This window comes from Novosphingobium guangzhouense, from assembly GCF_002896965.1.
Lineage (GTDB): Bacteria > Pseudomonadota > Alphaproteobacteria > Sphingomonadales > Sphingomonadaceae > Novosphingobium > Novosphingobium guangzhouense.
Genome location: NZ_LYMM01000002.1, coordinates 171,406 through 227,211, shown reverse-complemented (window position 1 = coordinate 227,211; position 55,806 = coordinate 171,406). Strand labels below are relative to the sequence as shown.

Below are 55,806 nucleotides of genomic sequence, written 5' to 3'. Positions count from 1 at the left end.
TGAAGAACGGTCGCGGCAGCGGTCGCGCCTCCACGGGCATGGTGCGGCTCTGGGGCCGTCATGCCGTCGAGGCCGCACTCAAGAACCCCGACCGCAGCCATCGCAAACTTTGGGCGACCCGCGAAGGCGTCGAATCGCTCGACGGTGAGCTGCCCAGCGACTTCCCGGTGGAATGGGCACAACCTTCCGACCTCGCCCGTCTCGTGGCGAAGGATGCGCCGCATCAAGGTCTCGTGCTCGAATGCGCGCCGCTTGACGACATTTTCCTGGGCGACGTGCTGGACGGCGACGCTTCGCGCCCGGTCGTTGTGCTTGACCAGGTAACCGACCCCCACAACGTCGGCGCCATCATGCGCTCTGCAGCAGCCTTCGATGCCTGCTGCATCGTCACGCAGGACCGCCATGCGCCGCCCGAATCGGGCACGCTCGCAAAATCCGCATCCGGCGCGCTTGAAGTTCTGCCCTGGGTTCGAGTGGTTAATCTTGCCCGCGCGCTCGAAGAGATCGCCGAAGCCGGCTATTGGCGCATCGGCCTTGACGGCGAAGCCGAATCAACGCTGGCCGAAGCCCTCCCCACCGGCCCGGTCGCCCTCGTGCTCGGCGCGGAGGGCGATGGTATGCGGCACAATATCACCCAGCACTGCGACGCCATCGCCAAGCTGCCGATCAGCGAAGCGATGGAAAGCCTCAACGTGAGCAATGCCGCAGCGATCGCACTTTACGCGGCCGCCACGCGCGAAACCGAATAAACGCGACAACCGCAGCCGCCCGGGCGCCATGACACCATGGAGGCCCGGGCACCAGCAGGGCATGGCCGGGTGTTGGGTGCCCATAAGAGCACGTTATGTGCCGTCGAGCACCACCCCGAAAGCCCCCCTTCATCCCGAACGAAAAACGCCGCGCCGGCCCTGACGGGGCTGGCGCGGCGCTTTTCAGGTAAGCCTGCGAGGCGTTGCAGGCCCGTCGACCGTCTTAGTTGACGGCGTCCTTAAGGCCCTTACCGGCCTTGAACTTCGGCTGAGCCGAAGCCTTGATTTCCATGGGCTCGCCGGTGCGGGGGTTACGGCCGGTCGAAGCCTTGCGCTTGGCAACCGAGAAGGTGCCGAAGCCGACGAGGCGCACTTCGTCGCCCTTCTTCAGCGCGCCCGAGATCGCGTCGAACACGGACTCGACAGCCTTGGTGGCGTCGCTGCGGGTCAGCCCGCTCGAATCGGCGACTGCGCTGATGAGATCGTTCTTGTTCATTATGGGAACCCCCTTACCTTTCAGTGGAGCGGATGGTTGAGAAAATTGAATCGCCTCAGGAGCGACGGAATTGAGCGGGTTTTCCCGCGGGTGGCAAGGCCCAAATCGAGCCAAAACTGGCAGTTAATCGCGTTTTTCCGCCGTTTTCACAGAGACGAAGCGTTGTGCAATGCAGCAACGGAGCCAGAGTGCTGGCCGACTCACGTTGGGGAGCCCTAAGTCCGATGGCGTTTGTGCGACTGAGCCGAAAACGAACTTGACGTTTCACCCCGGCACAGTTGCTCAAATCATGAGAAGGCGCAAAAAAAGGCGGCCCGAATCCGAACCGCCTCTTGATGCAGGCCCGGCGTTGAACCGGGCCAGTGCCGACGCTTACGCGTTGTCGGTGATACGACGCTCAGCGATACGGGCGCGCTTGCCGGTACGACCACGCAGGTAGTACAGCTTGGCGCGACGCACGACGCCGCGACGTACGACCGTGATCGAGTCGATGTTGGGCGAGTAGAGCGGGAAAACGCGCTCCACGCCTTCGCCGAAGCTCATCTTGCGCACGGTGAAGTTCGAACCCATGCCACGGTTCGAGCGCGCGATGCACACGCCCTCGTAAGCCTGGACACGGGTGCGGGTGCCTTCGACGACCTTCACGCCGACGCGGACGGTGTCGCCCGGACGGAACTCAGGAATATCCTTGCCAGCCTTGGCGATTTCCTCGGCTTCGATCTGCTGAATCAGGTTCATGAACCCAAATCCTTCTTCGTTCGCCGCGCGCCAGAGGCAGGCTGAACCCGAGCGTCCCTGTGACGCTCCCAGAGGTCCGGCCTGCGTGACCGTGTATCGTCCTGCGCCTGTTGTTTCCGCCAGGCAGCAATCTTCGCATGATCCCCCGATCGCAGCACTTCAGGGATCGTGCGCCCTTCCCACTCAGTGGGTCGGGTGTAATGCGGGTATTCGAGAAGACCGTCCTCAAACGATTCCTCGGTCCCGCTGGAAGGCGCGCCCATTACGCCGGGAAGCAGCCGAATGCAAGCGTCGAGTACCATCAAAGCGGCGCATTCTCCACCGGATAGCACGATGTCGCCAACCGACACCTCCTCGACCTCGCGACCATCGAAGATGCGCTCGTCAAAGCCTTCGAAACGTCCGCAAAGCAAGATGACGCCGGGGCCATCTGCAAGTTGTCTCACGCGCTCCTGAGAAATCGGCTTGCCACGCGGCGTCATCGCGATCACTGGCGCCCCGGGATTGGCAGATCGCGCATGGTCGATCGCCGCGGCGAGGATATCCACCTTCAGCACCATTCCGGCGCCGCCGCCTGCGGGCGTGTCGTCGACGGTACGATGCTTGTCCTTCGCGAAGTCGCGGATATGGACGGGTTCCATCGACCACTTGCCCTCGGACAACGCCCTGCCCGCCAGACTGACGCCGAGCGGACCGGGGAACATCTCCGGATAGAGAGTCAGGACTGTGGCGGAGAACGTCATTCTTCCGCGAAGGCCGCATTGAGGACGATGCGATCGCCGTTCCATTCGGGCACGGCTGCGGGCGTCATCGGAACCATGAAGCGGCGGCGCTTGCCGTCCTCGCCCATGGGCCGTTCGATCTCCAGCACATCGCCTGCACCGAAATTCTCTACCGCGATGCAGATGCCTAGCGCTTCGCCCTCTTCAGAGAGCGCAGGCAGGCCCAGCAGATCAGCGTGGTAGTATTCACCGTCCTCCAGCGCCGGCATTGCCGAGCGCGGGACAGTGAGCACCGTGCCACGCAGCTTCTCCGCCGCGTTACGGTCCTTCACTTCGTCGAAGCGAGCGATCGCGCCACCCTTGCCGTCATCCTTCAGCTTCACCAGCGTAAGCGAAGAATCGTTGAAGGCGCGGTAGCGCTTGAGCGCCGCCACGCCTTCTCCGAACAGCTTGAGGCGAACCTCGCCCGTCACGCCATGCGCGCCGGAAACGGCGGCGAGCGTGACGGGGCGATCCTTACCGGGCTGTACCAAGGCTTATGCCTCGGTCGATTCCTCGGCAGCAGCCTCTTCGGCTGGAGCCTCGGCAGCAGCCTTCGCAGCTTCTTCAGCTTCGCGCAGCTTTTCAGCCTTTTCTTCAGCGCGTTCCTTGGCCTTCTTGCCCGGCTCAGCCTTGTTCGGGTTGTTGGTCGCAGCGCGTTCCTTCACGCCGGCCTTGTCGAGCAGACGAGCGACGCGGTCGGTCGGCTGCGCGCCAACGCCGAGCCAGTAACGCACGCGGTCTTCGACCAGACGCACGCGGTTTTCATCGTCCTTGGCGAGGATCGGGTTGTAGGTACCGACCTGCTCCAGGTACTTGCCGTCGCGCGGCGCGGTCGCGTTGGCGACGACGATCTTGTAGTACGGACGCTTCTTCGCACCACCACGCGAGAGACGGATCGAAACTGCCATTTGAATTACCTTTCTATTATTTCTGGAATGTCTGGAATTATCGTTTCAGGAATTTGCTGAGATCGGGAGCCCCGCCCGCACCACCCAGACCGGGGAAGCCCCCGGCCGAAGGTCCAAGACCGGCGCCGCCAAGGCCCGGCATCGCGGCATCGAGACCGCCCTTGCCGAACATCGCGGCCAGCCCCTTGAGGCCGCCCATCTTCTTGATCTGCTTCATGGCCTTGGACATCTCCATGTGCATTTTCAGCAGCTTGTTGACGTCCTGAACCTGAGTGCCGGAGCCATTGGCCACGCGGATCTTGCGCTTGGCATTGAGCAGCGCGGGATTCGCGCGCTCCTTGGGAGTCATCGAACCGATGATCGCATCCATGCGCAGCAATACGCGGTCATCCATGCCTGACTGCTGCATCGCCGCCTTGGCCTTCTTCATGCCCGGCATCATGCCGGCCAGAGCGCCAAGACCGCCCATGTTCTGCATCTGCTTGAGCTGCATGCGCAGGTCGTTCATGTCGAACTTGCCCTGCTCCATGCGCTTGGCAAGCGCCTCGGCCTCTTCGACCTTGACCGCCTCTGCCGCCTTCTCGACGATCGAGACGATATCGCCCATGCCCAGAATGCGGTTGGCGACGCGGCTGGGGTGGAAGACCTCAAGGGCCTCCATCTTTTCGCCGGTGCCTGCGAACTTGATCGGCTTGCCGGTGACCGCACGCATCGACAGCGCCGCACCGCCGCGCGCATCGCCGTCCATGCGGGTAAGCACGACGCCGGTGAGATCAACCTGGCCCGAGAACGACTGCGCAACGTTGACCGCGTCCTGACCCGTCAGCGAATCGACCACAAGCAGCGTTTCGCGCGGATTCGAGATGGCGGCGACCGCCTTCATCTCGTCCATCAACTGCTGGTCGACGTGCAGGCGGCCCGCGGTGTCGAGCAGCAGCACGTCCACGGCCTGCAAACGCGCGGCCTGCATGGCCCGGGTGGCGATCTCGGTCGGCTGCTGACCTGCGATAATCGGCAGAGTAGCAACAGAAACCTGTTCGCCCAGGACACGCAGCTGCTCCTGCGCGGCCGGACGATTCACGTCCAGCGAGGCCATCATGACCTTCTTGCCCTGCTTCTCCTTGAGGAGCTTGGCGATCTTGGCCGTGCTGGTGGTCTTGCCCGAACCCTGAAGGCCGACCATCATGATTACGATAGGCGGAACGGCCTCAAGATCGAGACCAGGGGTATCCTCACCGCCCAGCGTTTCGATCAGCGCATCGTTGACGATCTTGACGACCTGCTGCCCCGGTGTGACCGAGCGCAGGACGTTCTGACCGATGGCCTTTTCGGTGACGGTATCGATGAAGCGGCGCACCACCGGGAGCGCGACGTCCGCTTCGAGCAGCGCGATGCGCACTTCGCGCATGGCATCGAGAACGTCCTGCTCCTTGAGCGCACCACGGCCGCGCAGCTTGTCGAAGACGCCGCCAAGGCGATCTGAAAGACTGTCGAACATTCGGCGCTCACTCCATCTCAGACGGCGTGAAACACGCCAAAAACGCCGGTGGGCGAAACCTCGCTGACCGACGCGTGCATGACCTGATAGCAAAAAACGCCAGTGGACGAAACCTCGTCAACCAGCGTGCCCGCAATCATGCGAAACAGTAATATATGAAATGGTGGAGCCTAGCGGGGTCGAACCGCTGACCTCCTGCATGCCATGCAGGCGCTCTCCCAGCTGAGCTAAGGCCCCAATCATTTCAGCAAGTTAGTTCTGGGAGAACCAACCCGTTTCCCTTGCTTTCCGGCGTTTCTCAGAAGCGCCTCCGCTTGGGAGGCCGCCATCTAGGGGCGGTCGGAAAACTTGGCAAGAGGAAAATTTGCGTGACGTCGATTTTTTTCGGCATCCAGTTTTCGCACCCTGGCCGAAGCCGATGCGACGGCGCCGGACGCCCTCCCCTTGTCGGAAGGACATACCGGCGCCGCACCACATTACATCAGTTCTCGATGTCGTCGTCGTCGTCGCCACCGCCGATGCCGAGATCGTCGTCACCGCCAAGGTCAACGTCGTTGTCGGGTGAATCGCCGTCGTCGTCGATATCCAGATCGTCTTCGGCCAGATCGGAGTCTTCCGTCTCGACCTTTTCCTTCTTCTGGATTTCCTCATAGGGAATCGGCTGCTTGGACTTGAGCACCGGCTCGGGCGTCCATTCGTTGCCGCATTCAATGCAGGTGACCGGGTCGTCCTTGCCCAGATCGTAGAATCGGGTGCCGCATTTCGGGCAGCCGTGCTTGGCGCCCCATTCAGGCTTGGCCATGGAAAGTCCTCGTCTGGCCCGTTCCGGATGGCGCGGGCGAAAAATACCGTGTCTTGATGGGAAAGCCTGCGTACTTAATCAAGTCTGCCGAAATCAAGCGCGCAGGCTGCATCAGGGCGCGCGCCTTGCCATAGCGGACAGGCGCTGTCAAAAGCCGCCCCGTTTTTGCAGTATTCAAGCCCGGAAAGACCCGAACCTGTGAGCCACGACAGCCTGACCATGCGCCCCCGCCGCTTCCTGCCGACCGGGCCGCTCAAGGGCCGAATCCGGGTGCCGGGCGACAAGTCGATCAGCCACCGCTCCATCATGCTGGGCGCGCTGGCGGTTGGCGAAACCAAAGTCACCGGCCTGCTGGAAGGCGAGGACGTGCTGTCCACGGCTGCCGCGATGCGCGCGATGGGGGCCACCGTGGAGCGTACCGGCGAAGGCGCCTGGACGGTCCACGGCGTCGGCGTGGGCGCGCTGCTTCAGCCGCAGGCACCGCTGGATATGGGCAATTCCGGTACGTCCACCCGCCTGCTGATGGGCCTTGTCGCCAGCCACCCGATCACCGCGACGTTCATCGGCGACGGCTCACTGTCGAAGCGCCCGATGGGCCGGGTAATCGATCCGCTTTCGACGATGGGCGCCAGCTTCGAGGCTTCGGAAGGAGGGCGCCTTCCGCTCATCCTAAAGGGCGCATCGCCCGCCGTCCCGATCCGCTACCGCCTGCCGATGGCCTCGGCGCAGGTTAAGAGCGCGATCCTCTTGGCCGGCCTCAACACGCCCGGCATCACCACCGTCGTCGAACCCGTGCCCACCCGCGACCATTCGGAGCGCATGCTGCGCGGCTTCGGCGCGGACCTTGCCGTCGAGACCGATGCCGACGGCGCGCGCGTCATCTCGATCAAGGGCGAGGCCGAACTGAAGCCCCAGACCATCGAGGTTCCGGGCGACCCTTCCTCTGCGGCCTTCTTCATCGTCGCCGCGCTCGTCATTCCGGGCAGCGAAGTGCTGATCGAGAATGTCGGGCTCAACCCCACCCGCGCCGGCATCGTCGAAGTGCTGCGCCAGATGGGCGGCTCCATCGAGGAAGTGAACCCCCGCGAAGTCGGGGGAGAGCCAGTGGCCGATCTGCTGGTCAAGCATTCCGCACTCAATGGCGTTGAAGTCGATCCCGCCATTGTCCCCGCCATGGTCGATGAATTCCCCGTCCTGTTCGTCGCCGCCGCTCTGGCAGAGGGCGTCACCACCACCACCGGGCTGGAGGAACTGCGCGTCAAGGAATCGGACCGCATCTCGGTGATGGCCGCCGCGCTGACCGCTGCCGGGGCGACCGTGCGCGAGACTGAGGACGGCATGATCATCACCGGCACCGGCGGCGAACCGCTTCCCGGCACCGAACATGCCATTGCCACCCACCTCGACCACCGCATCGCGATGTCAATGGCGGTGGCGGGACTTGCCAGCCGGGCGGGCGTGGAAGTGGACGACGTGCGCCCGATTTCTACCAGCTTCCCGGTGTTCGAAGCCATGCTCGAAGGGCTGACGGCATGATAATCGCCGTCGACGGGCCGACCGCATCGGGCAAGGGCACCATTGCGAAGGCGCTTGCCGCGCATTTCCATCTGCCGCACCTCGATACCGGGCTGCTCTATCGCGCGGTAGGGCGCCAGTGCCTGCTGAGCGGCGGAAACCCCGACGATCCGGTCGATGCGCTTACGGCCTGCACGTTCGCGCCCGAACTGCTGAGCGATCCCGAACTGCGCTCCGAAGCCACGGGCGGCCTTGCCAGCCGCGTTTCGATCCACCCGACGGTGCGCCAGGCCCTGTTCGAACGCCAGCGCAACTTCGCCACCCAGCCCGGCGGCGCGGTGCTCGACGGGCGTGACATCGGCACCGTCATCGCGCCGGAGGCGGCCGCCAAGCTCTTCGTCGTCGCCTCGGTCGAGGCGCGGGCGCAGCGCCGCTTCCTCGAAATGCAGGCCCATGGCCGCGACGTTTCGCTGGAGGACATCGCCGCCGACCTCGCCGCCCGTGACGAACGCGACCGGAGCCGCAAGGACGCCCCGCTTCGCGCCGCAGAGCATGCCGTGGTGATCGACACGTCCACCCTGCGCCGCGAAGAAGCCATCGCCGCCGCCATCGCCGCGGTCGATGCGCTGACTCAGTCGGCCTGAGCCGGCCCCGGTTCAAGCCGCCTTTCGATCGCCCCGCGCAGTTCCAGCCGCTTGCCGAAGTGGAACACCGCTTCGGCAAGCACGAACAGCGGGCCGATCAGCAGGCCGCGCACGTCATCGAGGAAGGCGGGCTTGCGCCCTTCCCACTTGTGGCCAAGCAGCTGGAACACCCAGCCGACCACGAACAGCCCCAGCCCCCAGCCCAGCCAGACGGCGGCATCCTGCTGCGCCAGCTTGCCGCCGATCACCTTGCCCACCGCCAGCACCACGGCCATGCCGCAGGCCAGCTTGCGATCCAGCGTGAAGTAAAAGCAGCACACCGCCACGATCGCGAAGTCCACCGCCGCCAGGCCGATCCCTGCGATCTCCACCCGAGGGCGCGCCAGCAGCACCTCCACCGCCAGCACGATCATCGGAATCCCGACCATGTGCGTCATCACATTGCGCCGGTCCCGATGATACGCCGCATATTGCGCCAGATGACGCACGAGCCTTTCGGACATATCTTTTCTCCCACCCGCCATGATAGCGCGCCGGAAGATTTCGACCAGCCGCTTCGCACGGCACCGGGCGGCTGCGAGAGGCAGGTTTACACGGTTTACACGGTCCAGAGGGAAAAGGTGTCACCTTGGGGCCGGAAAGTGTCACCTTATGAGCGCAAGGTGACACATTTGCCCGCCAAGGTGACACCTGCAAGGTTACAGGTGTCACCTTGCAAGGCCGATGTGTCACCTTGAGGTGTAACCTTGCGTGGCGGATGCGAGAGTCGCTGGACATGAAACGCAATGTACCGGAACGCGCCATGTGTAGGAAAGCGACTGGCGGATTTGCGCCCAAATCAGTCACTCAGGTCATCGGGTGCTGATCCCGAAACCTTCCATGCAATATCAATAGTTACCCGGCGGCGAGTACCCGATGGCCGTCAACTTCGGAAAGCGCAACATGCTCTCCCTAGCCATGATAGCAATGTCCTCAGCAGGGGTTCTCTCAAGCGCATAAGTGGGTGCGAATATTTCTGGGCCTACCGCCTTCAACCCACCGATATCGTCAAGCAAGTCGATCATCGCGTTCAGCTGGAAACCGCCTTCACCCGGCCAGAGGCGGTGAAAGCATTCATCCTCAAGGCTGGCCGTGGCCGGCATGTAGCCGTCGCAGATCTGAACCGTGGTGACCAGATCACCCGGCATCGACGCCAGAATGTCCAGCGGGGTCTCTCCCCGGAAGAAATGCGTCGTGTCGAGCACGATGCCGCTGTTGGTCACGCCGGAGAGCTCAATTATCTTCAGCGCATCCTCCAGCCGCGGAATTCCCCACATCGGGATCGGCTCGATGTCACAGGTTAGCCCGTGGGGAGCGGCACGCCGGCAGATCGTCGCATAATGCTCGACCAGTTCCGCCTGCGTATAGGTGTCCGGATGCCACATCGCGTTGAGGCTGACGTGCTTCGCACCGAAATGATCGGCAACGTCGAAGATCGCCTGTGGGTCGGTTGCGGTGGTGAAGCTGAAATCGAAATCGAAGTTGTGCGCCTTCCAGTTCGGCACCCAAGCGGTCAGCGGATCGACGCGGCCGACGACGATGCCTTCGCCGTCCAGCACCGTCTTCATCTCGTGCAGCGAGACGCCCGCGCAGATCGACCTGATGATGTCGATCGGGCTGAGCGACATCTCCTGGAAGCCTGCCAGGACCACCGCACGCACCTGCTCCCGGAAGGGCAAATGCTGCACCATTGCCCAGGGCATGGAGAACGTGACGTCGGAGCGCAGTGCGATCGCTGCCTGCTCGGTAGTGGCGGAAAGTGTCATGACGGTCCCTGATCAATGGATGCCGAAGAGCGTGCGCATCTCGCCCAAGTCACGCCCCTTCGTTTCGGGCAGCGCGCGCAGGATGAAGAGAAAGGCAGTCGCCGCGATCACCGCGAAGAAGGCGAATGATCCCGCATTGCCCCACGCGGCGTTGGCCACCGGGAAAGCGATCGTGACTAACAGGTTGGTCACGCAGACCATGCCGGTGGACAGGCCCATGGCATGGCTACGGATTTCCTGCGGGAACATCTCGCCGACGACGACGTAATAGACGGTCCCCAGGCTCAGCGCGAAGCAGGCTATGAAACCGCACAGGCACAGCGTCGCGAACCAGATCGAGCTGAGGCCAAGAAGAATGCCGCCCGTCAGAATTGCCAGCGTCGCGATCACGCCGCCCAGCCCGGCCAGCAACAGCGCCCGGCGGCCCACGCGATCGACGAGTTGCATGGCGACCAGCGTGAAGATGGTATTGACCAGACCCAGCGCCGAGGTCGCCAGAAGGGCGAGCGCAGGCGTGTTCGCGCCCGCCTTTTCGAAAATGATTGGCGCATAGTAGAGAATGGCGTTGATGCCGGTCGCCATCTGGTAGAACGACAGCAGCAGACCGACCAGAAGCACCCGGCGATAGCGCGGCTTGAACATTGTCTTCCACGACATTTCCGCAGCCATAGGCTTGTGGTTGTCGGTCAGCGATGCCTGCGATTCCTGAGCCGCATCGCGAGCAAGAAGCTCGACTTCCGCCGCAACCCCTTCCGGGTTACGCATCCGGCGCAGAACGACTTCGGCGTCCTTCAGCCGGCCCTTTGCCGCCAGCCAGCGGGGGCTCTGAGGCAGCAGGGCAATACCCATGATCAGCAGCACGCCAGGCAGCACACCGAAGCCTAGCATCCAGCGCCAATTGTGGTTCCAGTCGATCATCCAGTAATCGAGCAGGAATGAGGCCAACTGCCCGGCGACGATGCAGACCGAGTTGAGCGAAATGATCATGCCGCGCCGGTCGGGTGGCGAAATCTCGGCCAGATAGATGGGCGTGACCGAGTTGGCGATGCCGATCCCGACGCCGATGAGTCCGCGGCCGATCATCAGCATCACAACGTCTGGCGCGAAGGCACAGGCCAGCGAGCCTAGGATGAAGAACAGCGCGCACAGTGCGATCGGCAGGCGACGGCCGTATCGGTCCGACAGAGTGCCGCTGATCGCCACGCCGACAAGCGCGCCGAACAGGGCGATACCGACGACCGCGCCCTGCATGAATTCCGAAAGCGCGAACTGATCGCGGATGAACAGAAGCGCACCGGCGATAACGCCAGTGTCGTAGCCGAACAGCGTGCCACCAAGCGAGGCGACCGCCACGACAAGCAAAAACTGCCTAGGGGCTGCTCGGCGCGGCAAATCCGAACCGGCAAATTCCATGGAAGTAGCGACCTGCATATCCGACCAAACCTCTCACCAAGAGAAGACCGGAGCTGGAAGTCGTCATGGCCCTTCACGCGGCGGCGCATAGCGCCAATGGCACCCAGGCGGCGAACGAAGCCGATCATCCCTGTCGCGACAACTCACTGCCGTCGCTTATCATGCCGCCATGATATAAAGGTTCTCGGCGCTTGGTAGCCGAAATGCCGGGAAACAAATTCCCTATATCCGGGATAATCGTTACGGGAAAAGCGACATACCGCGCGCCGACGGAAAAGTTGCGGCCGAGTAGCCACGACTTTTCCGTCGGCGAGGAAGCGATCATCGTCAGGCGCCTGCAGCGTCCAGCAGCTCCATATCGTCGATGCCGAGCGAAAGCGCCGCCGCACGCGCAAAACTTTCAACGTGCGCGACTTTGGTCGCACTGGCAATCGGTGCGGTGACGTCGGGTTTCGCCAGCAGCCATGCCAGAGCCACTTCAGCCGGTGCCGCGCCATGCTTGTCCGCCACCCCGTCCAGCGCCGCGAGGATCGCTTTGCCGCGCGCATCGAGATAACGGCCGACATCTCCGCCGCGCGCGGACTGCCCGAAATCCCGCTCCGAACGGTACTTGCCCGAAAGGAAGCCCGAAGCGAGGCTGTAGTAGGTGACGACGCCGATGCCCCGTTCGCGGCACAGCGTCTGAAGCGGCCCTTCGAACTGCGCGCGGTCGTAGAGGTTGTATTCGGGCTGCAGCACCTGGTACGCCGGAAGCCCGGCTGCTTCGGCCGCCTCCAGCGACGCGGCCAACTGGCCCGCATCGACGTTGGACACGCCGATCGCCTTGACCTTGCCGGCGTCGATCAGCTTCGCGAAGGCGCCCAGCGTCTCGGCATAAGTCGTGCCCGCCGGATCGGGCCAGTGCGCGAAGTAGAGGTCGATCGTCCCGATCCCCAGCCGCTCCAGCGAGCGTTCCACCGCTTCGTGGATATAAGTCTCGCTCAGCCCGCCGGGATGCGGGCCGCCGGTGACCGAACCGACCTTCGTGCAAATCTTCACCCGGTCGCGCATCCCCGGTCGTGCCTTGACCCAGGCCCCGATCATCGCCTCGGATTCGCCGCCGGAATTGCCTTGCGCCCATGCGGAATAGCAATCGGCGGTGTCGATCGTATCGAAACCGTGATCGACGAAGGCATCGAGCACGGCGAAGCTCGCCTGTTCGTCGGCAGTCCAGCCGAACACGTTGCCGCCGAGCACGAGCGGCGCAATATCGAGACCGGTCCTGCCGAGTGCGCGCTTGTTCATTTGGGTTCTCCTTTGGGGGGTTGCGGGGAGTTCGTCAGGGAAGCTTTCGGGCCGGCGACAATGCGACCGGCATCAGGGGCCAGCTTCAGACTGTCGATTATGCCCAGCGCCGATGCTGCGGCCACGATCAGGAAGGCGATGCGGAACGGTGCCGCCGGATCGCCGCCATGGCCCAGCACCTCGCCCAGCCGCCATGCGATCGCGCCCAGCGTGATGCCCATGCCCATCGCCAGCTGGAACGCGGTCGAGAACAGCGTGTTGGCATCGGTCATCTGGTCCTTGGGGACATCGGCGAAGGCGATGGTATTGAACACGGTGAACTGCATCGAGCGGGTCATGCCGCCCAGAAACAGGATCGCGCAGGTCGCCCACAGCGGCAGCCAGGCGCCGAACAGCGCGCAGGCGGCGATCATCGCGGCGTTGAGCGTGCCGTTGACCAGCAGCACCGGCTTCATCCCGAAGCGGCGCATGCCGGCGGTGGTGAACGGCTTCATCGTCAGATTTCCGGCGAACACCGCCATCAGCATCCCGCCAGCCTGAAACGAGGTATAACCGAAACCCACCTGGAACATGATCGGCACCAGAAACGGCACCGCGCTCACCCCCATGCGGAACAGCGATCCGCCCCAGATCGTCACCGCGAACGTCTGCGTCTCCAGCGCGGAAAGCCGCAGCATCGGCGTCTCGGCCCGGTTGAGATGGCGCACGCCGAGGCCCAGCAGGACAAGGCCGACGATGACTCCGGTCGCTGCAACCGGTAGCGAGGCATCGGGGCGCGACATGTCCTCCGCCATCAGCATCAGCGCGAAGATCGCGCCGCCCAGCAGCAGGAACCCGGTCCAGTCGAAGCGCCGCTGCGGTTCTGCTTCAAGATGCGGCACAAGCCGCAGCGCACCCGCCAGCGCCATCGCGCCGAGCGGAAGGTTGAGCCAGAATATCCACCGCCAGTCGCCATGATCGACGATCAGCCCGCCCAGCGGCGGGCCGAGAACCGGGGCGACGAGCGCCGGCCAGGTCAGCACCGCGATCGCGGAGACCAGCCGCTCCTTGGGCGTCTCGCGCAGCACCACGAGGCGGCCGACGGGGACCATCATGGCGCCGCCGATACCCTGCAGCACCCGCGCCGCGACGAACTGCGGCAGGTCCTGCGCCATCCCGCACAGCAGCGAGGTCAGCGTGAACATCACGATTGCAGCGGCGAATATCTGGCGTGCGCCAAAACGCTGCGCCGCCCATCCGCTGACCGGGATGAACACGCCCAACGCGATCATGTACGCCGAAACGCCCGCCGACAGATCGACGGGCGCGGCCGCGAAGCTTTTCGCCATCGCCGGCACCGCGGGGGTGACGACGGTGGCGTCGAGATTCTCCATGAAGAAGGTGCCGGCAACGAGCAGCGCCAGCGCCTTGCTTCCGGTGTGGGTGGTCAAGGGATGATCTTCCTTTCGCGGAATTCTTCGAAGAGGCGGAGGAACATGGCCTCGGAATCGACGACCGGCGCAAAGCCGGCCTGACGAATTTTCGTTGTGGAACAGATCACGTCCCAATCGCAATTGAAGATGAAGTCTCCGAAGCCCCAGGCCGCGACCTTTTCGAACGGTACCGCGCTCAGACCGTGGCGCTCCACGATGCGATCCCACACCGGGCCCTTGTCCGCCATCATGGCCTGCAGGTTGATCGCTAGCGGATCGGCCAGTTCCATGTCGAACCAGCGCGCGACCTGTTTGAACACGTGCTTCCAGCGGAAGATGTCGCCATTGGTGACGTTGTAGGCTTCGCCCCCCGGCGCTGCCTCGGCCGCCCATTGCGAGCTGGCGGCCAGCTGCGCGGCGTCGGTCACTTGCGCCAGCCGCTCATAGCAGCCCACCGAACCGGGGAAGCGCAGCGGCAGGCCCAGTTCCTTGGAGATCGCCGCATAGACCGCGATCACCATCGACAGGTTCATCGGATTGCCGATCGCGAAGCCGCACACCACGTCGGGGCGCAGCACGACCATGTCCCAGCGCTTGCCCTCGGCGCGGGCGCGCAGCCAGTCCTCCTGATCGTAATAGAACATCGGCGGCATCACGCGCGGATCGTCTTCCCGCGCGGGGGTGGTGAAGGCGCCGACGTGCGCGCCATAATACTTGCCGCCCTCGTAGAGCACTACCCGCTCCAGCGACGGACAGGCGGCCTCGGCAGCCTCGACCAGATTGGTCAGCATCGCGAGATTGGCCGAAACCTGCTCGGCCGGATCAGCATGTTCCTGATAGGCGGCATAGAACAGATGCGTCACGTCACCGAGGTCGGCCAGCGCCGCTTTCGTGGCGGCAAGATCGTGCAGGTCCACCGAGAGGAACCGCGCGCCCATGTCGTCATCAGGCGTACGGCGCGAAATCGCAGTGGTCTGCCAGCCTTCGAGCCCGGCGAAGTGCTTGACGAGATTGCGGCCAATGACGCCGAGGCCACCGGCGATGAGTGCGTGCTTCATGGGAAGATCTCCTTTCCGAACGTGAGCTAGGCCGTCAGCTTGTGCGCCCAGTCCTCGACCGGGTCGCCGCTCCCCATGTCCGCCTGCACCAGTCCGTCGATCAGGAATGTGGGCGAGACATGGATGCCGTTCTGGCGGGCGTAGCGGGTGTGCTTCTTGATCTCGGCCTCCAGCTCGGGAAACTCGAAGGCTTTGGCGAGGGAGAGGCCGGTGTAGTTTTCCAGCCGGGCAATGATCTGCGCGGGCGTGGCGTCCATGTTGGGGCCACGGCAGTGTTTCTCGAACTCGAACTCCTCGCGGCGCGGGGCGATCGCGTCGAGCACGGCGCGGGCATTGTCGCGCCCGCCCGGCAGCATCGATGCGGCAAGGACCGCGCGCACGATGACGCCCGAGAACATGTGCCAGGGCTGCGAATGCAGCCAGATGCGCACGCTCACCCGGTCACGCCCCGCCGCATCGAGCAGCGCGTCGAGCTTGCCGAGCGTGCGCACGCAGAACGGGCAGGTCGGCTCCAGGAACATTTCGAACAGGCGCGGTCCCTCGCCCCAGATCAGCGGGTCGGCGCGGTGAATGGCTTGGGTCATGGCAATGCTCCGTCGTTCGGGTGATGCCGGTCAGGCGATGGCGCCGCCGCCATCGACGAGGACGGTCGATCCGGTAGCGTAGGGCGTCATCACCAGATAGGCGATGGCATTGGCGATGTCCTCGGGATGGCCGATGCGCTTGGCCGGCAGCCCGGCGGCGGTAGCATCAAACATCGCCTGTCGGTCGGCTTCGGCCATGCCGCCCCACAGCGGCGTGGCGATGACGCCAGGCGATACCGCGTTGACGCGTGTGGGCGACAGTTCAAGCGCAAGACCGCGGGCCAGCGATTCCAGAGCCGCGTTAATCGCGCCCTGCAGCACCCAGTCTCCGGGGCGGACGCTGAGGAAGCCGGAAATGAACGTCAGCGTCCCGCCGGGACGGATCTGTGCGGCGCGCGCGACGCGGTAGGCGCCCCAGAACTTGCTGTCGAGCGCGGCATAGGCATCGCCGAGCGGCAGTTCCTTGACCTTGCCGCCGGGCGTCTGCGCCGCCGAAATGACGATGTGGTCGAACTGCGGCGCGTCGGCGAAGAACTGCGCGACGCCTTCGTCCGATCGGGTATCGAGCACGGCAACGTCGGCGCCGCCGATCCGCTCGGCGGCCGCCTCCAGCTTGTCTCGGCTGCGCGAGGCGAGCGTCACGCTTGCGCCCAGCTCCTTGAGCCGCGCAGCGGTGGCCTCACCGATCCCCGAGCTGCCGCCGACCACGAGTACCTTCTGTCCGTCGAGTTGCGCCATGCCTTGTCTCCATGTCTTGTGTCGCTTGCGTGCAAGGGAACTTAGGAAGCGCAGTTCCGCAGAATAATGACCTTTCCAATGAAGGCATTATGCACATAATCTGCATTATGGACCTGATCGCCCACATCCGCATCTTCATCGAGATCGCCGACCGGGGGAGCCTCGCCAAAGTGGCGCGGGCGCGCAGCCTCGCGCCTTCGGCAGTTACCGCCAGCCTGCGACGGTTGGAGGAGCACGTCGGCACGCGGCTGGTGCTGCGTTCCACGCGCAGCCTGGCGCTCACTTCGGCGGGCGAGCGCTTCGTCGTCGAATGCCGCCAGCTGGTGCAGCACCTCGACGAGGCGATCGAGCGTGTCGCGGGGGACGGCCCTTTGCGCGGGCTCGTCCGCCTGACCTCGATCAACGATTTCGGCCGCTCACGCCTGTCGCACCTGATCGACGGCTTCATCGCGCTCCACCCGCAAGTCCAGTTCGAACTGTCGCTGAGCGATGAAGTGGTCGATCTTGTCGAGGGCGGCTACGACCTTGGCATCCGCACCGGGCCGCTTTCCGACTCCCGGTTGCGTACGCGGCTGATCGTGCGGTGCGGCCGTTCGGTCTGCGCGGCCCCGGCCTACTGGGACCGGTGCGGCCGCCCACGCAGTCCAAGCGACCTTGTCGATCACAATTGCCTGATTCAGTCACGCAGGGGCGCACCGCAGAGCGTCTGGCATTTTATGCAGGACGGTGCACCGATCACAGTCCACATCGGCGGCGATCGCATGGCCAACGATGGCGGCATGTTGCGCCAGTGGGCGATTTCGGGCGCCGGGGTCGTCCTCAAGTCGGATTACGACATCGCGCAGGATTTGGAGGCCGGGCGGCTGGAAACGGTGCTCGATCGCTTCAAGCTGAATGACATGAACCTTTACGCGGTCCATGCCGCCGGGCGTCAGGTATCCCGGCGCACGCAGGCCTTCATGGATTATCTTGCCAACGGGCTGCATCCGGACCGATAGGGCGTCGCGGATTCTCTCACAAATGCAGCCAATCGCAATGATTGGCGCGCCATTGTTGCAGTATCAGCAAATATCTCTTGCCTCCATGGCAAGAACCCTTGTGCTACACCTGCGTTTCGTTCGGCACGCGGGGGGCACGATCATGCACCCCCACGTATGCCACAAACGCGCCGCTTCTTTGAGCGGCCGCCACACCGGAAAGGCAGTCGCGATGCGCTGCCGTTGCGGCCGTTTCGAGCTGCGCGATCCGGTTCCAGCAAGGAGCCTCGAGCCACCCGATGCAGGTTAGCGTACCAGAACTATCATCCGATTTCGCCGAAACCGACAGTAGCAGCGACAGTCCGCCCGCCCGGTTCTGGCTCGTTGCCGCAATCGCCTCGCTCGGGGGCCTGCTGTTTGGCTACGACACCGGCATCATCGCCGGAGCCCTCCTGTTCATCCGCGAGGAATTCGGCCTCTCCACCCTGATGGAAGGTGTCGTCGCCGGGGCCGCGCTGGTCGGTGCGGTCGGCGGCGTCATGGTCGGCGGCCATCTTGCCGACAGCATCGGGCGGCGACTGCTGATCTTCGTATGCGCGCTGGTCTTCATCGTCGCCTCGGTCATCTGCGGCATCGCGCCGGAGTTGTGGACGCTGATCGCAGGCCGCGTGCTGGTCGGCGTGGCGGTAGGCATCGCCTCGATGGTGACGCCGATCTATCTGGCGGAAATCTCGCCCCCGGCGCAGCGCGGCACGATCGTCTCGTTCAATTCGCTGTGCATAGTGGCGGGCATGTTCGGGTCGTATCTGCTTTCGTACTGGATGGTGGACTGGACCGAGGGCTGGCGCTGGATGCTGGGCTTCGGCGTGCTGCCCGGCACCCTGCTCGCGCTCGGCATCATGCTGCTGCCGGCAAGCCCGCGCTGGCTGGCCTCGCAAGGCCGCTTCAACGACGCGCGCGAGGTGCTCTACCACATGCGCCCGGCCGACGCCGTCGATGCCGAACTCGCCCTGCTCAAGCGCGACGCGCGGCAGCAGGCCAAGCAAGAGGACGCCACCTGGGCGACCCTGTTCCAGCCGCGCTATCGCCGTGTCCTGACCGTAGGCGTGCTGCTGGGCTTCTTCCAGCAGGCCACCGGCATCAACGCGGTGCTCTACTTCGCTCCGCGCATCTTCGAGAAGGCGGGCGCCGACACCCCTGCGCTCGCGATTCTCTCGACTGCCGCAGTCGGCTTCGTCAACGTGCTGTTCACGCTCGTGGCGCTGCGTCTGGTCGATCGCGCCGGGCGCCGGGCGCTGCTGCTGTGGGGCATCGGCGGGATCGACGTCATGCTGATCGCCTTCGGGCTCGGCGCCTTCGCGGGTCAGGAATCGCTGCTGTTCGCGGCCCTATGCCTGGGCGGCTTCATCGCCTTCTTCGCGGTGAGTCTGGGCTCGGTCTATTACGTGATCGCTTCGGAAATCTTCCCGCAGGCGATCCGGAGCCGGGCGATGAGCCTTGTCGCCGGCGTGGTCTGGACCACCAACCTTGGCGTCACGATCGTCTTCCCGTCGATCAACGCCGCGCTCGGCAACGGCGGTTCGTTCCTGCTGTTCGCAGGCATCGGCGCGGTCGCGTTCCTGTTCACCTGGCGCATGATCCCCGAGACGCGCGGCCGCTCGCTCGAAGAGATCGGCCGCCTGTTCCACGCCGATTGATGTGCCGGATTCCGCGGGTGCCAGCGCGTTCGGGCACCGCGGATTGTTACGTAAATTGCAAAGATCAATTGCGAACCACCGTGAATTTTTGCGCCGATACGTTGCTAAGAGGCGACGATTCTATCGGAGACTCAGTCTTGCAACGCACAGCATCAATTCTGGCGCGGATCGTCGGAGCGATCGGCCTGTTGATGGGTGCCGTCCTCGTCGTCGGGGGCGGTTGGCTCATCGCACTGGGGGGCTCACCCTTCTTCCTCATCGCCGGCATTCTTGCCGCTGCGGCAGGCGTGTGCCTGTTTCGCGGCAGCATCTACGCCACCTGGATCGCCCTTGCCCTGCTGGTGATCGCGGCCGTCTGGTCGTACGCCGACATCGGCTTTACCTTCTGGCCCTTCTTCTCGCGCATCATGGTGTTCCTGGGCATCGCCCTCGTCACCGTCATGTTCGCCCCGTGGCTCTCCGGCCCCGGCGCCTCCGCGCTTTCAGGCAAGAAGGCAGCGAGCGGTTCGGTCGTTCTGGGTATCGCGATGGTCGCGATGCTCGCGGGCATGTTCTCGTCGCACGCCACTCTCGAGGGTGATGGCGCCGCGCTCAAGATACTCGGCGATGCCGCACCGGCGACCGCGACCAACGACTGGACCGGCTACGGCCGCACCACTTCGGGCAGCCGCTTCGCGCCGTTCCAGCAGATCAACGCGGACAACGTGAAGAACCTGAAGGTGGCATGGACCTACCGCACCGGCGATCTCGCGATCGACAGCGCGGAGTTCCAGATGACGCCGCTCAAGGTCGGCAACACGGTCTACGTCTGCTCGCCCTACTCGAAGGTTTCGGCCGTCGATGCGGCGACCGGCAAGCTGCGCTGGAAGTTCGACCCCCACGCGCACCAGAAGAGTTGGCAGCGCTGCCGCGGCGTAGCCTATGCCAAGACCCCGACCGCCAACCCTGCAGATCCCTGCCAGGAGCGCGTGGTCCTCACCACCATCGACGCCCGCCTGATCACCATCGATGCCAAGACCGGCAAGGCCTGCGAAGGCTTCGGCTCGGGCACTTCGGTCGACCTGATGGCCGGCATGGGCCCGTCGGGTCCGGGTTCGTACTACCCGACGTCCGCTCCGCTCGTCGCGGATGACGTCGTCGTCGTCGGCGGACACGTCAACGACAACGAGAAGACCGGCGAGCCTTCGGGCGTCGTGCGCGGCTACGACGTGCGCACCGGCGCGCAACGCTGGGCCTGGGATCCCACCCATCCCAAGGGCCGCACCACGCCGCTGGCTAAGGGCGAGATCTACACGCCGGAAACCCCGAACTTCTGGGGCACCGCCAGCTTCGACCCGAAGCTGGGCCTGATCTACGTGCCGACCGGCAACCAGACGCCTGACTTCTGGGGCGGCAACCGCCTGCCCGAGTCCGACGCATATACCGATTCGATCGTGGCGATCGACGTCAAGACCGGCGCTGCCCGCTGGCACTTCCGCACCGCCAACCACGACCTCTACGACTATGACGTCGCGGCGCAGCCGATCCTCTACGACATGCCTGACGGCAAGGGCGGTAAGACCCCGGTGGTCGTGGCGCTGACCAAGCGCGGCGAGATCTTCGTACTCGACCGTCGCAACGGCAAGCCGGTGATCCCGGTCACCAACCGCAAGGTCCCCACCGACGGCGCCCCGCAGGGCCAGCGCCTGGCACCCACGCAGCCGTTCTCGGCCTTGTCGCTCGATACCGACAGGATCAAGGAAAGCGACATGTGGGGTGGCACCATCTTCGATCAGATGGCCTGCCGCATCGCCTTCAAGTCGATGCACTACGAAGGTCCGTTCACCCCGGTCGGCTTCAAGAAGACGCTGATCTACCCCGGCTACTACGGTGGCTTCAACTGGGGCGGCGGCGCAATCGACGAACGCACCGGCACCCTCTACGTCAACGACATCCGCATGCCACAGTGGGGCCGCTTCGTTCACCGCGAAGACGCTCACATCCGTGGCCTGAAGCCGACCACCGAAGGCGAATATTCGGAACAGAAGGGCACGCCCTACGGCGTCGAGCGCTCGATGTTCCTGTCCCCCACCGGCGTTCCCTGCATCGCGCCGCCTTACGGCTCGATGGCGGCGATCGACCTGACCACCGGCAAGAAGCGCTGGCAGGTCCCGGCCGGCAGTCTAGAGGACAGCCCCGCAAAGCCGAGCATCCACATCCCGCTCGGCCTGCCGACGCTGGGTGGCCCGCTCGTCACCGCAGGCGGCCTGACCTTCTTCTCGGGCACGATGGACTCGTACCTGCGCGCGTTCGACAACCGTTCGGGCAAGGTCGTGTGGCAGGGCCGTCTCCCGGTCGGTAGCCAGGCCGCGCCGATGACGTACATGCAGAACGGCAAGCAGTACATCGTCGTAACCGCCGGCGGTCAAACCCGCACCGGCACCAACGAGAATCGCGGCGACTACGTCATCGCCTACTCGCTGTAATACCTTTCGGCGCGATGCCGGGCCGACGCGCGCCGCACCTCCCAACGTGCGGCGCGCCGAGCCTTCCTTCAGCGGCTCGCCCCCCTCGGCAGCTGAAACGCATTGCGGACGAAAGACACCCCGAGGCAGCGTCACGCTGCTTCAGGGTGTCTTGCATTCAGCTTGCCGGAAAGGCCGTAAGCCCCCTTAGCTCACGCCGATGGCCAGAGCCCCAGATCGGCGTTGCGGTCGAGCATCGCGTTCAGTTCCACCATCAGGAAATCGGCGAATAGCCGTACCCGGCGCGGCATATAGCGGCGATCGGGGAACACCAGATGAATACTGCGATCGGCGCCTTCCTGCCATTCGGGCAGCACCCGCACGAGCCGCCCGGCGCGCAGGTCTTCCATGACGTCCCACACCGACTTGATCGCGATTCCCCCGTGCGCCAGCGCCACCGCATGGATCACTTCGCCGTTGTTGTCCGAGACCATCGGCCGGATCGGCACCTCCACCCGCTCACCGTCGCGCAGCAACGTCCACGAGCGGCGCGGCGGGATGCCAACGCTAAGGCAGCGGTGGTGCTCCAGATCGGCAGGTTCCTGCGGTGCCCCGGCGCTCGCCAGATAATCGGGCGTCGCGCACAGGATGCGCGCATCGGCGGCGGCCCGGCGCATGACGAGCCGGCTGTCCTCCAGCGCCTCCTGCCGCACCGCCAGATCGACCCGCTGTTGCAGCAGATCCACGACGTCGTTCGATGCCAGCACTTCAACCGCGATACCGGGATGCACGTCCATGAACCGGGGCAGCAGGGGCGCGAGCACGCGCTTAGCGAAAGCCACCGACGCGGTCACCCGCAGCGAGCCGCGATCGCTGCCGACTTCCTCCGCAATTTCGAGCGCAGCCAGCACGGTGCGGGCATTTTCAAGGAACTGCTCGCCTTCGGGGGTCAGATGCAGGCGGCGGGTGGAGCGCTGCACCAGCCGTACCTCTAGCGCCGTCTCCAGTTGCTTGAGGCGTCGCGACACCACCGTTAGCGACAGCCCGGTATCGCGCGCCGCGTCGGTCAGGCTGCGGGTGCGGCCGATCGCTTCGAACAGCCGCAAGTCGACGATGTGCTCGATCCGTGCCACGCGAGATCCCATTCTTCCATAAACCGAAATAATGCCTCCCTTCTGGCAATCGCCGAGCGACTTGACCAGCCGGTGACTGCACTCGCGATTTGCCGTCTACGCCATAGTCCGCGCGCGTCCCGCAAGCGTCCCAAACAGGGCGGTCAGCACGCTTGATCCGACGAGGACTCCGAAGGCCGGAGTCCATCCTCCGGTTGCGTCGCGCAGGATGCCCACCAGCAATGGTCCCGCCGCTGCGCCGATATAACCGATGAACTGCGCCATGCCGGAAAGCCGGGCGGCCTGATCATGATGAGCCGTGCGCAACGAGAACAGCGACAGGCTCGTGACCATCGCCATCCCGGCACCAAGACCACACACGACCAGCCAGAGCAGCGAGAGCAACGGGGCGACCAGCAGGCCTCCCGTGCCCACCACCAGCAACATGCCGCAGCATAGGCCGAGCCAACTCTGGCTGGCGAAGCGGCGGATCGCCGAGGCACTCGCAAGGTTCGTGGCCACCGCGACGATCTGATAGACCATCATCATGAAACCGGCGGAAGCCGGTGCGATGCGCGCGCTCGCCGCATAGGAGGGGAACCAGTCGACCAGCGCGTAGAACACCAGCGAATGGCAGGCGAAGAACAGCGAGACCTGCCAACCAAGCGGATGGCGCCAAGTCGACACGAACGACCGCGTCTGGCCTTCCCCCCGCATCGTCACGGTGCCTTCGTGGCGCACCTGCGGCAGCCAGACCGCTAGCGTGATCAGCGCTAGGACGCCCCACAAGGCCAGTGCACCGCGCCAGCCCATCCCGAGGCCATCGGCCAGCGGCACGGCGAGTCCAGCCGAGAGTCCGGCAAACGTCGCCATTGCAGCCGCATAGAGGGCGGTCAGCGAGGCGGCCCGGTCAGCGAATTCACGCTTGACCAGCGCCGGCAGCAGCACATTGCCCAGTGCGATTCCGACACTCAACACCGCCATACCAAGCCAGATCATCCCCGGCACCGCGATCGAGCGCAGCGCGGTTCCGCCAAAGATCGCACCGATCGAGGCAGCGAGCACCGCGCGCAGGCCGAAGCGTCGGCCGATGACTGGCGCTACCAGCGACAGCAACGCGAATATCAGCAGCGGCAGCGCGTTGAGCAGCCCCGCCTGCGTCGTGTCGAGGCTGAGGTCGCGTCGGATATAGGGAAGCAGCGGGCCTATCGCCGTGATCGGCATGCGCAAGTTGGCGCCGATAAGGACGATACCAAAAGCGACCGCGGTCGAAGCAGCATGGGAGGAACCCGCATGGCGGGATTGAGAACTGGCGCGCACGTCAACATCCTTCGGACGCGCCGGATCATGCATTGGTAGCATCCGGCGGCGATGAGGTGCGTTGGTTGACGTTAACGCTTACGCGATCGGCAGCTTGCCGACCGTCTGCGGGGGCGCCTAACCGGGCGCCCCCTGGTGGTCAAGGATAAAGGGTCAGACCCGCTCGACGGCCAGCGCAAGGCCGATGCCCACGCCGACGCACAGCGTGGCAAGGCCCCGCTTGCCGCCACTCTTCTCCAGTTGATGCACGAGCGTCAGCGCTAGACGTGCGCCCGACATGCCGAGCGGATGACCCAATGCAATCGCGCCGCCATTGGCGTTCACATGCGCCGCATCGTCGGGAAGGCCAAGTTCGCGCAGCGCCGCCAAGGACTGGCTGGCAAAAGCCTCGTTGAGTTCGATGGCGTCGAAGTCGGCGATCCCAAGGCCCAGCTTCGCGATCAGCTTGCGCGTCGCCGGCACCGGCCCGATGCCCATCACGCGCGGCTCGACGCCCGCCGATGCGAGTCCAAGGATACGCGCGCGCGGGGTCAGACCGTGGTCCTTTACCGCCGCCTCGCTGGCAACGATCATCGCCGCCGCGCCGTCGTTGATGCCCGAGGCATTGCCCGCTGTGACCGTACCGGCAGGGCCGAACAGCGGCTTAAGGCCGGACAGTGCCTCGATACTGCTATCCGCGCGTGGATGCTCGTCGAGGGTAATCTCTACCGTCTCGCCACGCTTGCGGCCCGGCACCGTCACCGCCACGATCTCTTCGCTATGGAATCCCGACGCCTGCGCCGCGGCAGTCCGATGCTGGCTGCGCAGCGCGAAGGCATCCTGATCGGCGCGACTGACACCGTAGTCCTCGGCCACGTTCTCGCCGGTGCGCGGCATCGTCTCCGTGCCGTAGGGCGCATCGAGCGCGGGGTTGACGAAGCGCCAGCCCATCGTGGTGTCCTCCAGTTTCTGGGCGCGGCCGAACGCGGTGTCGGACTTGCCCATCACGAAGGGCGCACGAGTCATGCTCTCGACGCCGCCGGCCAGCGCAAGGTCCATCTCACCGAGGCGGATCGCACGCGCGGCCTGCCCTACAGCCTCAAGGCCCGAGGCACAGAGCCGGTTGAGCGTCACGCCGGGAACGCCCGCAGGAAGCCCCGCCAGCAGCAGGCTCATGCGAGCGACGTTGCGGTTGTCTTCTCCCGACTGATTGGCGCAGCCATAGAAGACTTCCTCGATCGCGGCGGGGTCCAGCCCCGGGTTGCGCGCCAGCAGTGCCTTCATGGGCACCGCACCGAGATCGTCGGCGCGGATCCTTGCAAGACCGCCGCCGTAGCGGCCGATCGGTGTGCGCACAGCGTCGCAGATATAGGCTTCGTTCATGCCCCGTCTCCTCAGGCAGCCAGCGCGGCCGCGTCCAGCGGCAAGCCGGTACGCGCACGCGCCTCGTCAAGGCCGAAGCCGGGCACGAGATCGATCACGCCGGCACCGTGCGGGCCGACGCTGAATGTACCAAGGTCAGTGTAGACCCGCGAAATGCAGCCGATGCCAGTCAGCGGATAAGTGCAGTGCTCCACCAGCTTGCTCTCGCCCGACTTGGTGAAAAGTTCCCTCATCACGAAGATCTGCTTGGCGCCGATGGCAAGGTCCATCGCCCCACCGACCGCCGGTATGGCTCCCGGCGCACCGGTGTGCCAGTTGGCGATGTCGCCGCTGGCGGAGACCTGGAACGCACCCAGCACGCAGACGTCGAGGTGGCCGCCGCGCATCATCGCGAAGCTGTCAGCATGGTGGAAGAAGCACCCGCCTGCGAGCAGGGTCACCGGCTGCTTGCCGGCATTGATGAGTTCGGGGTCTTCCTCGCCCCGAGCGGGTGCCGGGCCCATGCCCAGCACGCCGTTCTCGCTCTGGAGGAAGATGTCCTTGTCGGCCGGCAGATAATTGGCGACCTTTGTCGGCAAACCGATACCCAGATTGACGTAAGCCCCTTCCGGGATATCGCGGGCGACACGGCGGGCCATGGCTTCGCGATCGAGACGTTCCATCGTTTTTCTCCCTTGTTACGCTGCGATCGCCACGGCAGGCGCGATCGATACTACGCACTGCACGAAGATGCCCGGCGTCACCACCGCTTCAGGATCGAGCGCGCCCAGCGCCACCACGTCCGCGACTTGTGCAATCGTAGTCTTCGCCGCCATCGCCATGATCGGGCCGAAGTTGCGCGCCGTCTTGCGATAAACCAGATTGCCCCAGCGATCGCCCTGCAATGCCTTGATCAGCGCGAAATCGGTATGGATAGGATATTCGAGCACATACATGCGCCCGTCGATCTCGCGCGTTTCCTTGCCCTCGCACAGAAGCGTGCCATAGCCCGTTGGCGTGAAGATCGCGCCCAACCCGGCCCCGGCCGCCTGGATACAGGCGGCAAGGTTGCCCTGCGGCACCAGTTCCAGTTCAATCTCGCTGGCTTGGTAAAGCGCGTCAAAGTGATGCGAATCCGCCTGCCTCGGGAAAGAGCAGACGATCTTGCGCACGCGCTTCTCCTTCATCAGCGCGGCAAGGCCGGTCTCTCCGTTGCCGGCGTTATTGCTGATGATGGTGAGGTCGCGCGCGCGCCGCGGTCGATCAGTGCGTCAATCAGTTCGTCAGGCATCCCGGCGGTACCGAACCCTCCGATCATGATGGACGCGCCATCGGTGATGTCGGCGACGGCGGCTGTGGCGGAAGCCACGCTCTTGTCGATCACGAAGACTCTCCAGTGCTTGTTTCGTTGGCCCTAGTTCCATCCACACTTTGTTTGCGCCAATCGATTAACGGAATATTGTCCGGTAATCGGTTATTATTGAGAGCGATATGGATCAGGTCATAATGGATGCACCTGGAGACCCGGAATTCATGAGTTCGCTGGCGCGCGGGTTAGCGGTTATGCGCTGCTTCGCCGAACAGGAGCGCCCGATGACGATTGCGTAGGCCAGCCGCCTCACCGGGCTCAGCCGCCCTGCGGTGCGGCGATGCCTGCTAACTTTGGCAAAGCTCGGCTATGCAGTGCAGGACGGCAGCAATTACGCGTTGCAGCCCAAGGTGATGTCGCTGGGCTATGCCTATCTTTCTTCGACGCCGCTGGCGCTGCGCGCACAGCCGCTGCTCGATCGCTTGCGTGATGAGCTCGGCGAGTCCTGTTCACTCGGCATCGTCGACGACGATCAGGTCTGTTACATCGCCCGCGCCGAAGTATCGCGCATCATGTCGATCGCGTTACGGGTGGGCAGCCGCCTGCCGCTCTACGCGACATCCATGGGCGGCGTGTTGCTCGCCGGCATGGCGCGCGAAGATCGGGCGGCGTATTTCCGCCGCACCGACCTCGTCGCCCGCACCGACCAGACTGAGACGGTGCCTGCGCGGCTTCAGACGCTCTGCGACAAAGTGGCGGAGGAAGGCTGCGCGATCATCGACCAGGAGCTCGAAACCGGGCTGCGCTCGGTCGCGGTGCCGGTATTCGGCATGACCGGACGGGTGGTTGCCGCGATCAATGTCGGTACGCAGGCCTCGCGCGTCTCGCTCGCCGACTTGCGCACGCAATACCTGCCGTCTTTGCGGCGATGCGCGAGGGAGTTGACGGCGACCGGTCTGGTGTAGTCACTAGAGGACAACAGAGAACAGAGAGAGGAACGCCGCGAGGCGCGAGCGATGGGTCAACTCGACAGCCTTATTGACATCCGCATCTTCGAGGCAGTGGCGCGCCTGCGCAGCATGTCGCTTGCCGCGCGTGACCTAGACCTGTCGGTCAATTACATTTCCAAGCACTTGAAGCGGCTGGAGGATCAGGTCGGCCACCGGCTGCTCAACCGCACGACGCGCCAGCTCAGCCTGACCGCCGAGGGGCAGGCCCTGTTCGACCAGGCGATCCCCATACTCGACGGTGCCGGACGCGCGGAAGAGGCGATGGACGGCCCCGGCGCCAAGCCGCGCGGCACCTTGCGCGTGACCTGCACCAACGGGCTTGGCCAGTGGCAGATCGCCCCGCGCCTTACCCGCTTTCTGGCACGCTATCCCGAAGTACAGGTACATCTGCTGGTGACCGACGAGATCGTCGACCTCGTCGCCGACGGCATCGACCTGGCGATCCGGCAGGCCGAGGGGGTGGATTCATCGATGATAACCCGGCGGCTGGTGCCCGATGCGCACTGGATCTGCGCCTCTCCCGATTACCTCGCGCAGTTCGGCACGCCGACGCAGCCCGAAGACCTCGCCGGTCATCGCTGTCTGGTGCAGGACAACGCCTCACGCGATAGCTGGACGCTGTCGGACGGCAAGGAGACGCGGCGGGTGAAAGTCCCTGTGGCGCTGCTCAGCCGCAGCGGTGCGGTGACCCATGCCGCCGCGCTGGCCGGTGTCGGCCTTGCCAAGCTGTCGGCGTGGGAACTGCTCGACGACGTGGCGGCGGGGCGGCTGGTGCGCGTCCTCCCGCAGTGGAAGGGCGCGCCGCATTCGATCCAGATCGTCTATCCCGCGCGCGACTGGCAGCCCCGGCGGCTCAAGGCCTTCGTCGACTTCATCCAGAACGAATTCCACGCGACGCTAGCGCAACTGGGGGATGGCTTCACGTTCTGACCGTCACTGCGTCCACAGCCGGGTATAGTCGTTGGCACGGAACCGTTCGACCAGCGCCTCGACGAAGACGCGCACCTTGCTCGGCATGAAGGCCCGGGTCTGGAAGGCGATGTTCATCGTCAGGCGCGGCAGGTCCCAGTCGCTCAGCAGCGGCACCAGGCTGCCCGCCCCGATCGCCTCATGGATGATGTATTGCGGTTGCACGAGGATGCCCATGTCGTCGAACGCAGCCTTGAGCACCACTTGCCCGTCGTTGGTGGAGATGAACGGCTTGACCTTGAAGGTCTGCAGCTTGCCGTCCTTGCGGAACGGCAGTTCGGTGGGGTTCACCGCATAATCGTAGATGAGCAGGCGATGGTCCTTGAGATCAGAGGGCACCTGCGGCTGCCCGAACCGTTCGAGATAGCCGGGCGAAGCCGCAAGGATGCGCCTGGTCTCGGCCAGCTTGCGGATGGTGATCGCACTGTCCGCCTCGAACGGACGGGTGCGGATCGCCACGTCCACGCTGTTGTCGATGATGTCGAGGTAACGGTTGGCGGCGATCACGTCGATCGTGATGTCCGGATAGCGCGCGGTGAATTCGGGCAGCATCGGCTCGATGTGGAGCAGGCAGAACGACAGCGAGGCCGTCACCCGCAGCAGGCCGGTGGGCTGGACGGTGGTGTCCTGGATCGCCGATTCCGCCTCGCGCAGGTCGGACAGGATCGCCCGGCAACGACGCTGGAACTCCTGCCCCGCCTCGGTCACGAACAGCTGGCGGGTCGAGCGCTGGATCAGCCGCACGCCCAGCCGTTCCTCAAGGTTCAGGAGGTGGCGGCTGGCAGCCGAGACCGAGATATTGAGCTTCTCGGCCGCCCGGCTGATGCTGCCCGCGTCGGTCACCGCGACGAACAGCTCCATCTCCTTGAACTGGTCCATGGGATCAGAGCGACACGACGATGCGGCTGCCGACGATCAGCACGTCGTCGCGCTGGTCGATCCCGCCGGGACTGTGGATCCACTGCACGTCCGGACGCACCATCAGATGCTTGCCGAACTGGAAGCTGTAATAGGCCTCGATCGTGCGTTCGGTGCCGCCCGGCAGCAGGCTGTCCTCGCCCAGTGCCAGGCTTTCGGCCCGATAGCGCGCGATGCGGTCGTTGAGATGGTTGAAGGCGATGCCAAGCCCGATGTCGTCGGCCGGGCGCCCCTTGAACGGGCCGGTGTAGACCAGTGTGCCGACCAATGTGCGATCGACCCTGCTCGTCTGCACGTCGGCGATCGAGCCCTTGACGATGGCGCGCAGCCCGCTCTTGGGGCTGGTGCCGTCGCCGCGCGTGATCTGGCGCACCGCACTGAAGAACGCGCCCCAGGCGCCCGAACGCTCGCCGAAGGGCTGACCGGTGACCGAGGCGGGATTGCCGTCGATATCGTAATAGACGTCCTTGCGGTCGGCGCTGCTGTACCAGCCGCCGATCTTGTATTCGCCGATCAGGCCCGAGGCGCTCGTCGGGGTCCAGCCGAACTCGAACGGGGTGAGTACCCCGGTGCCGCCCTTGGGGCTCAGCACCACGAGGAAATCGCCGCGCAGGTTGCGCGGGTTGACCTGATAGGCACCGGCCTTGACGTACTTGTCGCCGCCCAGATTAACCTGCGCCGCGACGCCCCATTGGCTGATCGGCCAGTTGTACCAGTAGTCGGCCACGAAGTTACCCGCCTGATTGGCGCAGAACGACAGGTTGTTGAAGCTGCACTCGGTCGCCTGGAAATCCTCGCCGGGAGCGAGACGGCCAATCCGCAAGGCCACCTTGCCGTTGGCCAGCGACTGGTCAAGCCAGAACTGGGTCAGGCGCAGATAGTGGCCGCGACCGAAGATTTCCTGCGGTCCGAACAGGGCCGAAACACCGGACTCGTCATTAATGTTGTCGCCGTCGCGGTAGGCCAGGCTGGCGCGCAGCTTGGCGCCCTGCCAGCCCACCAGCTTTTCCATGTCGAAATCAGTGATCAGCGCGATCTGCCCGGAATGGATAAGATCTTTGCTGTCGGCGCCCGATATCGCCGCAAGATCCTCTGAGCGATAGTTGAGGTCGAACTTGACGCCGTCCTCTTCAAGCCCTGTTCGCCAGCTAGCGTCCTCTTCGGCCTTGGTCTGTGCCGCTAGGGGCGTTGCCAGCAGCAGGGTGGTCAACGTACCCAGCAGAGCGATCAATCGACTGCGGGGCTTACGGTTGATGCTTATGGTGTTCATGCCCTCTCCCTATTCATGCGTTGATCGGGCGCCATTTCTTTGCGGGCGCTCATTTGGAAAATGACAATTGCTCTCGCCGCAAGGACCGCATGTCCTTGACGTTGCAGCAGATTGCCGTTCGGTGGTGGCCGGCCCTCGCGGGCCGGCGTCAGGTCACGCCGCGGGCGGCGCGCCTTCCCAGGCCCGCTGGAGCAGCGCACGCAGCGGCGCGGCTTCGATCGGACGCGGATTCCAGTACGGGTTCGACAGTGCGATCTCGCAGGCCTTGTCGAGATCCTTCTCCTCGACGCCGAGATCCTTCAGCGCGGTCGGCGCTCCCAGTTGCTTCGCCAGTTCGTGCAGGCCGAGCGGACCGTCCTCGGCGCCGATGGCACGGGCGATGCGCGCCATCGCCTCGGGCGCGGCCGGGGCGTTGTAGGCTAGCGCATGCGGCAGCACGATCGTGTGGGTCTCTGCATGCGGCAGATTGAAGCTGCCGCCCAGCGTGTGGCAAAGCTTGTGGTGCAGCGCCATGCCGACATGGCCGAGCACGGTGCCGCACAGCCACGCGCCATAGAGGCAGTCACCGCGCGCCTCGGCATCGTCGGCGGTCACGACAATGCCCTTCATGCCCTTGGCCAGGGCACGGATGCCTTCTTCGGCCAGCAGCGACATCACCGGGTTGCCGTCCCTGGCATAAAGCCCCTCGGCGGCGTGGGCGATGGCATTCATGCCGCTGACGATCGACATGCCGACCGGCAGCGTGGACGAAAGGTCCGGATCGTACAGCACCGTCTTGGGCAACACTGCCGGATCCTTGCCGGTGCGCTTCACGCCGTTCTCGGTGATGCCGTAAACCGGGGTCATCTCGGAACCCGCATACGTGGTCGGGATGGCGATGATCGGAAGCGGCGATTCCATCGCGATCGCCTTGCCCAGCCCCACGGTGGAGCCGCCGCCGATCGCGATGCAGCAGTCCGCGCCGACCTCAGCCGCATGCTCGCGGGCCTTGCGGGCATTCTCGATCGGCACGTGCATCTGCGCGCCGTCGAACACGCCTGCGCTCAGCGGGCCGAGCAGCTTGGCCACTGCTTCGGCCTGATCACGCTGGGGCGGGGTGCAGAGTACCAACGCCCGGCTGCAGCCCAGCGCTTCGACCTCGCTGGCGACCGAAGCAAGGCTTCCCTTGGCGAACACGACCCGCGAGGGCTGGGCGACATACGTGAAATCGAGCATGATCTGTTACCTGTAGTTGCGATCGGAGAGTGTCAGAGGGCGCTGTCCGAAGAAGCGGTCAGAAAACGGCAGCCAGAGCCGGTGCCGGCACGGCATAGTCGACCTGATGGCGGGCGGTCCGCAGATCGCCCAGTTCCGCCTTCACCCGCAGGTGTTCCGGGTGCTCGGCATAGGCATCGAGCGCGGCCTGGTCCTCGAACTCGGTGTAGAGGACGACGTCGCAGGCGTAGTCGATGCGGCTGGTGTCGATGCCGACTTCAAGGTGCAGCAGCCCGGGGATAGCCGAAGCGATCCCCTCGAAGCAGGATTTCACGAAGGCCGCGCCGTGGGCGCGCTCCTCCACGCTGTCACCTCGGACGTTCCACATGACGATGTGCTTGATCATAGCGTTCTCCGGGGTGAAGGGACGGCGCTCAGGCCGTCCGGTTCTTCTGGTAGATGTCGATGAATACGGCGGCGAGCAGCACCAGGCCCTTGATCATCTGCTGGTAGTCGACCCCCAGCCCCATGATCGACATGCCGTTGTTGAGCACGCCCATGATGAAGGCGCCGATGACCACGCCCAGCACCTTGCCCGCACCGCCCGATGCCGAAGCACCGCCGATGAAGACCGCCGCGATGACGTCCAGCTCGAAGCCGGTGCCGGCGCGCGGGGTGGCGCTGTTGAGGCGCGCGGCGAAGATCAGGCCCGCGACGGCGGCCAGCACGCCCATGTTGACGAAGGTGATGAACGTGATGCGCGCGGTGTTGACGCCCGACAGGCGGGCCGCCTTGAGATTACCGCCCACCGCATAGATGCGGCGGCCGAGCACGGTGCGGTTCATCACGAAAGTATAGGCGGCGACGAGCACGGCCATGATCGCGACGACGGTGGGAATGCCGCGATAGCTCGCCAGCATGTAGCAGAACGCCAGCATCAGCGCGCTGATCGCACCGACCCGCAGCGCGAAGACCGGGACCGAAGGCACCGAGGCCCCGCGCGATGCCGAGCGGGCACGGGCGCGCGTCTCGACGGTGACGAAGGCAGCGGCAAGCACGGCGCCGATCAGCAGCGAGAGCAGATGCACGCCCGAGGCCGCAAAGGGATCGGGCAGGAAGCCCGAGCTGATCGCAGTGAAGCTTTCCGGGAATGGCCCGACCGAGGCGCCGTCCGAGATGGCGATGGTGATGCCGCGGAACACCAGCATGCCCGCCAGCGTCACGATGAACGAAGGCATGCGCCAGTAGGCCACCCAGTAACCCTGCATCGCGCCGACGACGGCACCGGCGACAAGGCAGACGATGGTGGCAGTAACCGGATCGACCGCATGCGTTACGATCAGCCACCCCGCCAGCGCCCCGATCACGCCGACCACGGAGCCGACCGAAAGGTCGATATGGCCGCAGACGATGACCATCAGCATGCCCAGCGCCATGATGACGACATAGCTGTTCTGGAGCAGCAGGTTGGTGATGTTGAGCGGCTGCAGCAGCACGCCGTCGGTGGTGATCTGGAAGAACGCGACGATCAGCACGAGCGCCGCGAGCAGGCCGTATTCGCTCATCGCGCGGCGCAGCGTGGCCATCATGTCCGGCCGGGGCGCGTCCTGCGCCTCCGGCATCTTCGTGGATTGAAATGCAGTTGCCATTGGACCTCTCCCCTCAGGCGCCGATCGACTGGTTGTTCTGAATGGCGCGCATGATCTTTTCCTGTGACGCTTCCGCTCCGGCGAATTCGCCGACGAAGCGCCCTTCGTTCATCACGTAGATGCGATCGCAGGTGCCCAGCAGTTCGGGCATCTCCGAAGAGATCATCACGACGCACTTTCCGGCCGCGACGAAATCATTGACGATCTTGTAGATCTCGTACTTGGCGCCGACGTCGATACCGCGTGTCGGCTCGTCGAGGATCAGGACTTCGGGATCGGTGAACAGCCATTTGCTGAGCACCACCTTCTGCTGGTTGCCGCCCGACAGCGTGCCCACCTTCTGCAGTACGTCATGGCTCCGGGTGCGCATCTTGCGGCAGTATTCGGCCGCCGTGTCGAACACCGCGAAGGCGTCGACGACGAAGCCCCACTTCGACACCTTGCCCAGGTTCGCAAGCACGGTGTTGCGCGCGATGCTTTCTTCCAGCACCAGCCCGGCGCCCTTGCGGTCCTCGGTCACGTAGGCAAGCCCGCTGTCGATGGCCTTGGCGACGGTGGGGGTGTCGATCACCCGCCCATCGAGGCTGACTTCGCCCGAGACGTACTTGCCGTGCAGCCGCCCGAACAGGCTGAGCGCGAGTTCGGTGCGCCCGGCCCCCATGAGGCCGGAGATGCCGACGATCTCGCCGCGCCGCACATTGAAGCTGACGTTGCGGATGACATCGCGCCCGGCATGCTGCGGATCCGCGACCTGCCAGTCCTTCACCGCGAAGCGCACTTCGCCGATCTTCGGATCGCGCGCCGGGTAGCGGTCCGACAACTCGCGCCCGACCATGGCGGTGACGATGCGGTCCTCGTCCACTTCATGGTCGGCGCAGTCGATCACGTCGACGGTGGCCCCGTCGCGGATGATCGTCACCGCATCGGCGACGCGGCGGATCTCGTTCAGCTTGTGCGAGATGATGATCGAGGTGACCCCCTTCGCCTTGAATTCCAGCATCAGTTCGAGCAGGCGATCGGAATCGCGCTCGTTGAGGCTGGCGGTCGGCTCGTCGAGGATCATCAGCCGCACGTCCTTGGCGAGCGCCTTGGCGATCTCCACCAGTTGCTGCTTGCCGATGCCCAGATCGCCCACCGGCGTGCGCGGGTCTTCGGTGAGGCCGACGCGATCGAGCAGGGTACGGGCACGGTCATGCGCCTCCTCCCAGTCGATCACGCCGCCCCGGGCGATCTCGTTGCCGAGGAACAGGTTCTCGGTGATCGAGAGCAGCGGGGCGAGCGCCAGTTCCTGGTGAATGATGCAGATGCCCGCCTTCTCGCTGTCGCGCAGCGAGTGGAAGTGACGTTCCTCACCGTCGAAGCGGATGGTGCCGCCATGGCTGCCGTGCGGATAGACGCCGCTCAGGATGTTCATGAGCGTCGACTTGCCCGCGCCGTTCTCGCCGCAGATCGCGTGAATGTCGCCGTGGCGCACGACCAGATTGACATCGCGGATCGCCTGGACCGGGCCGAAGTTCTTGCTGATGCCCGCCATCTCGAGGATGAATTCGGACTGCCGGGCGGCGAGCAGGATGGCGTCCTGCATGAGCGTTTCGTCAAGCATGTGGCCTCCTCCTCACTTCTCGATCTGCTGGGCGGTGTAGAACTTGCCCTTGGTCACGAGCTTCTCGCGCCAGTTGCTCTTGTCGATGAGCTGGGGCTGTAGCAGCAGCGAGGGCAGCACTTTCGCGCCGTTGTCGTAGGACTTGGTGTCGTTGACGGTGACCGGCCGCCCGCTGAGCTTCGCGTCCATCATCTGCGCGGCGGCATTGGCCAGCGCGCGGGTGTCCTTGAAGATCGTGGATGTCTGGTCGCCGCGCACGATCGACTTGACGTTGGGCACTTCGGCATCCTGCCCGGTGATCACCGGCATCGCCGTTCCGCCCGAGCCATAGCCTACGCTCTTGAGCGAGGAGACGACGCCAGTGGCGATCGAGTCGTTCATCGCCAGCACCGCGTCGAGGTGGTCCTTGCCGTAGAACGCGCTCAGCAGGTTATCCATGCGCGCCTGCGCGGTGGCGCCGTCCCAGTTCGCGGTGGCGGTCTGGTTGAGGCTCACCTGATGGCTGCGCACCACCAGCTTGCCGCTGTCGATGTACGGCTTGAGCTGCGACATGACGCCCGCGTAGACGACATGCGCGTTGTTATCGTCGAGCGCGCCGGAAAAGATTTCCAGGTTGAACGGGCCCTTGCCCTGCTTCAGCCCCAGCTTGTCGACGATGTCCTTGCCTTGCAGCACGCCGGTCTGGCGATTGTCGAAGGTCACGTAGTAATCGACGTCGGGCGTGCCGCGGATCAGGCGGTCATAGGAGATGACCGGGATGCCTTGCTCATGCGCCTGCTTGAGCGCGTTGACCATCGTGGTGCCGTCGATCGGCGCGATGATCAGGCCGCGCACTTTCTTGGCGACGAGGTTCTCGACCTGCGAAAGCTGCACCGGCACGTCGTACTGCGCGTACTGGATATCGACGTCATAGCCCATGGCCTTGAGAGCCTTGACCATGTTGTTGCCGTCCGACACCCAGCGCGCTTCGGTCTTGCTGGTCAGCGTAATGCCGATCGTGCCTTTCGGAGACTTGTGCTCGTTGCAGCCGGTCAGCGCGACGGATAGCACCGTCAACGCCATCGCGGCTGCCGCAATCCTCCTTTTTCTCACCACTCTTCCCCTTATTTCTTGTCGTTATATCGTTTGGTATTCCTGCGCTGCGCCCCCGGTTCAGGGGGTCAGCAGCACCTCGGAACCCTTCTGGGCCGAGGATTCGAACAGCGCTTCCAGAATGAGATTGATGTTGTGCGCCTGCGTCGCGGGCACGTTCGAAGGCGCACCGGTGCACAGCGAGTTGACGAATTTCTCGGCCTCGCGATCGAAATAGACCGGGTTGCCGATCTCGGCGAGTTCGGGCGAATAGACCGTCTTGCGCACCGCCCAGATCTCAGGAAAGCTGGTCTCGTTCCATTCGGTCCAGCCCTCCTGATAGCCGTTCCTGCCGCTGTCGTAGATCTTGTACGATGCGGGCAGCGGGCGCGAGGACATGACGCCCTCGGTGCCGTAGGCGGTCATGTCCCAGTTCTCGGTCCAGGGCAGCGGATCCCACGACATGAAATCGAGCGTTATGATCTTGTCGTCGTAATTGAGCACCGCGCCCGCGGCATCCTCGCGCGCGGTCTCGTCCATCTGCCCGGCGAACTTGGTGACGCGCGCGTTGACCGAATTAGGCATACCGAAGTGCAGCAGCAGGCGGTCGATGGTGTGGCAGCCGATGACATAGAGCGCGCCGCCGATGTCGCCGGGCTGCTTCATGTGGCTGGTGCCCGCCTCGTCATGCGAGCACCCGGCATGGGCGCGCACCTGCAGCACCTTGCCGAGACGGCCCGACTGCAGCACTTCCTGCATCTTGTCGACCGAAGGCGCATAGCGCCAGCAGTAGCCGACCTGGAACAGACCGCCGGTTTCCTCGACCGCCTCGACCAGACGGATGGTGTCCATCGAGCCGCGCCCGGCGGGCTTTTCGCACAATACGGCCTTGCCTGCCTTCAGCGCCTCGATCGCCCATTCGGCCATCAGGTAGCTCTTGGGGTGGATCAGGACGGCGTGAACTTCGGGATCGGCGAGGATTTCCTCCTTGGTGCGCGCTTCGAGGCCCAGCGCCTCGCAGAACGGATCGAGCAGCGGGCTGTCGTCATAGGCCCCCTTCATCACCGCTCCGGTCATGCGCTGGAACGCCTTGACGCGGCCGGAGGTGTGCGGGTGGGTGATGCCGAGGCAGGCGACGCCGATGGTGGGCTCGGTTCCGATTGCGTAAGTCACTGGGCTTCTCTCTCGATTGGGGGGATCAGAGGCGAACGGTCTGGCCGGTGCGGACAGACTCGATCGCGGCTTCGGCCAGCGCGAGGGCCTTCAGGCCGTCCTCGACGCTGGTGGGCAGCGGCTTGCCTTCGACGAGCGCGGTGATGAAGGCGTCCAGTTCCGAGGCGTATGCCTGGGCGTAGCGCTGCAGGAAGAAGTTCAGCAGCGGCTCCTGTGCCTCGGTGATGTCCGCAGTCCAGCGGCGCACGGTGGTCGGGCGCAGGTTGTCGTGCTGGAGCATGCCGGTGGCACCGAACACCTCGACGCGCTGGTCGTAGCCGTAGACGGCCTCGCGGCAGTTGTTGATGTGACACTGCTTGCCGCTGGCGGTCTTGAGCGTGACCATCACGGTGTCGTAGTCGTCGTACTTCGCGGTCAGCGCTTCATCGACGATGCGGCTGGCGGTGGCGCTGACTTCGACCGGTTCCTCGCCCAGCATGAAGCGCGCCATGTCGAGATCGTGGATGGTCATGTCGCGGAAGATACCGCCCGACGACTTGACGTAGTCTTCCGGCGGCAGGCCGGGATCGCGGCTGGAGATGATGACCTGACGCACTTCGCCGATCTCGCCCGCCTCGATGGCCTTGCGGATGGCGGCGAAGCTGGTCTCGAAGCGGCGATTGAAGGCCATCATGACCTTGCCGCCCTTGGCCTTGACGTCGTCGACCACCGCCTGGCTGCGTTCCATACCGGCATCGATCGGCTTCTCGCACATCACCGCCTTGCCCTTGGCGACGGCGTGGAGCAGCAGGTCGGCGTGGTTGTCCGAAGGCGTGCCGATGACGATCGCGTCGACGTCGTCACGGTCGATCGCGGCGATCGGATCGTTCATCGCCTCGGCGCCCAGCGCCTCGGCCAGCGGATCGACGGCGGCAGCGACCGGGTCGGCGATCGCAATCAGCTTCGCATTGGGGTGCGCGGCGACATTGGTGGAATGGATGCGGCCGATACGGCCGGCACCGAGAACTGCGATACGAAGCATTTCCAACTCCCAGTGTGGAATTCGGTATTGAGATAAAAGGAGAATTCGCCCGCCGCCGGAGGTTGAGAGGTAAGAGAGACTCTCCGGCGGCGGACGATACCTGACCTCGATCAGGCGGTAACGGATTGCGGGAAGGTGACGGTCTCGAACTGCGCCATCGTCGTGTCGAAAGCACGGCGGGCGGCATCTTCGAGCGACAGCTTGCGGTGCTCTGCAGAGATCACCTCGACGCCCCAGTAGCCGGTGTAACCGACATCGAGGATCGCCTGGATCTGTGCCGGAATATCGATCACGCCCTCACCGCACAGACGGCGGTAGTGGGTGGAATCATTGAAGAAGCTATCGACAACTTCCGGACCGGCATCGTCGAGTTCCACCGCCTTGAGCAGATGCGGCGGAATCTTGCGGATGTCCTCGGCGGTCATGCCGCCGCGATCGATGTGCCAGTTGTCCACCAGCATGCCGCCGTTAGTGATGCCGGCGATGTCGGTCATCGCGATCGCGCGGTCGATGGTGTTGATCTGCGCGAAGGGCAGGAACTCGACGACGAGGTCGATGCCGAGCGGCGCCGCGCGCTCGCACAGCTTGCCGAACGCATCGCGCATCATCGGAATGTCCGGCTCGCCCTCTTCAAGGACGCCGCCGCCCAGCTTGATCTTCTTCGCATCGAGCTTGGAGCACAGGTCCAGCATCTCGCTGAACGCGGTCTCGGCGGCGATGCCGCGCGCGTCGGTGTGCTGCCACTCGACCAGGAATTCGAGCTCGACGTGGCGGATGCCGTTGTCAGCGAAGATGCTGCGCACGTCCGCCAGGCCGATCTGCTGGATCGTCGCCTTCATGTCGGCGAGAACGAAGCCCATGCCCTTCCAGCCGGTGCGGCCGCACGCCTCGGCACGGTCACGCAGCGGGAACGGGCTGATTTCGCTGCCGTCGCCGGGGAAGGTGTTGCCGGCGACCGTCCAGTACGACGCGCACAGCTCGATATCCTTAATGTTCATGATAGCATCCATCTCAGTTGTATGAAGTCTGCGCGCCCGCTTGAGACGGGTCGCGCGCCGCGCCTGGCTTACTTCGCCGGAGCGAGCACGAAGTCCCATTCGACCAGCAGGAACGGATTGGGCATCCCGTATTCCGCCGCCATCTGCGGGTCGTCGATTTCCTGGAATTCGGCCACCAGCTCTCGCTTCACGCCGAACACCGCGTCCTGCTGCATGTACGGGCAGTCAGGCGTGAAGATGTGGGTGATGACCTGCTGGAAACCCTGCGCCTCGACGATGAAATGCAGGTGCGCCGCGCGGTTGGGATGGCGATCCACCGCCTTGAGCAGCTTGCCGACCGGTCCGTCGTAGGGGATCGGATAGAAGCGCGGCTTGACGGTCTGGAACCAGTACCGCCCGTCAGCCTCCGAGGTGAACAGCCCGCGCAGGTTGTAGTCGGGCTGCACACCCTTCTGCTGCACGTCGTAAAAACCATCGTCGTTGGTCTGCCACACGTCCAGCGTGGCGCCGGCGATCGGATTGCCTTCGATGTCCGACACGCGGCCGCGCACCAGCGTCGGCAGGCCCTTGTGGTCTAGGCAGATGTTGGCGCCGTTGGCATAACGCGGCGCGCCCTCGACGTAGAACGGGCCGAGAATGGTATTGGGAGTCGCGCCACTCGGACGGCGGTGGTTGATGGCGTCGACAAGCATGGTCACGCCCAGCACGTCGGAAAGCAGGATGTATTCCTGGCGCCAGTCTGAGCAGATCTGCCCGGTCTTAGTCAGGAACTCGATCGCAGCGAACCATTCCTCGTGCGTCGGCTCGACTTCCTTGACCGCCGCGTGAAGGTGGCGCGTGATCGCGCCCAGCACTTCGCGAAGTCTGGGGTTGGCTGCATCGCCCATGCGTGAATTGACGATTTCGGCAGAGCCTTCCTCGACGAAATAGCTTCCGTCGATTTCCGGCTTGTCAGCCTGGAAGGACTTCTCGGGAACGTGTGCGACCATCTTGTCCTCTCTCACAAGATCGACGCTGACATTAAGCAGCCAGCGTCAGCTTGATGGGGACACACTACGAGTGTTGGGCAGGCCGGATAAGGAGGCGAGGTCGGGAAACACATTCTCTATTTTTGCAAGAATATGCGCGCTTCATGCGCTATTGTCTCGGATCGTAGCGGAAATCATGGATGGTACCTGCCCGCCCATTCAAGGCCAGCGACTCGCTCCGACTGAACGTTGGCTATCTCTTCAAGCCGGCTCCGAACCAGACGGTCGCCAACCGGCCATTACAGCCCCCCATCGCCCTCTATCCACACGCACCCGCACCGCCAAAACCCTTGCATTTCGCCCGTCTCGCGCGTATGGGCGCCGGGTCCAGAAAGGCATCTGCCCGAAGGACGCCGCGAACGGCATCCGGTCGCCGCGGCAGTTCGGCCCCTTTGGCCCGTTTTCCTGCATGGTGCAGGCAGCGGAGAAAAGACCGGCGGATCCAACCGCCAGGCCGGAAAAATCGAACGAAGGAAATGTCTTAATGGCATCTGTTGCCAATCCGACCCGCGACGATTTCGCGAAGATGCTCGACGAGCAGCTCGGCGGCGTCGCCGATGACGGCTTCGAAGGCCGCGTCGTCAAGGGCACCGTCACCGCGATCGAGAACGACAAGGCTGTCATCGACGTGGGCCTCAAGAGCGAAGGCCGCGTGTCGCTGCGCGAATTCGCTCGTGGCGAAGACGACCACGGCCTGAAGGTCGGTGACGAAGTCGAAGTCTACGTCGACCGCGTCGAAAACGCCGACGGCGAAGCCATGCTGTCGCGCGACCGCGCCCGCCGCGAAGCTGCGTGGGACAAGCTCGAAAACGAATTCGGTGAAGGCAAGCGCGTCGAAGGCGTGATCTTCGGCCGCGTCAAGGGCGGCTTCACCGTCGACCTCGACGGCGCCGTTGCGTTCCTCCCCGGCTCGCAGGTCGACATCCGCCCCGTGCGCGACGTCACCCCGCTGATGGACGTGCCGCAGCCCTTCCAGATCCTGAAGATGGACCGTCGCCGTGGCAACATCGTCGTGTCGCGCCGCGCCGTCCTCGAAGAAACCCGCGCCGAACAGCGCAGCGAACTGATCGACAAGCTGAGCGAAGGCCAGGTCATCGACGGCGTCGTCAAGAACATCACCGACTACGGTGCGTTCGTTGACCTGGGCGGCATCGACGGCCTGCTCCATGTCACCGACATGAGCTACAAGCGCGTCAACCACCCGAGCGAAGTGATCGCCATCGGCGACACCGTGAAGGTCCAGATCATCCGCATCAACTCGGACACGCAGCGCATCAGCCTCGGCATGAAGCAGCTCGAAAGCGATCCGTGGGAAGGCGCATCGGTCAAGTACCCGGTCGGCGCGAAGCTGCAGGGCACTGTCACCAACATCACCGAATACGGCGCCTTCGTGGAGCTGGAAGCCGGGATCGAGGGCCTTGTCCACGTTTCGGAAATGTCCTGGACCAAGAAGAACGTCCACCCCGGCAAGATCGTCTCGACCTCGCAGGAAGTCGAAGTGGTCGTGCTCGAAGTCGATTCGGACAAGCGCCGCATCTCGCTCGGCCTCAAGCAGGCTCAGCAGAACCCCTGGGAAGCGTTCGCAGAACGTCACCCGGTTGGTTCGCAGGTCGAAGGCGAAGTCAAGAACGCGACCGAATTCGGTCTGTTCATCGGCCTCGACGGCGACGTGGACGGCATGGTCCACATGTCGGACATCGCATGGGGCATCTCGGGCGAAGACGCGCTGGCCCTGCACCGCAAGGGCGAGCAGGTTTCGGCCGTGGTTCTCGACGTCGACGTCGAGAAGGAGCGCATCTCGCTCGGCATGAAGCAGCTTGAGCGTGGCGCTCCGGCCGCTGGCGGTTCGTCGGCTGCCGAAGGCAACCTGCGCCGTGGCCAGGTCGTCACCGTCACCGTTCTCGAAGTTCGCGACGGCGGTCTGGAAGTCCAGGCTGGCGACGATGGCGCCACCGGCTTCATCAAGCGTTCGGACCTCGGCCGCGACCGCGACGAACAGCGCCCCGACCGCTTCCAGGTCGGCCAGAAGCTGGACGCCATGGTCACCGGTTTCGACCGTTCCAAGAAGCCGAACTTCTCGGTCAAGGCCCGCCAGCTGGCTGAAGAGAAGGAAGCAGTGGAGCAGTACGGTTCGTCGGATTCGGGCGCTTCGCTCGGCGACATCCTCGGAGAAGCTCTGAAGAACCGTTCGTAAGAACGTTCTTCGGCTTCATCGAAGCTGAAACAGTAAAGGCCCGTCCGGAGCGATCCGGGCGGGCTTTTGCTTTGTGCCTTTGCCTTGCGGAAAAGTGATGCAGGCGCGCCCTTTCCCGGCGGGCGGCAAGCGCCTACATCACTTTCCGCAAGGAGAGTATCGATGCTCGAAGTCCACCAGTTCCCCTGTCTGTCCGACAACTACGGCTACCTGCTGCACGATCCCGCAAGCCAGGAGACGGTGTGCATCGACACCCCCGATGCCGACGAATATCTGCGGCAGGCGGGGCGCAAGGGCTGGCAGATCACGCAGATCTGGAACACCCACTGGCACCCCGACCATGCCGGCGGCAATGCGGCGATCAAGGCCGCCACCGGCTGCCGGATCACGGCTCCGACCGGCGATGCGGGCAAAATCGAAGCGGTCGATCGCACCGTGGGCCAGGGCGATGTCGTCTCCATCGGCGACCGGCAGGCGCTTGTCATCGATGTCGGCGGGCACACCGACGGGCACGTCGCCTACCACTTGCGCGGATCGTCCATCGCCTTTGTGGGCGACGCGCTGTTCGCGCTGGGCTGCGGGCGCATGTTCGAAGGCAATCCGGAGCAGTTCTGGGCCTCGCTGGAACGGCTGAAAGCGCTGCCCGGCGAAACCATGATCTACTGCGCACACGAATACACTGCGTCCAACGCGCGCTTCGCGCTCCATGCCGACCCGGACAACGCGGACCTTCAGGCTTATGCCGAAGAAATCGCCCGCCTGCGCGACAAGGGTCTGCCGACGGTGCCGACCAAGCTTGAGCGCGAATTGCGGACCAATCCCTTCCTGCGCGCCGACGCCCCGGACATCCAGCAACGCTGGGGCCACCCCGGCGATGCGGTGGCGACTTTCGCGGCCCTGCGCGCGGCCAAGGATACGTTCTGATGGCGTTGCGCAGTCTGGCCGCCGCCCTGCTGACCTTGCCGCTGGCCGCCACTTCGGCAACCGCGGCCGAAGTAGTGACCTCGCCCGCGCCCCTGCCCGCCACGCATGAACGTGCGCGCGTGTTCCTGGGCGGCAGCATCGAGATGGGCGTCGCGCGCGACTGGCAGGCCGACCTGATCGCCGCCCTGGCGAACGAGCCCGCGATCCTGCTCAACCCGCGCCGCCCGGATTGGAATCCGGCCTGGAAGCCGGTGGCCGAGGAGCCGCAGTTCCGCCGTCAGGTCGAATGGGAACTCTCCGCCCTCGACAGCGCGGACGTCATCGTCATGTATCTGGCGCCCGGCACGCAAAGCCCGATCAGCCTGCTGGAACTGGGCCTGCACGGCCGCAGCGGGAAAGTGGTGCTGCTTTGCCCGGACGGGTTCTGGCGCAAGGGCAACGTCGATATCACCGCCGAACGCTACGGCATCACGCGGGTCGCGACCTTCGACGAACTGGTCGCCGAAGTGCGCGCCCGGCTGCGGCGGTGGAAACCGGAATAGGCCGTCAGGTTTCCGGGAAGGACAGTGTCCTGTTCAGCCGCTCCATCACTTCGTCGAGCGGCTCTACCACGGTGACCGAGCGGCCCTCTCCGAAGCGGACGCGGGTGCCTTCGGTCACTTGCGACACAAAGGTTACCTGCGAGGCATTGATGGCGATGGCGGTACGGTCTGCCCCGGTGAACTTCACGAACATGCAACACCTCTCCTGCTTCTTATTGGACCGCCAGACTATGCCGGGATCGCGCTTTGCGAAAGAGGGCTTTACGCATCGGCGGCGACACAAGACCTGACGACGCGGCAACCAACGCGACACGTTCCAGCCATATCCCGGCGGCATGATTCCGCGCCCTTTTCGCCCCGCATTCCTCGCGCTCGCCGCTGCCGCCCTTCCCCCCCTCGCCCTCACCGCCGCCACCCCGGCCCTTGCCGAGACGACGCAGGACGAACAGGCGTGGATCAACCTGACGGCGATGGGGCCGATCGCGGGCGATGTGGTCTATTTCGCGGAATTCCAGCCGCGCATGGGCGACGGCATATCGCGCGTGGAACACCTGCTGCTGCGCGGCGCGGTAGGGGTCAAGCTGTCCCCTTCGGCAACGCTCTATCAGGGCTATGCGCATATCGCTTCCCCCATCGAGGGCGCCCGCGACATCAATGAGGAGCGCAGCTTCCAGCAATTGAACCTTGCGCTGGGCAAGCCGCTGGGCGGCGAACTGTCGTCGCGCACGCGGCTGGAGCAGCGCTGGCGATCGGACGGGGGCGACATGGGCTGGCGCCTGCGCGAGATGATTCGCTACGAGCACCCTCTGAAGTCCGGCAGCGACGCGGTGAACGCGCTTGTCTATGCCGAAGGCTTCGTGGCGCTCAACGATACGGACTGGGGCGCGCGCGGCGGGTTCGACCAATTGCGCAGCTTTATCGGCGCCGAAGTGGGCCTGCCGGGCGCCTCGACGCTGGAACTGGGCTATCTCAACCAGGCCATCGACCAGACACGCGGCCGAACCCGCGTGAACCACGTTGCATCGGTAACGCTGTTCTACCGGCACTGATACCCTCCCCGAGCATGCTCGGGGAGGAATGCCATCGTCAGAACGGCAGGTTGTAGAGGCGCACCGCGTTGTCCTGCAGCACCTTCTTGCGGGTGGCGTGGTCGTAGCCGCCCAGCACGTCCTTCAGATGTTCCTGCACGCCCGGATAGAGCGACGTGGGATGCGGGAAATCGGTTTCGAACATCACGTTGTCCACGCCGATGATTTCCAGCAGGTACTTGGGCGCGATCTTCTCGAACCAGAAGGTGCAGAAGAAATGGTCGCGGAAGTAGTCCCAGGGCTGCTTCTTGAGCACGTCACGCTTGATCGGCAGCATTTCGCGGAACTGGTGCTCCAGCGCCTCAACCGCGAAGGGCACCCAGCCCGCGCCGCTTTCGATCAGGCCGATCTTGAGCTTGGGATGCTGATCCAGCCGTCCCGAAACCATCCAGTTGCCCAGCGTGGCCGCGTTGCCGATCGAGAACATCGTCGCCACCACCGACAGGGTCTGTTCGAACTGGAAGCCTTCCCAGGTCAGCGTGTTGGGGTCGATCGCCGCATTGAGGTGGAAGTTCAGCGGCATCCCGGTCGCTTCGCACATCTCCAGGAACGGGGTCCAGTAATCGTGGTTGAAGCTGGGCACGCCGACGCGTTCGGGGGTATCGGGCAGCACGAAGCCCTTGAGGCCGATGTCGTGGCAGCGCTTTGCCTCTGCTTCCAGCGCTTTCTGGTCCCAGAACGGCAGGTGCGCCATGTTGAAGATGCGCTGGCCCGACGTTTCCTGAAACTCTGCCGAGGCATCGTTGTAGATCTGGATGACCTTGAGCGCGAGATCGAGATCGCCCAGGCTCATCAGCGAACCGGCCTGCGTCACGCCCGAATTCTGGAAGCAGATCTGCGCGTAGACGCCCATGTCGTCCATCGCCTGAAGGCGAGCCTTCAGTTCATGGCCGCCGGGGTGCGCCTGCTCCAGCTTGGGAAAGGCAAGGCGGCCCAGCAGCTTGTTATTGTCGGCACGGATGACGTTGCCGCCCAGCGTGCCGAAATCGCGGTTGCCCACGAACCAGCGGTCCGTGCCGTTGACCCGTTCCACGCGCGGCATCTTGTCCTTCCACCCCGCCGGAGCGCGGCTGGTGAACAGGTCCGGCGCTTCGGTGATGTGGGTGTCGGTATCGACGATCTTGATGCCTTCGAACATCGGGTCGAGCCCGCCCGACTGCGAGGCATAGTCCACCTCGCGGATCACGCCGCCTTCGGTATATCCTTCCGCAGACCAGTACTTGCGCGCATTCGCGGCCATTTCCTGCGTGTCAGACTCAGCCATCTCTCAATCTCCCGAAAAAACGATTAGGCTTCATTTCGCAATCGGGCCGGGTTCGCACAATCGCGCAGGGCAACGCCGGGACGATGACTGGCGTTGCGGGGCGCGAGGTGGCGCAATTGCGTCATTCTGCGCAGCTACGGCCCTCTTGTTGGGGAGCGGCCGTCCGGGCATCTATTCGTCCGGGAGACGACTATGCCACAATCGCGAACGCTTGACGACATCCGCGTGGACTATGAAGCGCCGGACAACGTGCCGAAGGACCGGGTGGTCGATCTCTCGTTCGCCAACGGCAGCGAGCCGAACGACCTTGTCGATCCCTACGAACCCTTCGCCTGGCTTAACGGCGAAGAGATTCCCCGGCTGCTCTACAATCCGCCGATGCGCCATGGGCTGGGCGCGATTTCGGGCAACCAGCGCGGCAACTGGGTAGTATCGCACTATGCCGATATCGAACGGGTCTATACCGACAACGACCACTTTTCGAACGCCGGCACGGCGGAATTCCAGCGCCTGATCGGCGAAACGTTCAAGTCGATCCCCCTCGCCATCGATCCGCCGGACCACCAGAAATACCGGCTCTACCTGATGCCCTACTTCTCTCCGGCGCGGATCACCCGCGATCTGGAACCGCGCATCCGCAAGGTCGTGGTCGAAATGATCGACGCGGTCGCCGACAAGGGCGAAGTGGACATGGCCTGGGATTTTGGCCGGGTCTATCCGGTGCGCATCTTCATGGGCCTGATGGGCTTTCCCGAAGAGATGTTCGAACAGTTCCTCGACTGGGAATGGGACATCCTGCACTCCGGCGACCTCTCCAAGATGCAGGCGGCGCTGCGCGGGGTGCTGGATTTCCTGCGCGCCTTCATCGCCGAAAAGGAGCGCACGCCCGACGACCACCTCGTCTCCGCCATCGTTCACGGAAAGATCGAAGGCCGCCCCCCGACCGAGGACGAGAAGATCGGCATGGTCTGGTTCCTGTGGCTTGGCGGGCTGGACACCGTGGCCGCCACGATCGCGCAGATGTTCCGGCGCATGGCCTTGCAGCCCGAAATCCAGCGCGCAATCCGCGAACGGCCCGAACTGATCAACGGCGCGGTGGAGGAATTCCTGCGCACGCAGCCGATCCTGTCATCCACGCGCACGGCGACGAAGGACTTCGAATGGCACGGGATTCAGGTGAGGAAGGGCGATTCGTTCCAGTGCCTGAACCCGGCGGGGAACTTCGACCCCGCCCGCTTTGCAGATCCGCGCACCTTCGATCCCGAACGCAAGGCCAACCGGCACTTCACGTTCGTCGGCGGGGTCCACATCTGCCTGGGCGCGCATCTGGCGCGGCGCGAACTGCGCGTGCTGCTGGAGGAATGGTTCAATCGCATCCCGGAATTCCGTCCGAAACCGGGCTCCGACACGACGGTGTTTCCAGGGCTTCTATCGATCCGCAATCTGCCGCTGGTATGGGACCGGACGTGACAGCCTAGTCGATCCGGTAGTCGGGCAAGCCATCCAGCGCGTTGCGCAGCGCCTCGCTCCAACTGGTGGAGACGGACTGGAAATAGGGGTCGTTGGCGTCGATCCGCCGTTCGTGACGGGGCGCGAAATTGTCCCGCTCGATCACCAGAAGGTCCAGCGGCAGACCGACGGAAAGGTTCGCCTTGAGCGTCGAATCGAACGATACCGTCAGCAGCTTCACCGCGCTTTCGAAGCTCATGTCGCGTTCGTAGCCACGGATCAGGATCGGGCGGCCGTACTTCGTCTCTCCGATCTGGAAGAAGGGGGTATCGAAGCTCGCCTCGATGAAGTTGCCTTCGGGGTAGATAAGGAACAGGCGCGGTTCCATGCCCTTGATCTGGCCCGCCACGATCATCGATGCGCTGAACGTGCCTGCCGCCGCCTTCTGGCCGTTGTCCGTGGCGCGTTCCTCGATGATGTCCTGCAGCAGATTGCCCACGATCGAGGCGACCTTGAACATCGTCGGCGCTTCCAGCAGCGAATTGTGCCTTTCGGACGGCGCCTTGGTGCGCTCTTCCAGCTGGCTGATGACAGCCTGCGTGGTGGCAAGGTTGCCCGCCGTCATGACCGAGATGATGCGTTCGCCGGGGATCTCCCAGTGCACCATCTTGCGGAACGTGGAGATGTTATCGACGCCCGAATTGGTGCGCGTGTCGCTCATCAGGACGAGCCCGCGATCGAGCATCATGCCGACACAATAAGTCATGGTACTACGTCAAACCCCGTGCAAACCCGTGCTGCCCGTACCCCACCGGGCCACAGGGGTCTAGCTGCCTTGCGTCTGCTGCTGCCCGCCCTGCGCGGACTGCTGCTGCTGTTGTGATCCTACCGCGCTTTCATCTACCGACAGATGAACGTCCAGCCGGGTTTCTCCCGCATTGATGGCGATTCCAGTGACCGGCGCAGCTTCCGAATAGTCGCAGCCCGTCGACACACGGATATAGCGTTCATCGGGGCAGATCGCGTTCGATATGTCGAAGCCCACCCAGCCAAGGCCGGACACGTGCGCCTCCGCCCAGCCGTGGCCGGCTTCCTGTTCGGTGCGGCCATCCATCCTGAGATAGCCGCCGACGTAGCGCATCGGCACGTCAAGCATCCGCCCCGCCGCGATGAAGATATGCGCATGATCCTGGCACACCCCCTTCCCCGCGCTCAGCGCCTGTTCGGCGGTCGTCTGCGAATCGGTGGTTCCGGGGACATATTCCACCTGTTCTCCGATCACGCGCGACAGGGTGTGCAGATAGCCCAGCATGTCCGCGCGATCCGCCTCGATCCCGGCCAGCAGCTGGCGCACCCTGGGCCCCGGCTTCGTCAGCTTCGTGGGCCGCAGGAAGCACCAAAGCGGCATCAGCCCGAAGTTCTGGCCAACCACCCCGTTGTTGTCGATCGTGCGCACGGTGCCTTCGCAGGTCACGACCACTTCAGGCACGCCCGGTTCGATCGAGACGAGGTCGACATGGTTGTAATGCTGGTCTTCGTAGGAAGCCTGCGGCTGCGCGCCCTCCAGCGTCATGCGCCAGTCCAGCACTTCCTGCCCGTGCGTGGACTTGGGCTTGAGGCGCAGACGTTGCAGGCCGTGGCTTACCTTGTCCGCGAAGACATAGCGCGTAGTGTGCTTGACGGTCAGGAGCACCTTGGCGCCCTCCTACTCGGTAAAGCGATAATCGGCGGCGATGACGTTGCCGATCTCGATGATCTTGGTGATGCAGTCCTGCAGGTATTCGTGCAGCCCCTGATCGAAGATTTCCTCGATCGTGGTCTGGTGCAGCGTCGCGCCGACATCGCGCAGCAGCTGATGCGCGGACACCTCATGGCCGTATTCCTTGGCCAGCCCCGCCATGTTGCTGCGGATCTTTTCGTAGCAGAACAGCAGGCTGCGCGGGAACTGACCGTCAAGGATCAGGAACTTCGCAATGCCGCGCGGGTCCATCGATCCGGCGTTGAGCCACGAATAGGCCCGGTTGCCTGCGACCGAGCGCAGCAGGGTATCCCACTGCACGTTGTCGAGGCTGGAGCCCACCCACGCGGTCGACGGCAGCAGCACGTAATACTTCACGTCAAGGATGCGCGCGGTATTGTCCGCCCGTTCGATGAACGTGCCGATACGCGAGAAGTTGAATACCTCGTTGCGCAGCATCGTGCCTTCCAGCGCGCCGCGCACCAGCGTGCCGGTGCGGCGAATCTGCATCAGCACTTCGCCCAGATTGGTTTCCCGCACCGGCCGCGCCAGCAGTTCGCGCAGGGACATCCAGCCTTCGTTGGTGGTTTCCCAGACCGCGTTGGTCAGGCTGGTGCGCACCACGCGGGCGTTGGTCCGCGCGTTCTCCACCATCGCCAGAACCGATCCGGGATTGTCCTTTTCGCGCAGCAGGAAATTGAACACCTGCGGGCCGGTAATCTCGGAATGCAGTTCGTTGTAGGCTTCCAGCTGGCCGGTTGTGGTCAGCACCGAGCGCCATTCCTCATCCTGCGAACGCCGGCTGCCCCGCGTCAGCGCAAGGTGAAAGCCCACGTCGATCAGGCGCGCGGTATTTTCCGCCCGTTCCAGGTAGCGGCTCATCCAGTAGACGCCGTTTGCGGCCCGTCCGAGCATCAGAGAGTTCCCCCCATCGTTCCCGCGGCGCTCATTCGTCCAGCACCCAGCTGTCCTTGGTGCCGCCGCCCTGGGAGGAATTGACCACCAGCGACCCCTTCTTCAGCGCCACGCGCGTCAGCCCGCCCGGCGTGATGTCGATCCCGTCGGGCGATACGAGCACGAAGGGCCGCAGATCGACGTGCCGGGGGGCAAGCCCCTCCTTGGTGAAGATCGGCACGGTGGACAGCGAAAGCGTGGGCTGGGCGATGTAATTGCCCGGCTTGGCGCGCAGCTTCGCCTCGAATTCCGCGATCTCCTTCTTCGAGGAAGTCGGGCCGATCAGCATGCCGTAGCCGCCCGAACCGTGGACTTCCTTGACCACCAGATCGGCCAGATTATCCAGCACATAGCCCAGCGAATCCGCTTCGGAGCAGCGCCAGGTCGGGACGTTCTGCAGAATCGGCTTTTCGCCGGTGTAGAACTCCACGATCTCGGGCATGTAGCTGTAGATCGCCTTGTCGTCGGCAATGCCGGTGCCCGGCGCATTGGCGATGGTGACGCCGCCCGAACGATAGACGTCGAATATTCCCGCCACGCCCAGCACGGAATCGGGGTTGAACGTCAGCGGATCAAGGTAATCGTCGTCCACCCGGCGGTAGATCACGTCGATCGCCTTGTAGCCGGTGGTCGTGCGCATGCACACGCGCCCGTCCATCACGCGCAAGTCGCTGCCTTCCACCAGTTCGGCGCCCATCTGGTCGGCCAGGAAGGCATGTTCGAAGTAGGCGGAATTGTAGATACCCGGCGTCAGCACCGCCACGACCGGGCGCTTGCCGCCGACTTTCGCGGGATCGTAAGCCGCCGGGGCACAGGCCCGCAGCGACCGGGCCAGCCGGCGCGGATAGTCGGAAACGGGGCGGACCGGAACCTTGGTGAACAGTTCCGGGAACATCGCCATCATCGTCTCGCGGTTTTCGAGCATGTACGAGACGCCGGAGGGCGTGCGGGCGTTGTCTTCCAGCACCATGAATTCGTCCGGCCCGGTACGGACAAGGTCGATGCCGACGATGTGGGTATAGACCCCGCCGGGCGGGGTGAAGCCGATCATCTGCGTCAGGAACGCTTCGTTGTTGCGCAGCGCCTCGATCGGCAGGCGGCCGGAGCGGATGATCTCCTGCCGGTGGTAGAGATCCTGCAGGAACGCGTTCAGCGCGCGCACCCGCTGTTCGATCCCCAGTGTCAGCTTGCGCCATTCACGCGCGGTGATGATCCGGGGGATCATGTCGAAGGGGATCAGGCGTTCTTCGCCCGCGTCATCCCCATAGACGTTGAAGGTGATCCCGATGCGGCGGAAGAAGCGTTCAGCCTCTGCATCCTGCCGCCGCAGCCAGGTGGTGTCCTGACCGTCGAACCATTGGCGGAAATCTTCGTAAGCGGGACGAACGGAGCCGTCCGCATTGAGCATCTCGTCGAAGTTCTTGCTGCCCGCAGTCGCCATTGTGACTCCCTGTTGACCAATTGATGCAACAGGAATCGGGACTTGCCAAGCAGTCTCGCTGCAAGTGCGAAAGAAATTTAACCAGACGGCAAAAGCCGCGAAATCGGAGCGATCCGATCGTCAATCAAGCAGGCCCCGCCCGGCCAGATCGACCCGCAGCGCCTCGGCGCCGTCGAAGTGATGGGCCTGCCAGCCCAGATCGCGCGCGGCCGCGATGTTCGCTGCGTTATCGTCCACGAACAGCATCGCCTGCGGATCGTGCCCGAAGCGGCGGGCCGCCAGGTCGAAGATGCGCGCGTCGGGCTTCACCAGCTTCTCGTCGCCCGAGACGACGATATCGCCGAACAGGTCGAACAGCGGTTCCGTGGCGCGGTATTCGCGCCAGAAGGTGCTGGCGAAATTGGTGATCGCAAACAGCGGCACGCCGCGCGCCGACAGGTCGCGCACGATTTCATGGCTGCCGGGGACATTGCCGGGGATCGTCTCTGCGAAGCGGGTAGCGTAAGCGTCCAGCAGGTGGTCGTGGCCGGGGAACTCCGCCTTGCGGGCGGCCACCATCTCGGCAAGATCGCGTCCGGCGTCATGCTCGAAGTGCCAGTCGTGAGTCACGACATTGGCCATGAACCAGTCCAGCCGTTCCGGCTCGGCGATCAGTTTGCCGAACAACAGGCGCATGTCCCACTCGATCAGCACTTTGCCGACATCGAAGACCACAGCCTTTACGGGGCCATCAACCGGAGCATCGATTTTGCGGACTGCAGACATGACAAGACCCCCGCGATCGGCGGGGGCCTCATGCACGTGACGAAACCGTCCGCCTGTCATCGCCCGCCGAAGCGGGCGTACAGGATCAGCCCTGGCGGGCCTTGAAGCGACGGTTGGTCTTGTTGATAACGTAAGTGCGGCCGCGACGACGGATCACGCGGTTGTCCCGGTGGCGGTCCTTGAGCGACTTGAGGCTGTTGCGAATCTTCATGGTCTTCTCGTCCGTGTGGTCGTGGCGGTTACCGACCGCCGGAAATTCGAAGTGGCGCCGTTAGTGGCCAGAACCGGCAAAGTCAAGCGTTACCGGCCGTTGCGGGCGCCCCGGCCAACGCCTATCTTCGTTCAGGCGCGGGCAAGTTGCGGCCCGCATAAGACAAAAGACGGGCGCGACGCCACCGAATTCGGACCGGAACACGATGAAATTAATAGAAGCCCCGGGGAAAATGCTCAAAGCTGCGGGAATCGCCGCAGGGATCGCAGCCTCGCTGCTCGGCTCTTCCGCTCAGGCCCAATGGGGGCCAGACCCAGTGGGATCAGGCCCAGTGGGATCAGGCTGGCGGGACGGCTATGGCAGCGGCTGGGGGCGGCCCGGCTGGGGCGGATCGATGCTCGATTCGCAGCGCGTCCAGACCCGTTCGAAGGATTCGCGCGAAGGCCACGTCGAAGTGAGCCGCTTCGTCTCTCCCGATGCCGCCGCGACTGCAGAGCTTGGCCATGGCCCGGTATCGGTCGAATCCGAATCGGGTGACGGCGCATGGGTCGAGGCCGGTGCGCGCCGTGCTTATGAGGCCGCGATCATCGACGCCCTTGTCGGCGCCGGTTACGATACGCTTCACCCCGACACGCCGCAGCCGCAGATCACCAAGCTGCGCATTTCGCGCCAGGTGCTCTCCCCGGCCGAGGAAAAGCGCAGCCCGGTCAGCGGCACCGCCGCCATGGAAGTGGGCACTTATGGTCAGGCCTATGGCCTTGGCATCAACATCGACATGACCAAGCCGCGGTCGGCCCTTGTCTCCACCCGCCTCGACGCGCGCATCCTCGATCGCGCCAGCGGCAAGGTGCTGTGGGAAGGCTACGCCACGATCGCCACCCGCGAAGGCGACGACAAATGGCCCGACGGAATGATCGCCACCAAGCTGGCCGGCGCCCTGTTCGACAATTTCCCCAAGGCCGACCAGATCGAGCCGGATGGCGTGGGCCGCGAAGGATAAGGGCGGAACCGCCCACCCCCGCGGCGGATTATATGGCGTATGCTGAGGCGACGCTTGTCGAAGCCCCCTCGGCAGGGCACTGAGGCAAGGACCACAAGGCCCGCAAAGAGGACTCGATATCATGCGCACCCTGCCCGCATTCGTTACACTGGCTGCCGCGCTGGCGCTGTCCGCCTGCGTCGCGCCGGTCGGCCCGGTCGAAGTCACGCGCTTTCACGCTCCCGATATGTCGCGCCTTGGCCAGGGCACGATCCGCGTGGAGCCTGCGCCGGGGCAGGCAGACAGCCTTGAGTTCCGCACTTACGCTGCGGCCGTCGCGCGTGAACTGACCCGCATCGGATACACCGAACCCCTCCCCGGCCAGAGCGGCTCATCGACGGCCAGCGCGCAAGTCGCGTTGCTGACGCTTGAGCGCAACACCTACCAGCCCCAGCGCTCGAACAGCCCCGTTTCTGTCGGCGTGGGCGGCGGCACCGGCGGCTATGGATCGGGCGTGGGGCTGGGAATCGGCTTCGACCTTTCCGGCAAGCCCAAGGAACAAGTGGAAACGCGCGTGTTCGTATCCATCCGCGAGCGCGGCGCCGCCCCCACCGCCACCGCCTTGTGGGAAGGGCGCGCGGGCTTCGTCGTGCGCGGCGATTCGCCGCTGGCCCAGGCACCGCTCGGCTCTGCGAAAGTTGCCGAAGCGCTGTTCAAGGGGTTTCCGGGACAGTCGGGCGAAACTATTCAGGTTAAATGACCGACATCCAGATCACCGCTTCGTTCGATTCCGGCAACATCGAAGTCCTCTCCGTCTCCGGGCCAGAGGCCAGCCTGTCGATCCGCAAGGATCACCAGTCCGACTTCTTCCAGTGGTTCCACTTCCGCGTCTCGGGCGCGGCGGGCCGCGAAGTGGTGCTGCGGATCACCGGCCTCAACGGTTCGGCCTATCCGATGGGCTGGCCCAATTACGACGCCGTCGTCTCTGAAGACCGCGAATACTGGAGCCGCGCGGAAAGCACCTTCGACGAAAGCCGCGACGGTGGAACCCTGACGATCCGGTATGAGCCCGTCGGCGACCTTGCGTGGTTCGCCTACTTCGCGCCCTATTCGATGGAGCGCCACCACGACCTCGTCGCCGCGATCGCAGGGGCAGACGGCGTTTCGCACCGCTCTCTCGGCCTCACGCTGGACGGGCAGGCGATCGACTGCCTCGACATGGGCGACGGGCCGCTGCAGGTCTGGCTCTACGCCCGCCAGCACCCCGGCGAATCGATGGCGGAATGGTGGATGGAAGGCGCGCTTGACCTGCTGGCCGATCCCGCCAGTTCGGTCGGCCGCGAACTGCGCAAGCGCTGCACCCTGCATGTCGTGCCCAATGCCAACCCCGACGGTTCGCGCCGGGGGCACTTGCGCACCAATGCGGCAGGCGTGAACCTCAACCGCGAATGGGCCGAACCCACGCCTGAAAAGTCTCCCGAAGTGCTGGCGATCCGCAATGCGATGGACGCAACCGGCGTTGACTTCGCGATGGACGTCCATGGTGACGAGGCGATTCCGGCCGTGTTCCTTGCCGGTTTCGAAGGCATCCCGTCGCTCAAGGACGAACAGCAGGCGGGCTACACCCGCTACGCCGACCTGCTGGAACGCCGCACGCCCGATTTCCAGACCAAGGTGGGCTACCCGCTTACCCGGCCGGGCAAGGGCAACCTGACGATGTCCACCAACCAGCTGGCGGAGCGCTA

At 64.5% G+C, this 55,806-nt stretch carries 55 protein-coding genes, 1 tRNA gene and 2 pseudogenes (2 of these 58 cut by a window edge); 17 read left to right on the top strand and 41 right to left on the bottom strand.

Going from position 1 to position 55,806, the window contains the following annotated elements; genetic code table 11:
• Positions 1-749 carry the 3' portion of a 23S rRNA (guanosine(2251)-2'-O)-methyltransferase RlmB gene (rlmB, locus tag A8V01_RS02540; RefSeq protein WP_103094380.1) on the top strand. Its footprint begins 91 nt before the window's first position, so only the last 749 of its 840 coding nucleotides appear in the window; its start codon lies off the left edge, out of view; it ends in the stop codon at positions 747-749.
• 223 nt (positions 750-972) lie between these two features.
• On the opposite strand, the gene A8V01_RS02535 is transcribed toward rlmB, so the two are convergent.
• From A8V01_RS02535 to A8V01_RS02500, 8 genes are all read right to left on the bottom strand, one after another.
• Entirely contained in the window at positions 973-1,245 is a 273-nt protein-coding gene (locus tag A8V01_RS02535; RefSeq protein WP_091148293.1) for an HU family DNA-binding protein, read from the bottom strand.
• 372 nt (positions 1,246-1,617) lie between these two features.
• The gene (gene rplS / locus A8V01_RS02530) at positions 1,618-1,983 is read right to left on the bottom strand and encodes a 50S ribosomal protein L19 (RefSeq protein WP_103094379.1); all 366 of its coding nucleotides are present in this window, start codon (positions 1,981-1,983) and stop codon (positions 1,618-1,620) included.
• Positions 1,980-2,726 (bottom strand): tRNA (guanosine(37)-N1)-methyltransferase TrmD, encoded by a 747-nt coding sequence (trmD, locus tag A8V01_RS02525; protein WP_103094378.1) that lies wholly within the window; start codon positions 2,724-2,726, stop codon positions 1,980-1,982. The genes rplS and trmD overlap by 4 nt, the downstream gene beginning before the upstream one ends.
• Positions 2,723-3,238: a ribosome maturation factor RimM gene (gene rimM, locus A8V01_RS02520; RefSeq protein ID WP_103094377.1), complete on the bottom strand. Its 516-nt coding sequence runs from the start codon at positions 3,236-3,238 to the stop codon at positions 2,723-2,725. Before rimM ends, trmD begins: the two co-directional genes overlap by 4 nt.
• A gap of 3 nt (positions 3,239-3,241) precedes the next feature.
• A complete protein-coding gene (gene rpsP / locus A8V01_RS02515) occupies positions 3,242-3,655 on the bottom strand; it encodes a 30S ribosomal protein S16 (RefSeq protein WP_103094376.1) in 414 nt (137 codons plus the stop codon).
• A gap of 37 nt (positions 3,656-3,692) precedes the next feature.
• A complete protein-coding gene (gene ffh / locus A8V01_RS02510) occupies positions 3,693-5,153 on the bottom strand; it encodes a signal recognition particle protein (RefSeq protein WP_103094375.1) in 1,461 nt (486 codons plus the stop codon).
• Positions 5,154-5,314: 161 nt separating this feature from the next.
• Positions 5,315-5,390: transfer RNA gene (locus tag A8V01_RS02505), tRNA-Ala, on the bottom strand.
• Positions 5,391-5,634: 244 nt separating this feature from the next.
• A complete protein-coding gene (locus A8V01_RS02500; RefSeq protein ID WP_103094374.1) occupies positions 5,635-5,955 on the bottom strand; it encodes a TIGR02300 family protein in 321 nt (106 codons plus the stop codon).
• Positions 5,956-6,174: 219 nt separating this feature from the next.
• On the opposite strand from A8V01_RS02500, the gene aroA reads away from it, so the two are divergent.
• Both aroA and A8V01_RS02490 read left to right on the top strand, forming a co-directional pair.
• Positions 6,175-7,491: a 3-phosphoshikimate 1-carboxyvinyltransferase gene (gene aroA / locus A8V01_RS02495; protein ID WP_103094548.1), complete on the top strand. Its 1,317-nt coding sequence runs from the start codon at positions 6,175-6,177 to the stop codon at positions 7,489-7,491.
• Positions 7,488-8,114 carry a (d)CMP kinase gene (locus A8V01_RS02490; RefSeq protein ID WP_103094373.1) on the top strand — a complete coding sequence of 209 codons (627 nt, stop codon included), beginning with the start codon at positions 7,488-7,490 and terminating at the stop codon, positions 8,112-8,114. Before aroA ends, A8V01_RS02490 begins: the two co-directional genes overlap by 4 nt.
• Here A8V01_RS02490 and A8V01_RS02485 read toward each other — a convergent pair.
• The 9 genes from A8V01_RS02485 to A8V01_RS02450 all read right to left on the bottom strand — a co-directional run bounded on the left by A8V01_RS02485 (position 8,102) and on the right by A8V01_RS02450 (position 16,408).
• On the bottom strand, positions 8,102-8,617 hold the full coding sequence (locus A8V01_RS02485; RefSeq protein WP_103094372.1) for an Mpo1 family 2-hydroxy fatty acid dioxygenase: 516 nt from the start codon (positions 8,615-8,617) through the stop codon (positions 8,102-8,104). The two genes, A8V01_RS02490 and A8V01_RS02485, sit on opposite strands and share 13 nt — an antisense overlap.
• Positions 8,618-9,001: 384 nt before the next feature.
• Positions 9,002-9,919, bottom strand: coding sequence for a sugar phosphate isomerase/epimerase family protein (locus A8V01_RS02480; RefSeq protein ID WP_103094371.1), 918 nt, complete (start codon positions 9,917-9,919; stop codon positions 9,002-9,004).
• A 12-nt stretch (positions 9,920-9,931) separates the two neighbouring features.
• Complete coding sequence (locus A8V01_RS02475; protein ID WP_170065811.1) at positions 9,932-11,272, bottom strand: sugar porter family MFS transporter; 1,341 nt, start codon at positions 11,270-11,272, stop codon at positions 9,932-9,934.
• Between the two features lie 184 nt (positions 11,273-11,456).
• On the bottom strand, positions 11,457-11,657 hold the full coding sequence (locus A8V01_RS28020; RefSeq protein ID WP_146037158.1) for a hypothetical protein: 201 nt from the start codon (positions 11,655-11,657) through the stop codon (positions 11,457-11,459).
• A gap of 2 nt (positions 11,658-11,659) precedes the next feature.
• A complete protein-coding gene (locus A8V01_RS02470; protein WP_103094369.1) occupies positions 11,660-12,616 on the bottom strand; it encodes an aldo/keto reductase in 957 nt (318 codons plus the stop codon).
• Positions 12,613-14,046, bottom strand: coding sequence for an MFS transporter (locus A8V01_RS02465; RefSeq protein WP_245892271.1), 1,434 nt, complete (start codon positions 14,044-14,046; stop codon positions 12,613-12,615). Before A8V01_RS02465 ends, A8V01_RS02470 begins: the two co-directional genes overlap by 4 nt.
• Positions 14,043-15,086 (bottom strand): SDR family oxidoreductase, encoded by a 1,044-nt coding sequence (locus A8V01_RS02460; RefSeq protein ID WP_103094368.1) that lies wholly within the window; start codon positions 15,084-15,086, stop codon positions 14,043-14,045. Before A8V01_RS02460 ends, A8V01_RS02465 begins: the two co-directional genes overlap by 4 nt.
• A gap of 26 nt (positions 15,087-15,112) precedes the next feature.
• Positions 15,113-15,670, bottom strand: a complete 558-nt coding sequence (locus A8V01_RS02455) for a DsbA family protein (RefSeq protein ID WP_103094367.1) — start codon at positions 15,668-15,670, stop codon at positions 15,113-15,115.
• Positions 15,671-15,700: 30 nt separating this feature from the next.
• Entirely contained in the window at positions 15,701-16,408 is a 708-nt protein-coding gene (locus tag A8V01_RS02450) for an SDR family oxidoreductase (RefSeq protein ID WP_103094366.1), read from the bottom strand.
• Positions 16,409-16,497: 89 nt separating this feature from the next.
• On the opposite strand from A8V01_RS02450, the gene A8V01_RS02445 reads away from it, so the two are divergent.
• From A8V01_RS02445 to A8V01_RS02435, 3 genes are all read left to right on the top strand, one after another.
• Positions 16,498-17,406: a LysR family transcriptional regulator gene (locus A8V01_RS02445; protein ID WP_211294940.1), complete on the top strand. Its 909-nt coding sequence runs from the start codon at positions 16,498-16,500 to the stop codon at positions 17,404-17,406.
• A gap of 278 nt (positions 17,407-17,684) precedes the next feature.
• Complete coding sequence (locus A8V01_RS02440) at positions 17,685-19,082, top strand: sugar porter family MFS transporter (protein ID WP_103094365.1); 1,398 nt, start codon at positions 17,685-17,687, stop codon at positions 19,080-19,082.
• Positions 19,083-19,219: 137 nt separating this feature from the next.
• Positions 19,220-21,547, top strand: coding sequence for a membrane-bound PQQ-dependent dehydrogenase, glucose/quinate/shikimate family (locus A8V01_RS02435; protein WP_211294939.1), 2,328 nt, complete (start codon positions 19,220-19,222; stop codon positions 21,545-21,547).
• A gap of 191 nt (positions 21,548-21,738) precedes the next feature.
• On the opposite strand, the gene A8V01_RS02430 is transcribed toward A8V01_RS02435, so the two are convergent.
• From A8V01_RS02430 to A8V01_RS02410, 5 genes and pseudogenes are all read right to left on the bottom strand, one after another.
• On the bottom strand, positions 21,739-22,659 hold the full coding sequence (locus A8V01_RS02430) for a LysR family transcriptional regulator (protein ID WP_170065810.1): 921 nt from the start codon (positions 22,657-22,659) through the stop codon (positions 21,739-21,741).
• 96 nt (positions 22,660-22,755) lie between these two features.
• Positions 22,756-23,958, bottom strand: coding sequence for a CynX/NimT family MFS transporter (locus A8V01_RS02425; protein ID WP_211294938.1), 1,203 nt, complete (start codon positions 23,956-23,958; stop codon positions 22,756-22,758).
• 153 nt (positions 23,959-24,111) lie between these two features.
• Positions 24,112-25,320, bottom strand: coding sequence for a 3-oxoadipyl-CoA thiolase (gene pcaF, locus A8V01_RS02420; protein ID WP_103094361.1), 1,209 nt, complete (start codon positions 25,318-25,320; stop codon positions 24,112-24,114).
• Positions 25,321-25,331: 11 nt separating this feature from the next.
• Entirely contained in the window at positions 25,332-25,982 is a 651-nt protein-coding gene (locus A8V01_RS02415; protein WP_103094360.1) for a 3-oxoacid CoA-transferase subunit B, read from the bottom strand.
• A gap of 15 nt (positions 25,983-25,997) precedes the next feature.
• Positions 25,998-26,683 (bottom strand): annotated as a pseudogene (locus A8V01_RS02410) (3-oxoacid CoA-transferase subunit A).
• Between the two features lie 107 nt (positions 26,684-26,790).
• Between A8V01_RS02410 and A8V01_RS29615 the strand changes: the two are divergent.
• From A8V01_RS29615 to A8V01_RS02400, 3 genes and pseudogenes are all read left to right on the top strand, one after another.
• Positions 26,791-26,982: pseudogene (locus tag A8V01_RS29615) on the top strand (helix-turn-helix domain-containing protein); the annotation flags it as partial.
• A 39-nt stretch (positions 26,983-27,021) separates the two neighbouring features.
• Positions 27,022-27,573 (top strand): IclR family transcriptional regulator domain-containing protein, encoded by a 552-nt coding sequence (locus A8V01_RS29510; protein ID WP_342747334.1) that lies wholly within the window; start codon positions 27,022-27,024, stop codon positions 27,571-27,573.
• A gap of 51 nt (positions 27,574-27,624) precedes the next feature.
• Complete coding sequence (locus A8V01_RS02400) at positions 27,625-28,548, top strand: LysR family transcriptional regulator (RefSeq protein WP_103094359.1); 924 nt, start codon at positions 27,625-27,627, stop codon at positions 28,546-28,548.
• A gap of 3 nt (positions 28,549-28,551) precedes the next feature.
• Here A8V01_RS02400 and A8V01_RS02395 read toward each other — a convergent pair whose 3' ends face one another.
• The 11 genes from A8V01_RS02395 to A8V01_RS02345 all read right to left on the bottom strand — a co-directional run bounded on the left by A8V01_RS02395 (position 28,552) and on the right by A8V01_RS02345 (position 40,473).
• Positions 28,552-29,448 (bottom strand): LysR family transcriptional regulator, encoded by an 897-nt coding sequence (locus A8V01_RS02395; RefSeq protein WP_211294937.1) that lies wholly within the window; start codon positions 29,446-29,448, stop codon positions 28,552-28,554.
• A 22-nt stretch (positions 29,449-29,470) separates the two neighbouring features.
• Complete coding sequence (locus tag A8V01_RS02390; RefSeq protein ID WP_103094357.1) at positions 29,471-30,775, bottom strand: carbohydrate porin; 1,305 nt, start codon at positions 30,773-30,775, stop codon at positions 29,471-29,473.
• 153 nt (positions 30,776-30,928) lie between these two features.
• On the bottom strand, positions 30,929-31,990 hold the full coding sequence (locus A8V01_RS02385; protein WP_103094356.1) for a maleylacetate reductase: 1,062 nt from the start codon (positions 31,988-31,990) through the stop codon (positions 30,929-30,931).
• A 58-nt stretch (positions 31,991-32,048) separates the two neighbouring features.
• The gene (locus A8V01_RS02380) at positions 32,049-32,375 is read right to left on the bottom strand and encodes a Dabb family protein (RefSeq protein WP_103094355.1); all 327 of its coding nucleotides are present in this window, start codon (positions 32,373-32,375) and stop codon (positions 32,049-32,051) included.
• Between the two features lie 28 nt (positions 32,376-32,403).
• Positions 32,404-33,618, bottom strand: coding sequence for a multiple monosaccharide ABC transporter permease (gene mmsB / locus A8V01_RS02375; RefSeq protein WP_245892269.1), 1,215 nt, complete (start codon positions 33,616-33,618; stop codon positions 32,404-32,406).
• A 13-nt stretch (positions 33,619-33,631) separates the two neighbouring features.
• Positions 33,632-35,221, bottom strand: a complete 1,590-nt coding sequence (gene mmsA / locus A8V01_RS02370; protein WP_245892268.1) for a multiple monosaccharide ABC transporter ATP-binding protein — start codon at positions 35,219-35,221, stop codon at positions 33,632-33,634.
• 12 nt (positions 35,222-35,233) lie between these two features.
• Entirely contained in the window at positions 35,234-36,313 is a 1,080-nt protein-coding gene (locus tag A8V01_RS02365) for a substrate-binding domain-containing protein (RefSeq protein ID WP_211294936.1), read from the bottom strand.
• Between the two features lie 60 nt (positions 36,314-36,373).
• Positions 36,374-37,465, bottom strand: a complete 1,092-nt coding sequence (locus A8V01_RS02360; RefSeq protein ID WP_103094352.1) for a Gfo/Idh/MocA family protein — start codon at positions 37,463-37,465, stop codon at positions 36,374-36,376.
• Positions 37,466-37,490: 25 nt separating this feature from the next.
• On the bottom strand, positions 37,491-38,486 hold the full coding sequence (gene iolG, locus A8V01_RS02355) for an inositol 2-dehydrogenase (RefSeq protein WP_103094351.1): 996 nt from the start codon (positions 38,484-38,486) through the stop codon (positions 37,491-37,493).
• 110 nt (positions 38,487-38,596) lie between these two features.
• Positions 38,597-39,484: a sugar phosphate isomerase/epimerase family protein gene (locus tag A8V01_RS02350; RefSeq protein WP_103094544.1), complete on the bottom strand. Its 888-nt coding sequence runs from the start codon at positions 39,482-39,484 to the stop codon at positions 38,597-38,599.
• Between the two features lie 68 nt (positions 39,485-39,552).
• A complete protein-coding gene (locus A8V01_RS02345; RefSeq protein ID WP_103094350.1) occupies positions 39,553-40,473 on the bottom strand; it encodes an intradiol ring-cleavage dioxygenase in 921 nt (306 codons plus the stop codon).
• A gap of 523 nt (positions 40,474-40,996) precedes the next feature.
• On the opposite strand from A8V01_RS02345, the gene rpsA reads away from it, so the two are divergent.
• From rpsA to A8V01_RS02330, 3 genes are all read left to right on the top strand, one after another.
• Positions 40,997-42,706, top strand: a complete 1,710-nt coding sequence (rpsA, locus tag A8V01_RS02340) for a 30S ribosomal protein S1 (RefSeq protein WP_103094349.1) — start codon at positions 40,997-40,999, stop codon at positions 42,704-42,706.
• 162 nt (positions 42,707-42,868) lie between these two features.
• Positions 42,869-43,630, top strand: a complete 762-nt coding sequence (gene gloB, locus A8V01_RS02335) for a hydroxyacylglutathione hydrolase (protein WP_103094348.1) — start codon at positions 42,869-42,871, stop codon at positions 43,628-43,630.
• Positions 43,630-44,172 (top strand): nucleoside 2-deoxyribosyltransferase domain-containing protein, encoded by a 543-nt coding sequence (locus A8V01_RS02330; protein ID WP_103094347.1) that lies wholly within the window; start codon positions 43,630-43,632, stop codon positions 44,170-44,172. The genes gloB and A8V01_RS02330 overlap by 1 nt, the downstream gene beginning before the upstream one ends.
• A 4-nt stretch (positions 44,173-44,176) precedes the next feature.
• On the opposite strand, the gene A8V01_RS02325 is transcribed toward A8V01_RS02330, so the two are convergent.
• Entirely contained in the window at positions 44,177-44,365 is a 189-nt protein-coding gene (locus A8V01_RS02325) for a hypothetical protein (protein ID WP_103094346.1), read from the bottom strand.
• A 142-nt stretch (positions 44,366-44,507) separates the two neighbouring features.
• On the opposite strand from A8V01_RS02325, the gene A8V01_RS02320 reads away from it, so the two are divergent.
• The gene (locus tag A8V01_RS02320) at positions 44,508-45,221 is read left to right on the top strand and encodes a DUF2490 domain-containing protein (RefSeq protein ID WP_103094345.1); all 714 of its coding nucleotides are present in this window, start codon (positions 44,508-44,510) and stop codon (positions 45,219-45,221) included.
• A 37-nt stretch (positions 45,222-45,258) separates the two neighbouring features.
• Here A8V01_RS02320 and A8V01_RS02315 read toward each other — a convergent pair whose 3' ends face one another.
• Positions 45,259-46,524 (bottom strand): amidohydrolase family protein, encoded by a 1,266-nt coding sequence (locus A8V01_RS02315; RefSeq protein ID WP_103094344.1) that lies wholly within the window; start codon positions 46,522-46,524, stop codon positions 45,259-45,261.
• Positions 46,525-46,716: 192 nt separating this feature from the next.
• On the opposite strand from A8V01_RS02315, the gene A8V01_RS02310 reads away from it, so the two are divergent.
• Complete coding sequence (locus A8V01_RS02310; protein ID WP_103094343.1) at positions 46,717-47,994, top strand: cytochrome P450; 1,278 nt, start codon at positions 46,717-46,719, stop codon at positions 47,992-47,994.
• A gap of 4 nt (positions 47,995-47,998) precedes the next feature.
• Here the strand turns inward: A8V01_RS02310 and A8V01_RS02305 are convergent, their stop codons facing one another.
• The 6 genes from A8V01_RS02305 to ykgO all read right to left on the bottom strand — a co-directional run bounded on the left by A8V01_RS02305 (position 47,999) and on the right by ykgO (position 53,082).
• On the bottom strand, positions 47,999-48,739 hold the full coding sequence (locus A8V01_RS02305; protein WP_103094342.1) for a proteasome-type protease: 741 nt from the start codon (positions 48,737-48,739) through the stop codon (positions 47,999-48,001).
• A gap of 60 nt (positions 48,740-48,799) precedes the next feature.
• Positions 48,800-49,666: a transglutaminase family protein gene (locus tag A8V01_RS02300; protein ID WP_103094341.1), complete on the bottom strand. Its 867-nt coding sequence runs from the start codon at positions 49,664-49,666 to the stop codon at positions 48,800-48,802.
• Positions 49,667-49,678: 12 nt separating this feature from the next.
• Positions 49,679-50,626 carry an alpha-E domain-containing protein gene (locus A8V01_RS02295; protein ID WP_103094340.1) on the bottom strand — a complete coding sequence of 316 codons (948 nt, stop codon included), beginning with the start codon at positions 50,624-50,626 and terminating at the stop codon, positions 49,679-49,681.
• Positions 50,627-50,657: 31 nt separating this feature from the next.
• Positions 50,658-52,106, bottom strand: coding sequence for a circularly permuted type 2 ATP-grasp protein (locus tag A8V01_RS02290; protein ID WP_103094339.1), 1,449 nt, complete (start codon positions 52,104-52,106; stop codon positions 50,658-50,660).
• 120 nt (positions 52,107-52,226) lie between these two features.
• Positions 52,227-52,871: an HAD-IA family hydrolase gene (locus A8V01_RS02285; RefSeq protein WP_103094338.1), complete on the bottom strand. Its 645-nt coding sequence runs from the start codon at positions 52,869-52,871 to the stop codon at positions 52,227-52,229.
• Positions 52,872-52,956: 85 nt separating this feature from the next.
• Positions 52,957-53,082, bottom strand: a complete 126-nt coding sequence (gene ykgO / locus A8V01_RS02280; protein ID WP_003046794.1) for a type B 50S ribosomal protein L36 — start codon at positions 53,080-53,082, stop codon at positions 52,957-52,959.
• A 232-nt stretch (positions 53,083-53,314) separates the two neighbouring features.
• Between ykgO and A8V01_RS02275 the strand changes: the two genes are divergently transcribed.
• The 3 genes from A8V01_RS02275 to A8V01_RS02265 form a co-directional block, all read left to right on the top strand.
• Positions 53,315-54,082, top strand: coding sequence for a DUF4136 domain-containing protein (locus A8V01_RS02275; RefSeq protein ID WP_103094337.1), 768 nt, complete (start codon positions 53,315-53,317; stop codon positions 54,080-54,082).
• A 121-nt stretch (positions 54,083-54,203) separates the two neighbouring features.
• On the top strand, positions 54,204-54,821 hold the full coding sequence (locus A8V01_RS02270) for a DUF4136 domain-containing protein (protein ID WP_103094336.1): 618 nt from the start codon (positions 54,204-54,206) through the stop codon (positions 54,819-54,821).
• Positions 54,818-55,806 carry the 5' portion of a M14 family metallopeptidase gene (locus tag A8V01_RS02265; RefSeq protein WP_103094335.1) on the top strand. 154 nt of this gene lie beyond the right edge of the window, so only the first 989 of its 1,143 coding nucleotides appear in the window; it begins with the start codon at positions 54,818-54,820; the stop codon falls past the right edge of the window. Before A8V01_RS02270 ends, A8V01_RS02265 begins: the two co-directional genes overlap by 4 nt.

Coding starts and splice junctions, on each gene's coding strand:
- A8V01_RS02535 (WP_091148293.1), bottom strand. CDS start 1,245: ATGAACAAGAACGATCTCATCAGCGCAGTCGCCGATTCGAGCGGGCTG.
- ffh (WP_103094375.1), bottom strand. CDS start 5,153: ATGTTCGACAGTCTTTCAGATCGCCTTGGCGGCGTCTTCGACAAGCTG.
- A8V01_RS02315 (WP_103094344.1), bottom strand. CDS start 46,524: ATGGCTGAGTCTGACACGCAGGAAATGGCCGCGAATGCGCGCAAGTAC.
- mmsA (WP_245892268.1), bottom strand. CDS start 35,221: ATGCTTGACGAAACGCTCATGCAGGACGCCATCCTGCTCGCCGCCCGG.
- A8V01_RS02440 (WP_103094365.1), top strand. CDS start 17,685: ATGCAGGTTAGCGTACCAGAACTATCATCCGATTTCGCCGAAACCGAC.
- A8V01_RS02480 (WP_103094371.1), bottom strand. CDS start 9,919: ATGACACTTTCCGCCACTACCGAGCAGGCAGCGATCGCACTGCGCTCC.
- A8V01_RS02275 (WP_103094337.1), top strand. CDS start 53,315: ATGCTCAAAGCTGCGGGAATCGCCGCAGGGATCGCAGCCTCGCTGCTC.
- A8V01_RS02290 (WP_103094339.1), bottom strand. CDS start 52,106: ATGGCGACTGCGGGCAGCAAGAACTTCGACGAGATGCTCAATGCGGAC.
- A8V01_RS02270 (WP_103094336.1), top strand. CDS start 54,204: ATGCGCACCCTGCCCGCATTCGTTACACTGGCTGCCGCGCTGGCGCTG.
- A8V01_RS02380 (WP_103094355.1), bottom strand. CDS start 32,375: ATGATCAAGCACATCGTCATGTGGAACGTCCGAGGTGACAGCGTGGAG.
- A8V01_RS02310 (WP_103094343.1), top strand. CDS start 46,717: ATGCCACAATCGCGAACGCTTGACGACATCCGCGTGGACTATGAAGCG.
- A8V01_RS02490 (WP_103094373.1), top strand. CDS start 7,488: ATGATAATCGCCGTCGACGGGCCGACCGCATCGGGCAAGGGCACCATT.
- A8V01_RS02485 (WP_103094372.1), bottom strand. CDS start 8,617: ATGTCCGAAAGGCTCGTGCGTCATCTGGCGCAATATGCGGCGTATCAT.
- trmD (WP_103094378.1), bottom strand. CDS start 2,726: ATGACGTTCTCCGCCACAGTCCTGACTCTCTATCCGGAGATGTTCCCC.
- pcaF (WP_103094361.1), bottom strand. CDS start 25,320: ATGAACGAAGCCTATATCTGCGACGCTGTGCGCACACCGATCGGCCGC.
- A8V01_RS02390 (WP_103094357.1), bottom strand. CDS start 30,775: ATGAACACCATAAGCATCAACCGTAAGCCCCGCAGTCGATTGATCGCT.
- rplS (WP_103094379.1), bottom strand. CDS start 1,983: ATGAACCTGATTCAGCAGATCGAAGCCGAGGAAATCGCCAAGGCTGGC.
- A8V01_RS02500 (WP_103094374.1), bottom strand. CDS start 5,955: ATGGCCAAGCCTGAATGGGGCGCCAAGCACGGCTGCCCGAAATGCGGC.
- A8V01_RS28020 (WP_146037158.1), bottom strand. CDS start 11,657: ATGATCGCTTCCTCGCCGACGGAAAAGTCGTGGCTACTCGGCCGCAAC.
- A8V01_RS02395 (WP_211294937.1), bottom strand. CDS start 29,448: ATGGAGCTGTTCGTCGCGGTGACCGACGCGGGCAGCATCAGCCGGGCG.
- A8V01_RS02415 (WP_103094360.1), bottom strand. CDS start 25,982: ATGGAACGTCTCGATCGCGAAGCCATGGCCCGCCGTGTCGCCCGCGAT.
- A8V01_RS02350 (WP_103094544.1), bottom strand. CDS start 39,484: ATGAACATTAAGGATATCGAGCTGTGCGCGTCGTACTGGACGGTCGCC.
- A8V01_RS02470 (WP_103094369.1), bottom strand. CDS start 12,616: ATGAACAAGCGCGCACTCGGCAGGACCGGTCTCGATATTGCGCCGCTC.
- A8V01_RS02445 (WP_211294940.1), top strand. CDS start 16,498: ATGCACATAATCTGCATTATGGACCTGATCGCCCACATCCGCATCTTC.
- ykgO (WP_003046794.1), bottom strand. CDS start 53,082: ATGAAGATTCGCAACAGCCTCAAGTCGCTCAAGGACCGCCACCGGGAC.
- gloB (WP_103094348.1), top strand. CDS start 42,869: ATGCTCGAAGTCCACCAGTTCCCCTGTCTGTCCGACAACTACGGCTAC.
- iolG (WP_103094351.1), bottom strand. CDS start 38,486: ATGCTTCGTATCGCAGTTCTCGGTGCCGGCCGTATCGGCCGCATCCAT.
- aroA (WP_103094548.1), top strand. CDS start 6,175: ATGCGCCCCCGCCGCTTCCTGCCGACCGGGCCGCTCAAGGGCCGAATC.
- A8V01_RS02345 (WP_103094350.1), bottom strand. CDS start 40,473: ATGGTCGCACACGTTCCCGAGAAGTCCTTCCAGGCTGACAAGCCGGAA.
- A8V01_RS02325 (WP_103094346.1), bottom strand. CDS start 44,365: ATGTTCGTGAAGTTCACCGGGGCAGACCGTACCGCCATCGCCATCAAT.
- A8V01_RS29510 (WP_342747334.1), top strand. CDS start 27,022: ATGTCGCTGGGCTATGCCTATCTTTCTTCGACGCCGCTGGCGCTGCGC.
- mmsB (WP_245892269.1), bottom strand. CDS start 33,618: ATGGCAACTGCATTTCAATCCACGAAGATGCCGGAGGCGCAGGACGCG.
- A8V01_RS02385 (WP_103094356.1), bottom strand. CDS start 31,990: ATGCTCGATTTCACGTATGTCGCCCAGCCCTCGCGGGTCGTGTTCGCC.
- A8V01_RS02295 (WP_103094340.1), bottom strand. CDS start 50,626: ATGCTCGGACGGGCCGCAAACGGCGTCTACTGGATGAGCCGCTACCTG.
- A8V01_RS02285 (WP_103094338.1), bottom strand. CDS start 52,871: ATGTCTGCAGTCCGCAAAATCGATGCTCCGGTTGATGGCCCCGTAAAG.
- A8V01_RS02305 (WP_103094342.1), bottom strand. CDS start 48,739: ATGACTTATTGTGTCGGCATGATGCTCGATCGCGGGCTCGTCCTGATG.
- rpsA (WP_103094349.1), top strand. CDS start 40,997: ATGGCATCTGTTGCCAATCCGACCCGCGACGATTTCGCGAAGATGCTC.
- A8V01_RS02460 (WP_103094368.1), bottom strand. CDS start 15,086: ATGAAGCACGCACTCATCGCCGGTGGCCTCGGCGTCATTGGCCGCAAT.
- A8V01_RS02455 (WP_103094367.1), bottom strand. CDS start 15,670: ATGACCCAAGCCATTCACCGCGCCGACCCGCTGATCTGGGGCGAGGGA.
- A8V01_RS02320 (WP_103094345.1), top strand. CDS start 44,508: ATGATTCCGCGCCCTTTTCGCCCCGCATTCCTCGCGCTCGCCGCTGCC.
- A8V01_RS02450 (WP_103094366.1), bottom strand. CDS start 16,408: ATGGCGCAACTCGACGGACAGAAGGTACTCGTGGTCGGCGGCAGCTCG.
- A8V01_RS02400 (WP_103094359.1), top strand. CDS start 27,625: ATGGGTCAACTCGACAGCCTTATTGACATCCGCATCTTCGAGGCAGTG.
- rpsP (WP_103094376.1), bottom strand. CDS start 3,655: ATGGCAGTTTCGATCCGTCTCTCGCGTGGTGGTGCGAAGAAGCGTCCG.
- A8V01_RS02330 (WP_103094347.1), top strand. CDS start 43,630: ATGGCGTTGCGCAGTCTGGCCGCCGCCCTGCTGACCTTGCCGCTGGCC.